The following is a 56,146-nucleotide window of genomic DNA, read 5'->3' on the forward strand; positions in this document are numbered from 1 at the left end:
TAGACCACTATCAAGGATTCGTTATCATCGTTGCACTTGACTTGAAAATTGAGGGTTTCATTTTAGTTACACGTGCATCTATGCTGTTTGCGTTCAGTGTCATGGCTCTCTCCCATCTAATTGTGGCAGGCAATTATGATATTCATCTTTTCCCAGTCCATGATTCAAGAATACTTTGATTATAATCTTATCTATCTGTTCACAATCTTTTCAAGCTTCAAGCTTTGACTAAGAGCTACATCACGAACATCTGTCATAGCAACGTTCAAATTAAATACAACATGAATGAGTTTAAGAATTTGACTCTTTCCTTTGATAATCAACTAACACAACTGAAATTAGAACATTGACGGAAGCCTGATATGCCATTTTTTCGAAAGCATTCCATCAATGTTTTATATCCGGTAGATTTCCACCCCCCAGGTTTTAATTTGATTTGCCTCCAGGCTGGTCAATAAAATGAGATTCTTAGTCCGCTGTGCAAAACGCCTTTAGTAAACCCACAACAAAAGATAGATTCTCATCGCGTTTATCCAGAATCGCTAAAGTATTCTGCCATTATACAAAAACGTATGCTTCGCGAGAAGGACATACGAAATTAAGCTGCGTACCGAGTTTTCGATTATTGATACACGACAAATATCTTATGTTTGCACAATGTCACGAGCAAAACTGTGTCAGGGCAGAGTCCCTGTATTTAACTATTTAGCACTCCTAAAAGGCTTCTCCCATATGATTTTGACGGGGCTCTGCGTAATTGTACAAAATTTGTCGTATGTCATTGCCGGCAAACTGCGTAGGTCACACAATTCGACGTGATTCCTGCGTACTCTGGCCGCCGAATCGGGTAAGCTGGCGTCGTAGTTTAACTACCATAAGAACCAAATCACCAATCTTGAGTACCTTGCCGACATACTTAGGTAATCGTCTGCACCACTCGTGGCCACTTCTCATCAGCATGCCCAGAAAGCATGTATGGCACTCAATAAGAGCATTAGACGCATGGTCAAATATCCACTACACTAACTTCAGTCAAAGTTAAGTGTTACTACTCAAAGCTTTTCGAAAGGACGATTCAACATGACAACCAACGAACAATCTGTAAAGTACGGCATCTTTCACATCGGCGCGACGAACGACGCCTACGCCCAGTATTTTGTCGGCCAAAGCTACCTCAACAACCTGATCAGCGATCCAGCAATCAACGTCGGCGTCGGCAACGTGACCTTCGAGCCCGGCTGCAGGAACAACTGGCACATTCACCACGACGGCTTCCAGCTGCTGCTGGTGACCGGCGGCGAGGGCTGGTACCAAGAAGAGGGCCAGCCGGCGCGCAAACTGCACCCCGGGAATGTCGTGGTCACCCACGATGGCGTCAGGCACTGGCACGGCGCGACGAAGGACAGCTGGTTCTCACACATCGCCATCACGGCCGGCACGCCGGAATGGCTCGAGCCGGTTTCAGACAAGGCCTACAACGCATTGGAGGACTAGAAAATGGCGAAAAAACAAACCGCTGGCCGCGACCGCTTGGGCGACTTCGCCCCGCAGTTCGCCGCGCTGAATGATGACGTCCTGTTCGGTCAGGTCTGGGCTAAGGAAGACGAGCTGTCTGCCCGCGACCGCAGTCTGATCACTTGCGCCGCGCTGATGGCGCAGGGCCTTTTCCCGCAGCTGAAGTCGCACATGGCCATCGCAAAGGAAAACGGCGTGACCAAGACTGAAATGGTCGCGCTGATCACACACCTTTCCTTTTACGCTGGGTGGCCTAAGGCGTGGTCCGCGTTTCCGCTAGCCGAGGAAATCTACGGCAAAAGTGACACGGAGGACTAACCGTTGCCCAATGTGCTGATTTTAGGCGCTAACGGCCGAATTGCCAGACTGGTCCGCCAGCGCCTGTTGCAAGAAACCGACGCTCACCTCACCTTGTACCTGCGCCGGGCCAAGCGGCTTGGTCAGATCAACCCCACTCGCGAAACCGTGGTCGAGGCCGACGTGAACGACTACCAGGCCCTGTACCAAGCCATGGTCAGCCAGGACATCGTCTACTCGAACCTCGGCGGCGAGTTTGAACCGATGGCGGAAAATATCGTCAAGGCGATGACCAGCGCCAGCGTTGACCGGCTGATCTACGTCACGGGGCTCGGCTTGTACCACGAGGTGCCTGGCGAGTTTGGCCGCTGGGTCGAAGAAGACGTCGGCAGTGACGTCATGGATGACACCCGGCGTGCCGCCCAGCTAATTGAGACAAGTAATCTGGACTACACCCTGATTCGCGCCGCCTACCTGACGGACGATGACGAGGTCGACTACGAGCTCACGGCAAAAGGCACGCCTTTTAAAGGCACCATCGTCTCGCGCAAAAGTGTCGCCGACCTGATCGTCAACACGATTGTGAATCCCCGCCTGCATCGGTATAGTAGTCTAGGAATCGATAAGCCCGGCACGGTTGGCGACCGGCCTTATTAACTGACTGGAGGCGTGCGTGATGGAATTAAGACTGCTGGAATACTTTTTGGCGATTGACGGCGCGGGCTCGATCTCGCGGGCGGCAGAGCGTCTGCACATCACGCAGCCTACACTCTCCCGCCAACTCAAGCAGCTGGAAAACGAGTTAGGCGCGCCACTGTTCACGCGGACCAATCACGGCCTCACGCTGACGCAGGCCGGACTTTACCTCAAAACGCGTGCGCAGGAAATCCTGACGTTGACGCAGCAAACCGAGCAGACTTTTATCGACCAGCGGCGTCAGTTATTCAGCGGGAACCTCAACATCGGTGCAGTCGAGGCTGACAGCAGCCACACCCTGGCCAACGAACTTGCCGGGTTCACGGCCGAATACCCGGCGGTCACCTTCGACCTGTTCACCGGGACCTCCGACGACCTGTTTGACCGGCTCGACAAGGGCCTGATCGACCTGGCCTTGCTGCTCGAGCCGGTGAATGCGGACAAGTACGACCACCTCACACTGGCGCATACAGAGCGCTGGGGCCTGGTCGTCAGTGTCGACGCCCCCATCGCCACGAAACCGGTGATCGAGCCTGCCGATTTGCCAGAGGTGCCGCTCATTATTTCCAGCCGCGGCGCCGTGCAGCAACTCTTGGCTTCGTGGTCGGAGATTAAACTGACCGATCTGAAAATTGTCGGCCACTTCAATCTGATCTTTAACGTCATGCCGTTGGTGCAAGCACAAGTTGGTGCCGCCCTGACGATCGAAGGCGTCATCGACCCGCAAAATCACGCCGGGGTGCGGTTCATCCCGTTCTAGCCGCGCGTGCAGACCCACACGGTCCTGGCCTGGCGTAAGCACCGGCTCCAGACGCCGATCACTACAGCGTTCATCGACCGGTTCAAGCCCCTCACCAAATAGTTAATGGCGTCCTGATCATCGAGTTGATTGGGGCGTCTTTTGATGTGTGGCGACTCGTTTCGTCAGGCAAACCAACCCAGAATATAAATAGAATACTATATGTCATGACATGGTTAAAAAGGTTCATCTCAATTAAATTGACAACGATTTCATGCCGTGCTATTCTGCCCTTGGATGACGAGTGGGTGAGGAAGGAACAACCTCATCAGCACTACTCGCCAACTACCGGGCAATCCGACCCAAGCCATGGGTTGACCCGGCATGCTGAGCCGCCAGCTGGTTGGCTACGAAGACCATACCTCAACGTATGGGGTCCTTTCAGGACGCATGGCAGGATGCTGCTATCACTTTCCTAACTTAATAAAGCGACCGGCCCTGGTGACAGCGGTTGGGATAGCAGGCAGGGGCAACCCTGCAATAAAAAGCCACCGGGGTCAAATCCGGTGGCGCGGGACACCATTTCGCAAGAGATGGTGCCCTTTGCGTGGTTTCGGATGCAGACGAAGCGCCCGGCCCCTTTTCTTGGTAATTTCAAGAAAAGCGGTCGGGCGTTTTTGACATCCGACGGGCATGGGTCGTGGTCACACCACTCGGCTCGTCAGTTATTGGTCGAGGTTTTGGTCTCTGAGACGTTCTGCTAGATGAAGCGCGTGTTGCTGATGATACTGATCGAGCAGCTCGGTTGGCTCAGCTTCGTATGCCGGCCAGGACCCTATCAGCTCCATCGAGTCGATTTCCAACTCGCCTGGAATCATCACCGTGTTTAAAACGGCCATGAGCTTATTGATCATGTCCGGGACCTGTTTAAGAATAGCATCAGCTGGCTGCTGAGTATCCAAATCGAGCCATTGTTGATTCTGCTTGATCACCGGTGCAATGGCCTTTTTGATTTCACGCACCTTCTGGCGACGCAGCTGAAGATCCCCATCGACCGTCTCTGACCAGTGTGGCGCCTGGGCAATGACGTGCACCAGCACATACGGATCCAAAGTGATTGAATTATCGTAGACTTCGACGTCGCCTTCATACATGTCGATCGTGATTGGCACCAGTTCGATTTTCATGACATTCTCCTCCTGCTTGCCTTTGGGGCCATCATATCGGATTACCAACACCTATGGCAAGGTAATCAGCAGCCGCGTTTTCACCTGTGGATCCATGACCATTGCATGGGCCTTTGCGGCATCATTTAAAGACAACTGCTCGACTGTCAGTGGCGCAAAAGTGGCCGCGTGCTGAAGCAGCCATTGATTTGCCTGCGTCAGACTCGCCAAACTCGCCCGGCTGATGACAAACCCGCGCAATCGCTGCTCGTTCATGTAGAATCTGGGCAGGTCAAAGCTAACTTTGGGTTCTTTGGTGGCGGCAATCAAAATGATCTGGCCGCCTACTGCAAGTTGATCAAGGTTGAGTTGCAACGGGACACGACCTGAACTATCAATGATGGCATCCACTGGTCGATCCAACTTTTTCTCCCAGCCTGGCGCGTAATCGATGGCCTCAGCTCCCAAGGCAGTCACAGCAACAAAATCTCGCGGATTCGCCGTGGCGATCACGTGCAGTCCGCAAATTTTCGCACACTGGATCAGCATCCGGCCAACGTGCCCCGCGCCACCTTCGGCAAGCAATGTTTGGCCAGGCTGAAGCTTCAAGAGCTGCGTGACGATGATGGCCGCCGTTGCGCCGGGATGAACCAGCGCGAGCCAGTTGCTCGGGTCGCCATCAGGCATCGCAAACAACCGGGCCTCAGGAATGGTGGCAAACTGTGCGGTGATACCTTGCCGGCCGCCGTATCCCATGCTGTTGGTCCAGACGCGGTCGCCAACATGGAAAGCCGTGACTTCTGCACCCACGGCCGCCACCGTACCCCACGCATCGCGGCCGATGATTTGTTGCGGTTGAAGCGGTGTTTTAAACGCCCCGGAACGCACATACGCGTCGACCCGGTTGACCGCCGCCTCGCGGATCCGAACTAGGACATCAGCCGGCCCGATCGACGGCACCGGTAGCTGACCCACTTCAATCTCATCAGTATTGCCCACTTGCGTAAAATAGGCAGCCTGCATCTTTTCGGTTTCTGCTCTCACTGATTGTCATCCTTTCGAAATACGCTACCGAGTCGCCCGCTTAGCCAACAGACTAGGCTACCGGTCTTGAGTTAAGCAGCCAGCAAATACTTCTTCAGCTTAGCCAATGTTCTTGCCTTAATTGTACTGATAGGAAGAATGAAACGTAAGTGACAGTTTGCGTTGGGCCATCGAATAAACGCTCAATTTGGACTGTTCAGACTCCCACAGGCAGCAACCAGTTCATCTGCGGTTAAGCACTGTGCTAAACTGAATTCAACAATAGTGTTTAACGTCAATCATGGAGGCAGCCATGGCCAGTCAAAACCAAATCACAAACTTGTTCGAAGTCAGCATGATTGCCGATGCGCTCGGCGTACCGGTCGAGTTCCGGCCGCGCGACAGCTACCACGTCTCTGACATGACCGGCCACGGCACGTATGATCAGCCGGTCGGCTCATGGTCAGATGACAGCTCACTGACCTTGTGCCTGGCGGAGACGCTGACTGAAGGCGGCGGCCCGACCCAGCTGATGCAAAAGTTCACTGCTTACCTGGACGGCGACTACACGCCGCACGGCATTCGCTTCGATATTGGCATCGGCACCAGTGAGGCCATCAGCCGCTTTAACACGGGGCACGTGCCCGCAACTGAGGCGGGCAGCCGGTTGGCTAACGCGAACGGCAATGGCGCGTTGATGCGCATTGCGCCCCTCGCCTTCGCCCTGGATGGGCAAAACTGGCGGGATCGCCGGCAACGCATCACGGACTTTACCACAGTGACGCACGGCCACGAGCGGTCGATCATCGCCAGCTGCCTGTACGTTGAGACGCTGCGGCAGCTGCTGGCTGGCCAGGCGCTCGCCGAAGCACTCAAGCAGGCCAGCCAGTTGGTGCATCAAGGTGACTTCCGTGCCGAGGAGTTCGCGTATTTTGACCGGGTCTTGAACCCAGACTTTTTCGCCACGCCGCGCGACCAAATTCGCTCAAGCGGCTACGTGATTGACTCGCTGGAAGCAGCCGTTTGGTGTGCGGCGAATGCGGCGTCTGTGCAGGACCTGATTCTGACCGCAGCCAACCTCGGCGAGGACACCGATACGATTGCCCAAATCGCCGCCTGTCTGTATGCGGCCGGCCACTTGGACGAGCAAGCCCCGGCGCAGTGGCGCAAGGCGTTGATTCAGACCAAGCAGAGCCGCCGTATCATCACCGACTTCGCCCAAAAGTTTGGTGAACAATAGTCTCGGTACGCGACAATTTGCTTGTGGGTGCCCTTAAGCACTGTCTTTTTAAGGCAGTGCTTTTTTCAATGGCAGCAAAAAGTCGTATCTTTTCAGACGCGACTTCCAAAACACGTTTTATTACTTCTTTGTCTCCCACCCTGGCGCGTAGTCGATGGCCTCAGCGCCCAAGGCCGTCGTAGTAGCAAAATCCCGAGGATTCGGCCGCAGACTGATGCGAATCTCGCTGGCGCTGCCGCTATGCGTAAAATAGGCAGACATCATCACCCGATCAGGGAACAAAAAAAGCCGTGTCTTCTCAGACACGACTTCTTCAAACTTAGTATTTAGCTTGAATCTGATTGATCAGCTTGGCCATCGCCTGCTGCTGGTACTTAGCAGTGATCTGTTTTACCAGCTGCTGCTGATCCGCCTTACTCATCGATGGATTCTTTTGCATCGCTGCGGCGACTTGCGCCTGAATGGCTTGGCCCATCGCGGCCTTTTGCGCAGCACTCGGGTTCTGCATGGCTTTCGCCTGCTTACCGAGTTCCTTGGCCTGCTTGGTGGTCAGGTTGTACCAACCCTTAGGCAGCGAGAACGTGTTGGTCTGGCTGACCAGCAAGTGGTTGTTCTGGTTGGCGAACAGCGTGGAATAAAAGTCTGACTTGTAGACCCACTCGGTGCGGCGGACTTTCATCTGCGCGACGTTATCGGAGGTGCTGACGACCTTGTTGTGAATGTCGTAGTCAGCCTTTGTGTGCGTTGCCTTGCCCTTTTCGCTGGTCTTGTAAATGACCACGTTGTGCTTGCCGGCGGTGCCGATGTCCTGGTGCAGCAGCAGTTTCAGCTGTGGGCTCGGCGACGCGCTGTAAATCACCTGCGTGGATTCGGTTGTGACCTTTTTCATGCCGACGTGGTTCGCGTCGTTGTTCTGGATCAGCGCGATGGCACTCAGCAAGATGATCAAGAAAATAGCGCTGAGCAGCGTGCGCAACCAAGAGTTTTTCATCAGCATGAAGCTGAGGAACAGCAAGGCGGTGCTAATGATCAGTATCCAAAGAATCATTTTGCCGCCTCCTTTTTAGCGTCTGCCTTGAGGTCGACCTCAACGGAACCCGTCTTCTGGTTCAGGAAGAACGCCAGCAGCCAGCCGAGCGTGGAAAAGCCGATTGCGAACCAGAACGCCGCGTGGTAGCCGTTCAGGGTCGCGTTGAAGAACGCGTGCTTGTACGCCAGCGGATCCGAGGTCAAAAGCGCCTTAGCCGGCTTGGACGCATTGGTGACGTCACTCAGCACAGAGATCATGATCGCCGTTGCAATGGAGCTGGCGATCTGCCGCACGGTGTTGTTGACGGCGGTACCATGGGCGATCATGTTCTGCGGCAACGCGTTCATGCCGTTGGTGGTCAGCGGCATCATCGTCATCGAAATCCCGAACATCCGGACCATGTAGAGCATGGTGATGTAAATCGATGGGGTGTTGGCCGTGACAAACGCGTACGGCACGGTCGCAATGGCCAGCAGGAACAGGCCAAGTTGCGCGAGGCGCTTGGCCCCGATCCGGTCAAAAATGTTCCCAGTGACTGGACTCATCAGCGCCATCATGATGGCCCCAGGCAAAAGCGTGAGTCCAGATTCCAGCGCCGTTTTGCCGTGAATGATCTGCAGGTACATCGGAATGACCATTTCGGCCCCGACCATCGCCATGTTGGCAATGGAACCCAAGATTGAGGATAAGGTGAAAATCTTGGTCTTGAAGACGCGCAGTTCCAAGAACGGCTGGTCCAAGTTGAGCTGACGGTGCGTGAACAGCGCAATCACCAGGACCCCAAGAATAATGGAGCCGTACACGATCGGCGAGCCCCAGCCCTTGTCGCCGACTTCGGAGAAGCCGTACAGCAAGGCGCCGAAGCCGATCGTCGATTCGATCAGAGACAGCACGTCGAGCTTCGGGTTGCGGTCAGGCAGGACGTTCGCCATGAAGAAGAACGAGCTGATCAAAACCAGAGCCGCGACGGGGATGATCATGCCGAACAGCATTCGCCAGCCGAACTGGTCAATGACCCAGCCGGAAAGTGTCGGCCCAATGGCAGGTGCGACCCCGATGGCGATCCCGGCAACCCCCATGGCTGCCCCACGTTTGTCAGGCGGGAAAATCGTCAGCATGATGTTCTGCAGGAGCGGCATCGTGACGCCGACCCCGACGGCCTGAATCAAGCGACCGGTCAGCAACACGCCGAAGTTGCCGGCGACGTACGCGACAATGGTCCCGATCAGGAACGTGCTCATCGCAAACAGGTACAGGATTTTGGTCGGCACCTTGTTCACCAGGAACGCGGTGACCGGGATCATGATCCCGTTGACCAGCATGAAGCCTGTCGTCAGCCACTGGACTGTCGAAGTGGAAATATTGAACGTATTCATTAAGGTCGGATACGCGGTTGAGAGAATGGTCTGATTCAAGACGGTGGTGAAGGTCCCTACTAGCAGGGTGATGATCATCATCATTGCGTGGATCGGCTTACCATTCACATCTTTAGCATTTTTTAGACTATCCATCTGATGTTTTAGGCTCCCTATCTAATTTTTCGTTGCTCGAATATAACATTGTGTTATAATCACAGTTGAAAATATTACGTCAGTTGTGTTTGCATGTCAATGGTATAGGAGGAAAAACCTTGGATGAATTCGAATTCAAACGTCGGGTCCAAGACCTTGACGTGTCAATGGGCATCGGTGAAACCAGTCGGGTCACCGGCGCGACGGCCACGCAGATCCGGTATTGGGAGAAAAAAGGCATCGTGCACCCCATCCGGCACGGCGAAGGCCAAAACAAGCGATACAGTTACCGCGACATTGTCACGATCAGTTTTGTGAAATCGATGATCGACCAAGGCTACACCCTCGCCAAGGCGGAACAGGAAGCAGCCAACCACTTCACCTTCGCCGAGGCCCTGCGCATGCTGGTCAAAGAACGCGTCCACACCGTCGAGCAAACCGGCCACACCCTGAAATTGAACTTTGGTGAGCTAGACAACGACCCAGGCTTTGACGTCATCGCCGAGGTTGGGGATCAAGTCAGGCTGAATCGCGTCCCTCACCAGGCTCAGTAAGTTCCGTCTGGCCACAAAAACACCGTCACCTGCATGTTGCAGATGGCGGTGCTTTCGTATCCGGAAGATTCAGTTAAAGCAGAACAACCACCTTGCCGAAGCTGTCCGGTTCGTCTAAAGCAGCCTGGGCCTCCCCGGTGTGGGCCAAGTCAAACGTCTTGCGCGGTTTCACATCGATGTGATGGTTTTCGATCAGCCGCATCATGTTCGAGAACCGCTCAGGCGTGATTTCGGCGCCGGACCCAAACGACGTCAGTGAGGCGCCGGTCGGAATGACAAACGGGTCAAAATCAGGCACCGTCCACTGATTCGCTAGGCCCCCGACCAGGCAGCAGTACCCGCGTGGATTCAGGTGCGCCAGCGAGTCAGTCAGCGTCGCCGTCCCCACCAGTTCAATGATGGCATCAAACTTGTCATTGGTTTGTACTTTGCCGGCTTGATCCAGCACCGGTTCATCGCAGCCGATCGCTTTTAGCTCAGCAAACTTCTCTTGGTGGCGCGTGGAGCCGGCGATTTTAATGGTTGCGTCCATGGCCTTGGCCAGCTTAATGGCGGCACTGCCGACCCCGCTGGTCGCCCCACGAACCAACAGGCGCTTGGCGCGGTCGCTGTGCGCGTTATGCAGCGCGCCATATGCGGTGAAGTAAGTTTCGGGAATGGCCGCAAACTCTGCCCAGCTCAAACTGGTTGTAACCGGTAAAATGCTCTGGTTTGGCATCAGCACGTACTCGGCATACCCGCCGTCGAACGCCCGGCCCATGCCGCCCATCAGGCACGCGACTTTTTGGCCGCGGGGCAGGTGCGCGTCATCGGTCGTCGCCGCAATTTCACCGACACACTCGATGCCCAGGATGCGCGGAAACTTGACCGTCGGCGACTCACCGTTGCGGGTAAAAATCTCCGACCGGTTGATGCCAAAGCCCTTCACCTTCACCAAACTCCAGCCTGGTTTGACCTGAGGGGTCGGCACCTCCATGAGTTTTAACGCTTCCGGGCCACCTGCTTGTTCGATCACGATTGCTTTCATGTTGACTGCCTCCGTTTTCTGTCTGATTTCCGTTTACCAGGACGAGTGCATCGTCGACTATTTTGGCGCCGGGCTTTGGTCCGCCGCGACGGGCTGTTTGAGTCCCTTGAGGATGCCAGCCTTTGTCATCAGGCGCATACTGGTTTGCAAATCTCGGACCAGGGTGGTTTGCTCGGCTGGCGTCAGCGTTTGCAGCGCCTGGTCGTAGCGTGCCGCGACGGCCTCAACGTTTTGCGCAATCAGTGCCACGCCCTGCTCAGTGCTTTGGACATTGACCACTCGGCGATTCTCCGGATTGTGCTCGCGCTTGACCAGCCCGCGGTCCTCAAGCGTGGTCACGATGCGCGTCAGCTGCGGATTCGTAATGCCGATCTGCTGAGCAAGCTCGGTCATGGTGATGCCTGGCCGCTGATTCACACTGCGCAAGGCCAGCCCCTGCAGCCGGGTCAGTCCCAGGCCGTTTTGGCTGCGATTTTGCACCATCTCCTGCGCCAGTGCGGAAAAAAGTTGCGTGAACGTGCGCGTGTCTGTTTTGTTTTCGGCCATATGGCACCTCCTGCCTTTAATCGTTAATTCAATGATAGTTGACATGTGTTAAATATGCAACTATACTTCATAGTTGTAAACTATTAATGCAGAAAAATGTTGAACCGCACTGAAAGGGAGTTTTGATTCATGACATTTGAAGAACAACGGCCGACCACGAAGACAGTCGACGAAATGTTGGCCAAAGAGCAGATCACAGAGCTGGTCCACTACGAGCGCTATGCCCGGGACTACGGCCTGTGGGATGGGATGGCCACTTGCTACACCGACGACGCGACCATTGAGATCTCCTGGTACAAGGGCGACATCAATGGCTTTTTAGCCGCTTCGAAGCCGGCCCCTGATGCGCAAACCGATTCCCTGCCGGCCCACAAGATGCACGACACCCTCGTGTGGCTGCACGGCGAAAAAGCCGTCGCGGTCGTGGTGACCACCATGACCGGCCGTACCCCAGTGCAAGGTCAGACCATGGACAACCTGATTTACGTTCGGCTGGTTTACTCGCTGAAAAAGGTCAGCGGCGAGTGGAAGATTTACTCAATGACCCCGATTTACGAGCGCGACACTCTGCTGCCCGTCACCCCGAAGGACATCAAGCCTGTTGTTGGTGCACGGGACAGTTACAAGAACCTGGCGATCGTGCTCAAGGACCTCGGCGTCAAGGCCAGCGATGATCTGCCGGGCCTGGATCAGCCGAAGTCGGTGGAGAAGTTTATGGACACGACCAATGATTGGCTGAATAGCGACAAGTAGGAGCGAGTCAACATGACAAAAATCATTACAATTGAAGAACATTATCAGCTGCCGCACAAGGAAACCATGACCGCCGCCCAGCAAAAAGCAACCAAGGGCAATAACCCCACGCAAATTGACGAGTTGTCCATGGACTTTGACAAGAAAATTGCCTATATGGATAAGTACGGCATCAGCATGCAGGTCCTTTCCAACTCCGGCCCCAGCGGCGCCATGATCCCGGACAAGGCGCAAGCCGTCGCCGCCTGCCAGCACACCAACGACACGCTGGCTGCAAAGATCAGCAAGTACCCGGGCCGTTTCGGCGGATTTGCCGTCCTGCCGATGACAGATCCCGAGGCCGCAGCGGAAGAACTTGCGCGCACCGTGAACCAGCTGGGGTTTCAAGGCGCGATGATCGCCGGCCTGCCGTTCGGACACTACCTTGACGAGCCGCAGTACCGCCCCATTTTTGCCGAGGCGGAAAAGCTGAACGTGCCACTTTACCTACACCCAGGGATGCCGACGAAAGCCGACCGCGAACGGTTCCAGAGCCCATCCTACGATGACCGCGTTGCCAATATTCTGAGTATGGCGGGCTGGGGCTGGCACGAAGAGGCCGGCGTGCAAATGGTCCGGCTGATTTGCAGCGGGCTGTTCGACCAGTACCCGAACCTGCACCTGATTTCCGGTCACTGGGGCGAAATGGTCCCGAACTTCTTGGAACGGCTCGACCTCATGACCGGGGTTGCCAAGGTAAATCTCGACCGCAAATTCTCCGACTACTACAAGTCAAACGTCTATGTCACCCCATCGGGGATGTTCACGAAGCCGCAGTTTGCCCTCACGTTGGCCGAAGTCGGCCCAAGTCACATCATCTGGTCGGAGGACTTTCCTTACGTCTTAGCCAAGGACCAAGTCGCTGGCTTTTTGAATGAGTCGATCCTGGATGATGCTGCCAAAGAACAAATCGGCCACCGTAACGCCGAGCAACTTCTCAGGCTCAATTAGCGCCGCCACACTAAAGCGGACACTTTCACCGGTTGTTGCAGGTGAAAGTGTCCGCTTTTTTGGTTAATCACGGATTAGTTTAAATCAAAGTGAAATGTTGCAGTCCTTGAACGATCCCGTCGTGCATGTTATCGCTGGTCACGTAGTCCGCCAGCGCCTTCATTTTCGGATTGCCATTGCCCATCACCACGGGATGGTCGACCAGCTTCAGCATTTGTTCGTCGTTGAGCTCATCGCCAAAGCCGTACGTCGGCGTGCCAGACAGCCCTGCTTCATTCAGCAGCGTCAGAATGCCCGTCCGCTTGGACACTCCGGCCATCATTGTGTCCAGACCGCGCGGGTTATTGCGGACCAGGTCCAGCTGGCCGGCAAACTGCCGATTGTACAAGTCTTCCTTGCCTGTGTTGAACACAAACAGAAAATTGACCTCGTGCGTTTGGTACCAGTCCGGGATCACCTTGGCGTCCAGCTTCAGCAAGGCAAAATTTTCCCGGGTAGCCTCGGTTTCGCGGCTCAACGCGAACGTCTGGTTATTGAACCAGGCCACCGGATCGCCTTGCTTTGCGGCAAAGGCGTTGAACGCTTCGATCAACGGTTGCGGGATCACCGCCGCGTCCAGCTTGCGGCCCTGGTACTGGACATAGCTGCCGTTGGCCGAAACGATTGAATCGATACCGGTTTGATCCAGCACGTACTGAATCTCGAAAATGTTGCGCCCGGTTGCGATCACCGGCAGCACGTCATTTTGCCGCAGCTGATCGATGGCCGTCAGCGTGCTTTTGGCCAGCGACTTGTCATCGCGTAGCAACGTGCCATCCAAATCGAAAAAGACGACTGCTTTAGGCATTCACATCGCCCTTTTCCATCGCGGCCTTGATGTTCGGCAGCGTCAACTCGGCAGTCGATGGGAAAATAATGTCGGCTTCGTGCAGGACTTCAGCATCGCCAATGCCGACCGAGACTTCGCCGGCGGCGTTAATACCTTGCACTCCGGCCGCGGCGTCTTCAATCCCGATGCAGGCCTCAGGGGCCAAGTCGATACTTGCCGCCGCCTTGACGAAAATCTCCGGGTCTGGTTTGCCGTGGGTCAGGGTCGCGGGATCGACAATGTGCGGGAAGTACTCAGTGAGCCCCAGGTTCTTCAGCACCCGCGGCGCGTTTTTGGACGCGGACGCCAGCGCCAGCTTGTAGCCGCCGGCCTGCAGCGCATCCAGAAACGCCTGAATGCCAGGCAGAATATCGGCTGGCGTTAGAGTATCGACCAACTTCAAGTAGCGGGTATTCTTTTCGGTGGCCAGCGCTTCTTTTTCGGCATCGCTGAAGTCGTTCTGCTTACCGCCGTGCTTCAAGATCAGGTCAAGTGAGGCCATCCGGTCAATGCCTTTCAGGCTGTCCGCCAGGTCATCGTCCCAGCCGGCGCCGACCTTATCGGCGATTTGCTTCCAGGCCTGTGAATGGAACCTTGCCGTATCGGTGATCACGCCGTCCAAATCGAACACGGCGCCTTTAATTTGCTCAAATGTTGTCATGAAATGCCTCCTAACGATAATCGACGGTAACCGGTTTGCCAGCAGTCAGTGCCACCGGCTTGCCTGCGACTTTCACCTTAATCGGCTTGTCTGCCTTCAGTGTCAGCGCGTGATGATCGGCGGTGACTGAAACTTCAGCCCCTTGGAAGTGCAGCTGGTAGTGCAGCTGTTGCCACTGGCTTGGCAGCTCCGGGTCGAACCGGAGCTCGTCGCCCAGCAAATCCGCGCCGCCGTACAGAGTTTCCTCCACATGCAGCGTGGCACCCATGACGCCCAGGTGAATGCCTTCCGCGGTAGTGCCACCTTGAATGTCGTAGTAATCCGAGAACAAGGCCTGATGGAACAGCTTCCAGGACTGGTCGCGCCGGTTGTCCATCCGCGTCAAGACCGCGTAGACGATCCGCGACAGCGTGGAGCCGTGCGTCGTCCGCTCGAGGTAGAATTCCAAGTTCTGCGCAAAATGATCCGCCGGCAGCTTGTAGCCCATGTCGGCGATCAGGCCTTCGATGGTGGCCGGATCAAGCAGGAAGTACGCCATCATGGTGTCAGCCTGCTTCGCCACCTGATAGGCGTCCGGCGTTTTGCCCTCCGCCTTCAGGATGCGATCGATCCGCGAAATGTCGCCGTACTTCTTGTGGTAGGCGTCAAAGTCCAGCGTTGGCAGTCTGAAGTAGCCGGCGAACTGGCCGATGATGCCGTTGTCGTTGATATCGAGCGTCAGCTTACGCCGCACGACATCGAGCTGATCAAAATCCTTGGCGGAAAAATCGGCCCGCTTGGCGGCCGCGTCGTACGCGTCCTTGGTAAACTGCGGGCGCAGTTGCCCGATCAGCTGGAACAGCCAGGCCGTCATGATGTTGGTGTAGGCATTATCGGTCAGGCCGTCTTCGTCGCTGTTCGGATAGCTTTCGTGGTACTCATCCGGACCCATGACGCCGCTAATGTGATACCGTCCGGTCTTCGGGTCGAGGGTCGCCATGCTGAGACAGAACTTCGCAATCGACAGCAGCATTTCCAGACCCTGGTCTTTCATGAACTGGTCATCACCGGTGACGTGCCAGTACAGCCAGACATTGTACGCCACCGCCAAGGAAACGTGACGCTGGCGCCGGGAGTTGTCTGGATCCCACTGGTTAGTCAACGGATTCAGGTGGACGAACTGCGATTGCTCGTCGCCTCTCATCCCCGACTGCCACGGGTACATGGCGCCTTTTTTGCCGATGCTCTTCGCGTACTCGCGGGCTGCCGGCAGCCGCTGATAGCGGTAACCCAGCATCGCCTTGGCAATTTTCGGTGAGTGCGACGCGTAAAACGGCATGACAAACATTTCGTCCCAGAACACGTGGCCGCGATACGCCTCGCCATGCAGCCCACGGGCGCCCACGGACGCGTCCAGCTGGTCGCTGGCCAGCGCGGACCCGGACACGAACAGGTGAAAAATATTGACCCGGGTCAGCTTTTGGCTGATTGTGTCGCCTTGAATCGCGATGTCGGTATCGCGCCACACGTCGGCGTAAAAGTCTTTCGTACTCTTGGCCGTGTCCTCAAATGTCTCCTCGTCCAGCTCGTCCCAGACGGCGGTGTCCAGCGGCTCATCACCGTTTTCCCGACTGGTGTAAATGGCCACTGTCTTATCGATTGTGTAAACCTTGCCCGGCTCGACGGTCAGGTCAACGGTTTGCCGGAGCGCTTTTGAGCCCGTCGTCGTGGCCACGCGCCGGGTCAGGTCCACGTTCGGACTGCTCATTTTGCTGCCAATGGCAAAGTCGATGTCGGAGTTCTTGGTGGCCCCTGTCAGCAGCGCCTTGTTGGCAGCACTAGCCATGCCGGTCACGTTGATGTGGTGCTGATCGAACTGGTCATAGCGCGCGACGTTGTCATTCACGACGTCGCCATCGATGGTGCCGTATACCTGCACACTGCCGGCAAAATTCAGCGGTGTGAACTCGTACCGGATCGCCAGCCGGTGCCAGTGCTTCATGTCCGCCACCTTGGTCGCCCGCACCATCATTTGGTGGCCGGTGCCAAACGCGACCATCAGCGTCGTGGTGAGCTGGCCGGTTTTCAAATCCAGGCTGCGGTAAATGTCATTGATATTGCTGTGGCGGATCTTGAACGGGTTGGCGTGGTCGATGCCGATGGTCAGCGCCTGCGCGTTCGGCAGGTTGACCAGGTCCTCGTTGACCACGTTGCGGCCGTTGACGGGCGTCGTGTTTTGGTTGTAGACGCCGGCCACGTACAGGCCGGGATAGTTGTCATCGTCGGGATGGCTTTCGACATAGGCCCCGCGCAGGCCGTAGTAACCATTGCCAATGGTCAGCATGGCCTCCTGGCCGAAGTTGCGCTTGCCCTGGTACTCGCCGTAGTAGTCCAGGTGCCAGCTGTTGTAACGCTGTTTGGTGTTAAACGCCTGGTCCAAGCCGCCCTTGGTCACCGTTGGCCGTGCCAGCACGGGCACGTTAAACATGTTGGTCAGCGCCAGCCCGATATCAATGCGCTGGTGATGCAGCCCCACGACCGTGTCGGAGAACGGATAGGTCAAGGGGTTCTCAATGATGATGGCGTCAAAATCGACGCCGACTAGTTTCACACGAATGTTTTCAAGATTTTCGCCAATCGACTGATCCGGGTCATACCGAATCACCATGTGCCGCGGCTGCAGTTCTGCCTTCGCCTGGGGCACATCCATTTCGATCGCGTCGTCTAAGATCTTTAACGAGACTGTTCTCATTTAATCAATCCTTTCAGAAAAGAAGGGTACATGATTATGTTAACTAATATCAGCCTAAACGTCAAACTTAGTCAAACTATTGTCATGTCTAAAGACTACTTTTATCGTAGCAAAACGCACCGCCAAAAGCCGGTGCGGACCCTTGCCAATCAGCATTTCCCCCTTATCTCGGGGATTAGTTCAGGCAACAAAAAACGTTCCGTTTCAATTTTCGAAACGGAACGCATCAATTTACTTGTCTAACTGTTTGACGGCGGCATCCATCGCCGCGTCATCAGTTTGCAACTTGGCCGAAAGCAGCGTGATCATCTTGGTCAGCGTCGCGTCATTGGTTTCGCCGGTGACAGGCAGATGATTGTCTTGCTGGAATTTCCGGACCGCCGCTTGCACGGTCGGGCCAAAGTAGCCGTTGACCGCGCCCACGTCATAGCCCAGCGCCGCCAGCGACGTCTGCAGCGACTTCACATCGTTGCTTTCATCGCCAAGCTTCATGTTGACGGTCGCAAAGCCGGCAATTTTGGCCCAGGCCGGGTAATCAGCCTTGATGGTCGGTGTCAGGCCCTTATGGTTGATCCAGGTGCCGTTCGGCGTCAGCCACTTGGCGACCGTCAGCTTGACCTCGGCGTTGTCCCCGAGCTGCGCGACATTTTGCACCGTGCCCTTGCCGTAGCTCTGGCTGCCGATCAGCGGCACGCCTGCGCCTTGGTGCCAGGCTGCGGCCAGGATCTCAGAAGCCGACGCCGAATTACCATCGATCAAAATGGCGATTGGGGCGTTGATCTTAAAGCCTTCGTCGTAACCCTTGCCAGCCTTGTAGACCTGCGTCTTGCCGGCGCGGTCCTGGACCTTGACGATAGTTTGACCGTTCTTCAGCCCCATCGACGCCATCCGCAGCGCCGTGTTCAGCTCGCCGCCGCCGTTGCCCCGCAAGTCGACGATGAACTTCTTGGCGCCTTGCTTGCGCAACTTCTTGACGGCGTTCTCGAACTGGGTCGCAGTCGGGTCAGAGAAACTGGCCACGGTGATCACACCGACTGATTTATCGGTCTTGTTCAGCGCGGATGTCACGGTCGCCTGAGTGATCTGCGCCCGCTTCATCGTGACGGTTTGATCAGCGTTGTCGCGGCGAATCGTGACTTTGACCGTGGTGCCGATCTTACCGCGGATCTTGGTGACTGCTTCGCTGACGGACTGCTTTTCAACGGACTTGCCGTTGACCGCCATCAGCTGGTCGCCGGCGCGGATCCCCGCCTTTTTCGCCGGACTGGCGGGTTGAACGCTTTGAACGGTGAGCTTGGTGCCGTTTTGCTCAACCGTCGCGCCGATCCCACCGAAGCTGGCGGACATGGTGTCGTCCAGGTCCTTCTTGTCGTTGTCCTGCAGGTAAGTCGAGAACTTGTCGCCCAGGCTCTCCATCATCCCGTTGATCGCTCCATTGGCCAGTTTGGTCGAAGACACCGGCTTGTAGTAGCTGGATTTGATGGAGTTATAGGTCGAGATGACCTTGTAAAAGGCCGGCGGCACCGCCAGCTTATCGCCAGGGTTCAACTCCGGGTGCAGTGCGTAGCCAAGGCCGCCGCCAACCAGCAGGGCGACGACGGCAATCACCGCGGTCGCCCACTTCGAGAACCGGTAAGGCGCGCGCTTGTTGGCTGATTCCTGAGTCGGCGTCGGCTCCGGCGTTGGGTCTGGCTTTGGGTCTGGCTTTGGCTCCGGGGTCGACTGCTTGTTTTCTGGGTCGTTATCCATGCTTTAATTCCTTCCGATGTGCTCGTGACTCAGGTACATGTTGTACGCCTGGTCGAAAACACTCATGCTCGGCAGATAGCCGGCGTTTAGCTCAAGGTAATTCGAAAGCTTTTCAAAATCAGTTTCCTGCTTCGGAAACGCCTGGTCAAAAAACGCATTCTGGGCGAAATTCGCAATTTCACCGTGATCATTGGGGTTGCGTAGGGTCATCAGGTACTGATAAAAGCTTTGGCGCATTAGGCGTCCCTCCAGTTTTTGTCGATGAATTCCTGACGCTGCTTGTGTTCCTCGGCAAAGCGCCGCGGGTTGTGGGCATAAAACTGCTGATGCTCCGGCTCAGCTTCGTAGAACGGCTTGGCGTCCTCAATCGAGGTGACAATGGGCTTGTCGAACCGGCCGCTGGCTTCAAGCGCCTTCTTCGACGCCTCGGCGGCCGCACGCTGCTTGGCATTCGCCACGTAAATCACCGGCCGGTAGTTGTCGCCGCGGTCTTGGAACTGGCCCATGGCGTCGGTTGGATCGGTCTGCTGCCAGTATGTGTTCAACAGGTCCTCGTAGGAAACGATGCTTGGGTCAAACGTGATCCGCACTGCTTCGGTGTGCCCAGTCTTGTGGGCCTTCACTTCGGCGTAGGTCGGGTTGGCGACGTGGCCGCCGGTGTAACCAGACACGACGTTCAAAATGCCTGGCTGCTCCTCGAACGGCTTGACCATGCACCAAAAACACCCACCTGCAAAAATTGCTGTTTCAGCCATTACAATTTTCCCCCTTATTTCACGCACGGCCCTGCCGGTTACTTTTTCGGCAGGTAAACCGAGAAGTCGATCTGCGAATTCGGCAGGTCGATTTTATCGGCCTTCAGCTGCATGCCGTTGGCCATCTTGAATTTGTTCAAGTCTAGCACAACCGTCTTCTGCTTGCTATTCATCCTGACCCATTTAGGCAGCTTGAAGTTGCCGGCGGCGTAACTCATCACGTACGAGATCGGCACGGGTAAGCTGCCAACATTCAGCTGCCGGGCCTTGAGCTCGACGTTGCCGTTTTTCAGGACCAGCGGGTCAAACAACAGGCTGAACCCTACTTTTTGGCCGAAGAACTTGAACGAGCCGTCAAGCACCGCCTGGTCAGCCAGCGTCAGCGAGTACTTCACGTTGCTGTCTTTTTGAAAATCGTTCAGGTAATACGAAATGATCTCGTTGGCCTGACGCTTGGTCAAGGACACCGTCATGGCTGGATCGCCGGTCGTCGTGTCCTGCGTCGAATAGCTTTGGTCGACCGGCGTCAAGACGGCATGCGCCAGCCAGACGCCGGTGCCGAGCATCAGCCCAATCAGGATCAGGCACACCCACTTCCAGAGATTGAAGCGGCCGCGCGGCTTGTTTAATTCAGATTTAGTTGCCCGCGAGCGGGCCTTGGCTTCTCGCATACTTATTTCTCCCACGTACTTTCAGTTGCCTGCATCTTTTTCCATAACTGCGACGTCATCAGCGCGTACCCGGCGTTGTTCGGGTGGAAGTGATCCGACTCGAAAATCAGCGGGTTCTTGCTGCTGCCGGACATCGCCGACTCCAGCTTTTTCTTGTCCGCCTTGCTGTTGGCCTGCGTGTTCGCGCCCTTGGTCAGCACCGAATCGATATCGACGTAATACATGTGGTCGAAGTCACCCAGCGCCGCCTGTGTTGTATTATTCCAAGTCTTCACGCTGGTGGTCATCGCGGTCAGATTGGGAAAATAAACATAGAACGGATTGTAGACGCCGAACACGTACACCGGCGCCTTCGGGTTGAGCTGGCGCAGCGCCTTAAGCAGGCTGGTCAGGTGGCGCCGATAAGTAGTGGCACCGCTGGTCACGTCCTTGGTCGAAATGGACAGCAGGTTCTTTTGCAGCACGTGCATCAAGTCGTTGCCGCCCACCGTCACCGTCAGGATGTCCGCGTGCTCGACATCGGTGCGCAGCTTTTTTTGCGCATTGACCCGCTTCAGGATCTGCGTGCTGGTGTCGCCGGTCACGCCGTAGTTCGACGTGTCGACCTGGTAGACACCGGAGCTTTCCAAGTCCCCTTTGATTAGGCCGACGTAGCCGCCGTTGTTGGTTTCGTCACCGACGCCGTGGGTCAGCGAATCGCCGACCGCGGCCAGGCGCAGGGTCTTGACCTGCTGCACCTGCCCCCTTAGATGAATCGGCTGAGCCTTGGGCCCCGCCACCTGCCAGATCAAGAACGTGACCACGGCCGTCGCAAGAATCGTCAAGAGGCCCAGCAACCCGTGCTGCAATCTGTGTTTTTTCATGGCGGCCTCCTTCAATTAAAAAAAGGACCGGGAATCCCGGCCCGAATGGCTCTATTTTAGTCGACGTAGTACGTGATTGCAAAGGCGCCATCGCCGGTGTGCGTCGCAATCACAGGGTCCGTTGGCCGCACCAGCAGCTCCGCGTTCGGCAGTGCCGCCTTGACCTTGGCACCGATGTCCTCGGCCAGCTTCTTGCCGCCGGCGTAGGACACGCCAACGCTCTTGACGTTGCCCAGCTTGGCCATTTGCTCAACCGTCTTGTCGGCAAAGTTGACTAAAGTCTTCATGCCGCGGCCCTTTTGCAGCGCCTTGAGCTCGCCGCCGGTGACTTCGAGGATCACCTTGATGTTGAGCAGCGAGGACAGCATCCCCGACACCCGGCTGATGCGCCCGCCCTTGACCAAGTTGTCCAGCGTGGAGACGCCCATGACCAGCTTGGTGTGGTCGCGGATAACGGCCATGCGCTTGACCACCTCGGCCATCGATTTGCCGGCTTGAATCGCCTTGGCGGCCTCAATCACCTGAAAGGACAGCGCGCGGTCGGTGAATTGGGAGTCCACCACGGTCACTTTGCCCTTGCAGAGCTCGGCGGCCTGGCGCGCGGAATTGACCGTGCCAGAAATGGCCTCTAGCATGTGCACGGCAAGCACCTCGCTGCCGTCAGCGGTCAGTTCGTTGAACGTATCCAGAAAAGTGCCAATCGCCGGCTGCGACGTTTTCGGCAGCGCCGAGGCTGCCGCCATTTTATCCATAAACTCGGCGCGCGTGATCGTCTCACCGTCCACGTACACGGTGGAATCAATCATGATCGTCAGCGGGATAACGTGAATGTCGTACTTCGCGATCTCTTCCGGGGTCAGCTGAATTGAGGAATCCGTCACCAGTTTGATGTTTGCCATTTGAGCCACGCTTTCTGTAGGTAGTTTTGCACTGCGTCCAGTATACCAAAGCCCACCCCAATTTGTCAGTAACAGGGAACTTGGTTTTTAATACTAGATGAAATTGATTTGACGCTTTATACATGGTATCATAAACCTAAAGAGTCAGGGAGGTAGCCGATGCAATTGAGCAAACCATTTAAATCCGCATACTATAACTTTAACGACCAGATGCTGAGCGCCGTGACGCACGCCTTCGCGCTGGGGCTATCCGTTGTCGGAACGGTCGCTCTAGCGTTCAAGGCCACGACCACACTCCGCCTGGTCACCTTCCTGGGTTTCGGCATTTCGCTGATCATCCTCTACCTGGGCTCGACGCTGTTTCACGGGTTTTACTTCACTAAGGCGCGCCATGTCCTGCAAGTGATTGACCATTCCAGCGTCTTCATCCTGATTGCCGGCTCTTACCTGCCCTACTGTCTCGTAGCGATCGGTGGGCCACTCGGCTGGGGACTGTTGGCCGCGATCTGGCTGCTGTGCGCCGCCGGAATCGCCTACAAGCTCTTCTTCCTCGGGCGTTTTCGCGGCGCGGAAACCGCCATTTACGTGATCCTCGGCTGGATGTGCCTGATCGGCATGCAGCCGCTGTGGGCCCACTTAGGCCGCATCGGCTTCTGGCTGCTGGTGGCCGGCGGCGTCGCCTACACCTTTGGCGCCTTGCTTTACTCGCAGAAAAAGATCCCGTACATTCACGTCATCTGGCACCTGTTTGTGATGATTGGCTCAGCCTGCATGTACGCCTCGATTTACTTATTTGTCTAACAGGCCAAATTAAAAAGTGCCGGCGCGGAGAAAAATTCCTCTGCGCCGGCACTTTTTGTTTATTTGCGCGCCCAGGTTTCAAACACATGCGTCTTGCGTGGGTCGGAATCGATGACCTCGCGACTCGCGATCTGCTTAAACGCGGCCCAATCCAGGGGCGGCATTTTGACGTCGCCCTGAAAAGTGCCGGCCAGCTTGGTCACGTACAACCGGTCGACGATGTCGGCAAAGGCCATGAACACCTGGGCCCCGCCGACGATCATCAGGCGCTGCTGCGGGTGAGTCGAAGCATAGGCGAGCAACTCTGCGCGGTCGTGCACGACCACCGCCCCTGGCGCCTGGTAGTCTTCCTGGTGGGTCAGCACAATATTCGTGCGCCCCGGCAGCGGCCGCTTCGGCAGGCCTTCATAAGTGGTCCGGCCCATCACAGTCAGCTGGCCCAGGGTCAGCTGCTTGAACTGATGCAGGTCATCGGGCAGGTGCCACGGCAGCTTGCCGTTTTTGCCGATCGTGCCGGCTTGGTCCTGGGCCCAAACAAATGCGATCATCGGATCCTCCTGTGGTGCTCAGACCGCGACCGGCGCCTTAATGGCGGGATACGGGTCGTAATCCTTCACCTTGATGTCTGCCATGGTCAGCGTGTCGATGGTTTTGCCCGGTGTCAGCACCAGCTGCGGGCTATTGCGCGGCGTGCGGCTGAGCTGCTCGGCGACCTGATCGACGTGATTCGTGTAAATGTGCGCATCCCCGAACGTGTGGATAAACTCGCCGACCTGCAGCCCGGTTTCCTGGGCCACCAAATGGGTCAACAGCGCGTAGCTGGCGATGTTAAACGGCACGCCGAGGAACATGTCCGCGCTGCGCTGGTACAGCTGCAGCGAGAGCTTGCCTTCATTGACGTAGAACTGGTACAGCGTGTGGCACGGCGGCAGCGCCATGGTCGGCACGTCCTCCGGGTTCCACGCCGAGACAATCAGGCGCCGGGAGTTCGGCGTTTTTTTGATGGCCGCGATGACGTTGCCCAGTTGGTCGATGGTGTCGCCGCGACTGGTTGCCCAGGCGCGCCACTGCTTGCCGTACACGTTGCCCAAGGTGCCATACTTTTTGGCGAAAGTTTCGTCAGCTAGAATTCTATCATCGAACGCCTGCATTTGCGCCTGATAGACCTTGGCAAAATCAGCGTCCTTGAGCCGGCGCCGGCCGAAGTCGGTCATATCAGGGCCGGTGTACTCTGGCGACTCGACCCAGCGCTCGAACGCCCACTCGTCCCAGATGTGGTTATGGTGCTGCAGCAGGAAGCGAATGTTGGTGTCGCCGTGCAAGAACCACAGCATCTCGCTTTTGATCAGACCAAACGGGACTTTTTTCGTGGTGAGTAAGGGAAACCCTTTGCTCAGGTCGAACCGCAGCTGGGCGCCAAAAATCGAGTAGGTCCCAGTGCCCGTGCGGTCGCCTTTAAAATCGCCGGTTTCCATAATTTGCTTCAGCAGGTCCAAGTACGGCTGTTCTGTGACTGGCATGCGTGTTCCTCCTAATCCGAAACGTACTCGTCAAGGGCGGCAAAGCGGTCAAACATCTTGTCGAGCGCCGCGTTTTTATCATCGATCTGCTTTTGAAGGTCGCCCAGCTTGACGTAATCCTCGCCGCTGATGGTGCTCATTTCCTTTTTCAGTGCGGTGATCTCATCGTCCAAGGCATCCATTTTCTTCTGCAGGTCGTCGTGCTCGATTTGTTCCGCGTAGGTCAGCTTGGTCTTTTCGGCCTTGGCTTCAGGCTGGGCCGGCGCCGCAGTGGCCACCGGTTTAGATTTAGGCGCCGTGTTTTGCTCTTCGTCTGCCCGCATTTTCTTCAGGTAGTCGGTGAACAGCCCGACATGGCGGTCGATGCGGCCATTGCCCTCGAAGAACAGCAAGTTATCGGCGACCTTATCCAGGAAGTACCGGTCATGCGAGACGGTGATTATCGTGCCCGGAAACTGGCGCAGGTAATCCTCCAGCACGGTCAAAGTCGCCACGTCCAGGTCGTTGGTCGGCTCATCGAGCAGCAGCACGTTGGGCTGGCTCATCAGGATCCGCAGCAGGTACAGCCGGCGCTTTTCGCCACCGGACAGGCGCGAGATCAGCTCGCCGTGCATGCTGCGAGGAAACAGGAACTGCTCGAGCAGCTGGGTGACCGAAATGCGCTCACCGGCATTGGTCACCAGCTCCTCGCCTGCCTCTTGCAGGTAGGCGATCACGCGCTTGGTCGGGTCCAGATCAACGGCCAGCTGGGTGTAATAGCCCAGCTTCACGGTTTCGCCCAGCACACAAGTACCACTGTCCAGCTTGACCTTGCCGGCGATCACGTTGAGCAGCGTCGACTTGCCGGCGCCGTTGAGCCCCGAAATGCCGATGCGCTGGCCCGGCTGGACCAGCCACGAGAAATCACTCAGGATGCGGTGGCTGCCAAGCGTCAGGTTGGCGTGGGCAAATTCAATCACCTTTTTGCCCAGACGCGTGGACGCTACCTTCATTTCGACGGTGCCGTTCTGGGCCGGCTGGCTGTTCATATTTTCCTTCAGATCAACAAAGCGGTTGATGCGGGCCTGCTGCTTGGTGGTGCGGGCCTGAGCGCCGGCGTGCATCCAGTCCAGCTCCTGCTTGTAAAGCTGCTGCTGCTTGTGCGAGCTGGCCGCATCGCGCTCATCGGCCGCGGCCTTTTGTTCGACATAGGCCTCGTAGTTGCCGGTGTACCGGTGCAGCTGGCCGCGGTCGAGTTCCCAGATGACGTTGGTGACGTGATCTAGAAAGTAGCGATCATGGGTGACGACCAAAAGCGCCCCTTTGTACTTCGCCAGGTACGATTCAAGCCAGTCGATGGAGTCAAAGTCCAGGTGGTTGGTCGGCTCGTCCAGCATCAGCAGGTCAGGCGCTTCGATCAGCACCTGCGCCAGTCCGACCCGCTTCTGCTGGCCCCCGGACAAACTGCCGATCGTTTGGTTGAGGTCAGAAATGTGCAGCTGGGTCAGGATCGTTTTGATGTTGGTCTCTGCGTCCCAGGCGTCCAGCTGCGTCATTTTGGCGTCGGCTTTGGTGTAGGCCTCCTGCGTGGCGGCATCCATGGGCGCCTTGGTGTATTCGGCCAGCGCCTTTTCGTAAGTGCGGATCGCCGCAAATACCGGTGAGGTGCCGCCGTAGATCGCGTCCATGATCTGCTTGTCCGCATCCAGCGCCGGCTTTTGCGCCAGATAGCTGATCCGATAATTTTTCGGGGTGGTGATGTCACCGGCGTCAAACGGATCGGTGCCGGCGATGCCGTTGAGCAGGGTCGTTTTGCCGGTACCGTTGACGCCGATCAGCCCAACGCGGTCGCCTTCGTTGATCAGAAAATCTAAATCTGTGAACAGTTGCTTATCGCCGTACGCCTTGCGCACGCCTTCCGCAGTCAATGTTTGCATAGTCATCCTCGCTTCTTCTGTTCACCATCATAACATGGAACCTGCACAGAAAAAATTGACTTGATTGCCGCTGGAGTACCAAAAAACGACCGGGCTGCGACCCGATCGCCAAAGAAATGATGTTAGTTTATTTATTTCTGCGCCGCTGCCAGCAAGGCGGCCTGGTCGTTTGGCAGCTGACCAAACACCACGGCACGCTCCAAAAGGTTCAGCGTCTGGCCCAGCTGCGGCCCCGGCTTAAACCCGCTGGCCATCAGCGTTTTACCGTCGATCGCCAGCTCCGCTTTGGCGTGGATCGGCAGCGCCGCGTACGCCGCCTCTGCCTGCGCCAGGTCAAAGTCAGAATTCAGTGCCTGCTCGGCCGTAAAGGCAACGGCTGCAGCGGCTTTGCCGGCCTGATACAACGCCCAGGCATCGGCCCCCGGCAACTGCTTCAGCAGTTGCGCGGCGCTGGTGGTCAGGCGGATCAAATCATTGGCCTGTTTCCAGGCCCGCAGCAGCTTTTCCGCATTCAGGCCAGTCAGGTGCACCAGCAGCGTCCAGCCGATGGCGGCGTCCTTAAACTGTGGGGCGGACAATCCTGCCAGCTGGCGCAGCGCCGCCACCTGCCCCTTCAGCTGCGGCGCGTAAGCGTACAGCCCGGTGTCGATGAAGGTCGTCAGCCCCGCCTGCCGGTCTTGCCCCATCAGCAGCTTGGTAAACTCGGTCGCCGTGCGTTCCACGGAAATTTTGGCCAGCAGCTTTGCATTGGTCGCAATCGCGCTTTCGGTGGCCGGTTCGATGGCAAACCCGAGCTGACTTTGGAAGCGCACCGCGCGCATCATCCGCAGCGCATCCTCGTGAAAGCGGGCGTGCGGATCGCCGACCGCGCGCAGCACCTTGTGGTCGAGGTCGCTCAGGCCGTCAAACATGTCGATCACGGTGCCGTCGTGGCGCACGGCCAGCGCGTTGACCGTAAAATCGCGGCGCTTGAGGTCCTCTTTGAGCGAGCGCACGAAGGTGACATGGTCGGGCCGGCGGAAGTCCTGGTAGCCGGATTCCGTCCGGAACGTGGTCACCTCATAGCCGACGCCGTGATGCAGCACCATCACGGTGCCGTGCTGGATGCCGGTGTCGACCGTTCGCGGAAAAATCTGCTTGATCTCCTCCGGGTACGCCGAGCTGGCGATGTCAACGTCGTGGATCGGCAGGCCCAGCAAGGCGTCGCGCACGCTGCCGCCGACGAAATAGGCCTCGTAGCCGGCCGCCTCAATTTTTTTCATGATCGGGATCGCCGCTTGGAAATCCGGATGGCTCAAATCAATTTTCATTACTTTGCTCCTTTTTCTCCCTTCTATCATAGCAAACTCACCGCACCACAGCGAAGGTCTGGTAAGATTAAGGGGCAAGCAGCTCAGGAGGCGTGATGGCATGACAAAAAAAACGCAGCGAATGGTGATGGATCTGGCCCTGATCACGGTGGGCTGTGCCCTGTACGGGTTCGGCCTAGTCACCGTCAACATCGCCAACCACCTGGCGGAAGGCGGCATCACCGGCATCACGCTCTTGATCCGCTACTGGTGGCACATCGACCCCGCCTACTCGACCCTGGTCCTAAACATCCCGCTGATTATTGTGGGCTACAAGTTCCTGGGCAAGCGGGCCCTCGCCTACACGGTCTACGGCACGGTGATGTTGTCAGTGTTCCTGTGGGTCTGGCAGCGCGTGCCCGTCAGTTTGGACATTCACCACGACCTGTTCATCGCCGGCGTGATGGCCGGGCTCTTCGGCGGGATCGGCAGCGGCCTGATTTACCGGCGCGGCGGCACCACCGGCGGCTCGGACGTCATCGCGCGCATTTTGGAAAAACAGACCGGGATCCCAATGGGCCGCTCGCTGCTGGGGTTTGACGTGGTTGTCTTGCTGGCCAGCCTGTCCTACCTGAACCTCGAACGGATGATGTACACCCTGCTGGCCAGCTACGTCTTTTCGCGCATCGTCGACTTCGTGCTGGAAGGCGCGTACGCGGCCAAGGGCGTGCTCATCGTCTCCGACTCATCTGAGGCAATCGCCAACGCCATCATGAACCAGCTCGAGCGTGGCGCGACCTACCTGAAGGCGGAAGGCGGCTTTGCGCGCGACCAAAAGCGCGTCGTCTACGCTGTGGTCGCCACCACCGAAATTGCCGCGGTCAAGCGCATCATCGACGACATTGACCCGCACGCCTTCATCACCATTTTGGACGTGCACGAGGCGCTGGGCGAAGGCTTCACCTACAAGCGCAAACCCAAGCGGCTGTTTCTGGGGTGATTAGGACAAAAATAGGACCGAAGACCAAGTGGTCTCCGGTCCAATTTTTTGGCCTCAAGCGAACGTCGCCATTAATCAACTGCTAGACAAGCAATCCGCAGGCAACAGGCGGCGCTGATTACTGTTGGTCATCGGCCTCATCGTTTAGCTCGTCCAGCCGGTCCTGCATGTCGACATCATCCGGCACCAGCTTCAAGTACCGCGTGAGTGCCGCCTTCAGCTCGGCAGTCGCCCCAGTCGACTGGAAGAAATCGATGACATCGTGCAAAAAGTCCGCCGAATCCTGCAGCGCATTGAAAGCCAGCAGGTAGTTTTCACGCGCCTTATCAACATCATCCAGCCGGTCGTAGCTTTTTGCGAGGTTCCAGTAAATCTGCGGATCGACCTCATCTGACTTGTCCAGCGCCTCCAAAAAGGCCACGTTGTCCTCGTCCTTATGCTGAGCCAGCAGCAGGTTGCTCCAGGACAGCGCAACGGCCTGGTTCTCCGGATCGATGGCGCGGGCCTTTTTCAGGTAATTCTCGGCCAAGTCCAGGTTCTCTTCCTTGATGGCAAGGCTGGCACCGAGGGCAAAAAGCGTCGGGTTCGTGGCGTCCTGCTCGATCCCTTTTTGCACCGTCGTCAGCGCAGCGCCCTCATCACCATTTTTCTGCTGAGCCATGGCTAGTGGCAGATAGGCGTTGGCAAAGGATGGGTCGCCTTCGATCAGGCCTGTCAGCGTTTCAATCGCGTCCTTGGGCTGATCCAGCTGACTGTACAAACTGCCCAGCTGCAGCAGACTATCCGGATCCAAGGCCGCCACGCCGACGTCTTCGTAAACCGCCACGGCGTCTTCATACTGGCCCATATGCGCCAGGGTGGCCGCGTAACGGGCTTTGATGTTGACATGGGCCAATGAGTCCACCCCGGCGTTGATCAGCTGAGAATACGCAAGGGCGGCCTGGTCATCGCGGCCCCAGGCGAAGTACAACTCCCCGAGCGCAAAGGTGACCACCGGTTCATCCGGCACCAGCTTTTGGGCTTCCAGCAACTTTTGCTCAGCGACTTCGTAAAGACCCTGCGTCTGGTACACATCGGCCTCGGCCATCAGCGCCTGCGGATAGGCGTCGGAGTCCGGCGTGACCTTCGCCAGCAAGTTGAGCGCCTCATCGGTGTCGCCATCGCCCACTGCAATGTCCGCCAGGTCGGTTTTGAGCTCGTCTTCGTCCGGGTACTTGCCCATCAGCTCCTGGTACAGCCTTTTGGCCTGCCCGGTGAAGCCGAGCGCGTACAACTCGCCGGCCAGATTGTATTTGGTTTCATCATCATCGTGCTTCAATACGGATTGGAAAAGGTTGCGGGACTCTTCCATGTGCCCTTTTTCCAGGGCCGCGAGCATCTGCTCAGAATAGCTCATGTTTCCCTCCTGAAAAAACGGGCTCGAACAATAAAGTTCGAACCCGTTTTGCTAAACCTATCATTGCTCCAAGGAGACTACTTAACAGCGTCCTTGAGTGCCTTACCAGGCTTGAATGCAGGTACTTTTGATGCAGGGATCTTGATCTCTGCGCCAGTTTGCGGGTTGCGGCCCTTACGAGCTGCGCGTTCGCGTACTTCGAAGTTACCAAAGCCGATCAGTTGAACCTTCTCGCCTTTAGCCAGGGAAGCCTGGATTGAGCTAAATACTGCATCTACAGCTGCCGTTGCATCCTTCTTTGTCAAGCCGGTTGAAGTTGCAACACTTTCGATCAATTCTGCTTTATTTGCCATGATCTATTCACCTCCGTATAGATTTGGGTTACCCACCCAAACATACCCAATCTTGGTTTCCAAGAATGAGGAAACAATGATAAACCGGTATCACTATTTCAATTTTCAAGATAACACACAAAGCCCGTCGTAGCAAGGTTTTTTGGCATTATCGGCAAAAAATCAGCGCGGCGATGAAAACTTGGCTCTGAAAAGGAACCTTATTGTACCGGGCTTTGTCAAACCCCGTCATTTCCGCTTTCTGGCGATCAAATGAATCGGCGTGCCGTCAAAATCGAACGTCTTGCGCAACTGATTAATGAGAAAGCGCTCATAGGAGAAGTGCAGCAGATCCGGATCATTGACGAAAACCACGAATGTCGGCGGTTTGACGGCCACCTGCGTCATGAAATAGATGCGCAGCCGCTTGCCGTTGATTGTCGGCGTCGGGGTGACCGCCAGCGCATCCAGTAACACGTCGTTGAGTACAGCACTCTGAATGCGGCGATTCTGATTTTCTGAAACCTTCTCGATCATGCCTGGCAGGTTCGTCAGGCGCTGATGGGTCTTTGCAGACACGAAAACAATTGGGGCGTAGTCCAGGTACTGAAATTCGTCCCGGACGTGCTGCTCGAACTCCTGTATCGTGTGGTTATCCTTTTCTTTGAGCGTGTCCCACTTGTTGACCACGATGATGATCCCGCGGCCCGCCTCGTGGGCGTACCCGGCCACTTTTTTATCCTGCTCGCGGATCCCCGTTTCGGCGTCCAGCACGACCAGGACGACATCGGAGCGATCAATGGCTCGCAGCGCCCGCATGACGGCGTACTTTTCGGTGCTTTCGTAAACCTTGCCGCGCTTGCGGATCCCGGCGGTGTCGATCATCGTAAATTCCTGATCGCCGTGCACGAACTTCGTGTCGATGGCGTCACGCGTCGTGCCCTCGATGGGACTGACAATAACGCGCTCTTCGCCGAGGATCGCATTGACCAGCGAGGATTTGCCGACGTTCGGCCGGCCGATGAAGGAAAACTTGATCGAGTCGTCCTCCGCGTCCGTGCCCTCATCGGGAAACGCGGCGAACACCGCGTCCAACACGTCGCCCAGGCCGATGCCGTGACTCCCAGAGAGCGGATAGGGTTCACCGAAGCCCAAGCTGTAAAAATCATAGATGTCGTTGCGCCGCTCCGGGTTATCGACCTTGTTAACGGCAAGTACGACCGGCTTGTCCGCCTTGTACAAAATCTGCGCCACGCGTTCATCGGCATCGGTAACGCCGGCCTCGACGCTGGTCAAAAACAGGATCACGTCGGCCTCATCGATGGCGATTTCGGCCTGGTCTGAGATCTGTTGCAAAAACGGCTCATCGCCAATATCGATCCCGCCGGTGTCGATCAGCGCGAACTGCTTGCCAAGCCACTCGGCCTTGCCGTAAATGCGGTCACGCGTGACACCTGGGGTATCTTCGACGATTGAGACGCGCTCGCCGATCATGCGGTTAAAGATCGTGGATTTGCCGACATTGGGCCGGCCGACGATTGCTAATGTGGGGAGTACCATAGAATTATCTTCCCTTTCTATAAAACCGGACCCCTTCAGGTAATGGGACCCTCGCGTTTTCAGGTGCGACCAAGTGCGCACCTGACATAAATCGGGCTACGAGTTCGCAGCTAACGCATGTCACCCTGTAACTCGCTTTGCTCGTACAGGCTGATCAACGCCCGAGTGATTAGCTACGCCCAAGGCCTCGCCGCCAAAAAGCGGCGGCAATACCTTGAGCTAGGCTAATCATCAGGCTAAGTTCGCGAACTCTTCGCACCATACATATAAAAACCGAGGCATCTCTGCCTCGGCCAGAAAAGCAATTGCTTACTTGTTGTCGTTGTCGCCCTTGTCGTCGTTCGCTGTGCTCAGTTTCTTCAGCGCATCGCCGAGCAAATCGCTCATTGAGAAGCCTGAATCATCCTGCTGGTATTCAGCCGGAATCTGAGTGTGCTCACTACGGCCACCGCGACGACCGCCACGGTCACCACCACGGCTGTTGCCACCGCGGTTGTTGTTGCCGCCGTTACCATTGCTGCGCGGACGGTCTTCGTGGCTGCCTTCAGGCGCTTCGGTCAGCGCCTTGATGGACAGAGCCAGACGGTGCTGATCCGGGTCAACGGACAGAACCTTGACCTTGATTTCTTCGCCTTCGCTCAGAACATCCTGAGGTGTTGCGATGTGTTCGTGAGAGATCTGGGAAATGTGAACCAGACCCTCAACGCCAGGGAAGACTTCAACAAACGCACCGAAGCTGGTCAGGCGCTTAACGATCCCAGTCAGAACAGAGCCAGCTGGTGCCTTTTCTTCGATGTCATCCCAAGGCTGCGGCAACGTTGCCTTGATGGAAAGGCTGATGCGGTTGCGATCAGGATCAACGGCCAAAACCTTGACCTTGATGTCCTGACCAACCTTCAGCACGTCGCTTGGCTTGTCAACGTGATCGAAACTGATTTCGGACACGTGAACCAGACCATCAACGCCGCCAAGGTCAACGAACGCACCAAAGTTGGTGAGCCGAGCAACCTTGCCTTCAACTGTGTCGCCAGGCTGGATCTTCGCAAAGATCTCCTTGCGGGCTTCGGCCTTGCCGGCTTCAACGATCGCACGGTGAGACAGGATCAAGCGGTTTTCGCTTGGCTCGATCTCAATGATCTTGAATTCCAGTTCCTGACCCTTGTACTGGGACAGGTCTTCAACGAAGTGGTCGGAAACCATGCTTGCTGGGACGAACCCACGCACGCCGGCGTTAACAACCAGGCCGCCTTTAACGACGGAAGTAACCGGTGCGGTGATGGTTTCACCGGCATCAGCCTTAGCTTGGATGTCTTTCCAAACCTTTTGTGCTTCGAGGCGACGCTTGGAAAGCAGGTACTGACCGTTTTCCTTGTCCTTGCCGATCGTCGAGATGACAACCAGGTCGAGCTTGTCGCCGACTTTAGCAACCGAGTTGATGTCATCGATTGGCTGAGTGGATAACTCTTTAAGAGGAACGACACCCTCAACGCCGGTGCCCTCGATCCCTACAACCAGTTGCTTGTCTTCGACTGCTAGTACTTCACCTTTTACGGTGTCGCCGATGTGAACAGTTTCAACGCTCTTCAGCGCGTCCGCCATTGTTTCGGTGTTTTCGCTTGACTCATTCTTTTCACTCATGCCAGAAAATTCCTCCTATACGACTGTCATACTTAGTCTATTGTACCCGATGCGGGCCAAAATACCAACTATTTGTTTTGCGTTTTCAACCGTTTTTTGTTGACAAGTTCAATAATGGTCTGCACTTCTTGGTCAATGGTCATGTTGCTGGAGTCGATCTCAACCGCATCGGCCGCTTTACGCAGCGGCGATACGGCCCGCGTGGAGTCCTTGCGATCGCGCTCGGCGATTTCCTCTTCCAGCGTGGCCACCGGCGTCATGATGCCCTTTTCGACGTTTTCCTTGTGGCGGCGCTGCGCTCTTGTGGCAACCGAAGCCACCATGAAAATCTTGACCTCGGCGCCTGGCAGCACGGTCGTCCCAATGTCGCGGCCGTCCATCACAATGTCATTGTTCGCCGCGATTTCGCGCTGGCGGCGCACCATTTCCTGGCGCACCTTAGGCAGCGCAGACACCTGACTCACGTTGTTAGTGGTTTCCTCTTGGCGAATGGCCAGCGTCACGTCCTCGCCGTCCATGAACACCAACTGTCCCTCCGCACTTGGTTTGAACGTGATGTCCAGATCGCGCAGCGCGGCCATGATGCCGGCCTCGTCCCCGTAACCGATACCTTTTTGCTTGGCCATGACGGTGGCCGTCCGGTACATTGCCCCCGTGTCACAGTAGATAAATCCTAACTTGGTGGCGACTAATTTTGCGATGGTACTTTTGCCTGACCCGGCTGGGCCGTCAATGGCGATCTGCATACTGCTGACTCCTCCTCGCTGGCCCCGCGCTTGGCGGTGCCACGTACTGCCAACCATTATAACCAAAAAAGAGCCGAGGATTCGCCTCGACTCACGGAATTCTTATTTGATTCGCACTGATTTGCCAGGCGTCAAAGTACCTTGACCGTTCCACTGGTAGAACTGACTCAGTGAAATGCCGTGGTTAACGGCGATGCGGTAAGCGTTGTCACCTTGCTTGACGGTGTAGTAGCCGGCCGCGCTGCTCGAGGAAGATAAGGCCGCACTGCTGCTGCTAGAGCTGGCCACACTCGACGAACTGCTTGCCGGCGTGCTGGAACTTGCGGCTTGGCTGCTTGAACTAGCGGCCTGTGAGCTGCTTGAAGTGCTGCTGCTCGACTTGCTGCTGGATGAGCTGTGCTTCTTACGCTTCTTGCTGCTTGTGGAAGAGCTCGACTTTTTGCTGCTGGCAACCGTAATTTTATCATTGCCGTTATTATTACTAGAATTGCTGGCAATCGCGTTATACGCCACCGGCACGATAATGAACAAGGCGATCAGGACCCATAAAACGTACTGAAGCACCCGCGTACCATGAGATTTCTTGCGCGTTGCGACGCGGGACAGGTTGCCCTCGTCGTCGCGATCATCCTCAAATTGCTTGTTCCACGGTTGGCTCTTGTCCGCGTCATCAGGCTGTTTGTGATCGGTTTTCTTATTCATTGAAACGGTCCTCCTTGCATACTAGGCCCATTGTATCATATTTAATCACGTCGATTTTTAATTCCTGTTAAAGATACGCGCGAAAATCTGTTGCCAATCCTGGGATTTGATGGGTTCGGCAGGCGCCCCGGTCGCCAGCTGCGCAATCACTGCTGGCGTCAAGGCCCCACAGCAAAACGCCGTGTGCGCGGCCCCGCTGGAGTCAAAATGACGCAGCAGCGTGGTGCGCTTACAGTCACTGGTGGTGGCCAAGGCGGCGATCGCCTGAAAACTCTTCTGTTTCTCACCGCGGCGCGCGGCCAGCTGCGCTTCGACCTGCGGCTGCGTGAACCCCGCCTGAATGTACGCCTCGATCAGATCGACCTGCGGGTCATCAAAGTCAGTGTAGGCGCTCGGATGCTTAAAAATCGTTTCGATCAGCCGCTGATCCGGCACGCTGGCCGCAAACTGCCCGGCGCGGTTCAGGTCATTGGGCTCGAGCAGCACCAGCGTCGCGGACTTTTGCCCGTCGCGGCCGGCCCGGCCGATGCCCTGCGAATAAGCCTCCAGCGAATCCGGCAGGTGCAGGTACAGCACCAGGCGCACGTCCGGTTTATCGATACCCATGCCAAACGCACTGGTCGCGCAAATCACTGCGACCTGGTTAGCCATGAACTGGCGCTGGATGCGGTCGCGTTCAAGAGTGTCCAGCCCGGCGTGGTAAAACGCCGCGGCAATGCCCTGGCCCTGCAGCAGCTCGGCGTAGCGCTCCGCCTCTTTCTTGCGGTCAAAGTACAGGATCTTGGGGCCCTGCACCTGCTGCACCACGGCCAGCGCGCGGGCCTGCTTTTGCTTCGCATTTTCAACCGTTTCAAAGCCCATGAACAGGTTGGGCCGATCCACACTGGTGATCAGGCGCTTAGGCCGCGTTAAGTTCAACCCGTGAATGATGTCCTGCTGCACTTTCAGCGGCGCGGTGGCGGTCAGCGCCAACGTCGCTTGCGGCTGCAGCGCCTCGCGGAACTGCCCCAGCTGCAAATAGGCCGGCCGAAAATCCGGTCCCCACTGCGAGATGCAGTGCGCCTCGTCGACGACAAACAAGCTGACCGCCAATCGCCGCAGCTGCGCCAGCACATCCGGCCGACCCAGGGTCTCAGGCGCCAGAAACACAAACTTCTCGCCGGCCAGCTGGCTGAGCACGGTTTTAAAATCCGCCGGGGTCAGCCGGCTGGACAGCGATACCACGCGCTTTTCCCCACTGGCCTGAAGGCGGGCCACCTGGTCTTCCATCAGCGCCAGCAGCGGCTCGACCACCACGACCAGCCCGTCCAGCAGCCGCCCGGGCAGCTGGTAGCACAAGGTTTTCCCGCTCCCAGTCGGCAGCACACCGAGCACGTCCTCGCCGTTCAGGACCGACTGGATGATTTCTTCCTGGCCGGGCCGAAAGCCGGCGAAGCCAAACTCCTTTTTTAGGTAAGACGTTAAGTCAGCCACGCGGCCACCTTCCTTGCAGATTCAAGATTTGAAACAGGCGCACATGAAAAAACTCGGCCGCGGGAATTGCCGCCAGCAGCTTCTGGTAGTCCAGCTCATGCGGATCCACCTGGGTAAACGCTTGGCGCAGCGCCGGCGAGTACAACCTCTCGACCGGCGGCTGCCACCCAAAGATCGTCGCTGCCAGCAAATGTTCGTTAACCGTGCTGGGCTTGAGGTGCAGCTGGGCCCCCACCTGCGCGCGCGTGCGGCCGGCATCGATCAGCTGACAGGCGCGGTAATTGCTGGCGGAAAGCAGCGCCACCCGACCGCCCCACAGGCTCTGCAGCGCCGGCCAGTCCAGATGCTCAGCAATCAGGCTGACGAGCCGCGCCAAATCGTCCAGATGCAAAAACGCCCCTGCTAAATCTTCCGCCTGCGCGCCGCCGACAAACTCATGCCCGATGAGCCGCGCGGCCATCCGGTTGGCCGCCGCACTTGGCAGCAGCGCGAAGGCGGCGGTGAGTTCAGAGGCAAACTTGCCTTGGCGATTTTGGGCATACCATCGCCGCACAAACTGCTGCGCGCCCCAGTCGCGCACCGCCGGCTCGTACTGATTATTGTGATACGCCGCCTCGGACACCGCCTGCACCGCCAATAGGAGCCGCTGCTCAAATTCGCGCACGCCCATCCAGGGCTGGTAATGCGTCGGCAGTGGCACGCGGGCCGCCGCCTGCATTTTGGCCGCCGGATCTGTCAGCACCAGCCCAGTCTCGGTGTGGGTCAAGGCATGGGCGTTCACCAGCTGCTTGACCGCCGCTTGAAAATCGGCGCGGCCCAGCGTAGGGTAAAGCTGAAGCCACTGCAACTGACCGTGCTGAAGTGCAGCAAACAAGACCGACAGCGTCTTCTTGCCGTTCAGCAGCATGTACGCCGCGGTTTCGCGCCGCGGCTGCTCATCAAATAATTGCACCACAAAATCTGTCAGCATCTTTTCCCTCGGAAGTGAAGTCTTATGAAACCAGTATACGCGCATGTCGACCGCGCTGCCTGCATCGCCTGCGGGTTATGCCAAATGCTCGCCCCTAAACTGTTCGATTACGACAGCGAAGGCATCGCCAGCTACCACCCAGACGGCAACACCGGCACCAAGCCGGTTGATCCAGCCGACCTGATCGATTTGAAAATTGCCTTTCGCCGCTGCCCGACCGGCGCGATCCAGCACAGCGAGCAGCCCTTCAACGATCAGCAGAAATAGATTTCGCAGTCAGCGCAGGCTGGCTGTTTTTGTTTGTTCCCAGTGACACCTTTTAGGCTTTTTGTTTCATAACGTGGTTCCGCCGTTCCCTGTCTCCCCCGTATACTAACGGTGAACAAGTAAAGGAGTCGATCATTCATGAAAGTCATCACTGTTGAGGAACATTTTGAATCCGCCAAGGTCACCCAGGCCATGGCCGCCGCTGCCGGTCAGCAAAGCCGGCCAAACGTCAGCCCGGAAATGGCCCACTACATGCAAACCACCCTGCCAACGGCCACCATCATGCAGGACGTGGCCAAGGACCGGCTGGAATTCATGAACCGCTATGGGATCGATATGCAGGTCCTATCCTACGGCAACGCCCAGCCGCAGAACCTGGACCCCAAGGACGCGGTGCCGCTGAGCCAGTTAGCCAACGACGAGCTGGCCAAAGCCATCCAAGTCGCGCCTGACCGCTACGCCGGGCTGGCTGTTTTGCCGGTCGGCGATCCGAACGCTGCGGCCAAAGAGCTGCACCGCGCGGTGGAGCAGCTCGGCCTGAAAGGCGTCCTGCTCAAAGGCAATTACGCCGGCAAGTTCTTTGATGACCCGTTCTTCTTCCCGATTTTCCAAGCGGCGGCCGAGCTGAACGTGCCGGTTTACTTCCACCCGTCGTTTGTCCCGCCGGTCATCACCCAGCACTACTTTGAAAGCGACCACTGGACTGAAGTCGTGTCCGGGATTTTTGGCAGCGCCGGTTACGGCTGGCACATGGACGTCGGCATTCAGGTGATGCGCATGATCCTGTCCGGCATTTTTGACAAACTGCCCAACCTCAAGCTGGTGTCCGGCCACTGGGGCGAACTGGTCCCGATGTTCCTGGAACGCCTGGACGACGAGCTGGACAAGTATGACGGGCTCAAGCGGCACTTCTCCGCTTACTACCGCGACAACGTTTATGTGACCCCCAGCGGCATCCTGAGCCAGCCGCAACTGAATTTCCTGCTGGAAGAAGTGGGCGCCGAGCACATCCTCTACTCGATCGACTACCCGTACAAGCAGCCGGCAAATGCGGCCACCTTCCTGAATGACGCCAAGCTGACCGCAAGCCAGCGCGAGGCCATTGCACACGGCAACGCCGAGCGCGTCTTCAACCTGAAGTAGGTGCAAGTCAGGGAAAAATACCGCTAGTTAAAAAGATGAGCCTCCAGGGTCGCAAATGCCGATCCTGGAGGCTCATTTTGTCTTTATCAAACAACTTCACGTTCACTCACGGTTCAATCGATCAGCTTTGCTGAAACCAACGGGATGGCTGACCAGTCAAGCATGCCTGCATTCACCAAGAAAAGACTGCCAATTCCGCGCGACCAGCCCCGGATCATCGATGCCCAGCGCGTGGCCTGCGTGATCGTCAATGACCACGTGCTGATTAGGGGTATGGCCTAATCTTTGCAGATGGTCTTGGTACCCAACAATGTTATCTTGCCGACCCAGTATGGTGTAAATGGGTATGTTCAACTTGGCCAGGTTGGCGAACAGCTGGGCTTCATCCTCAAGTGAATACTTGCCGGACTGCTTGATTTGATCCCAGAACTGCCGATTGTATTGCCGCTGACCAGGCAGCGATTGGGTCTGATAAGCCTGCCAAGTTTGCGGGCTGATCACCACGTTGATGAAGCGGTAGCCCTGCATGGCCGCCGAACCGTCATCTGGTACCGGCTGAACGACTTGATTGCGATGCGTGGCAACATGGCGGTCAGCACTGTCGGCAATGACCACGGGACAGGTCGTGAAGACCCCGCCAACATGTTGCAGCCGGGTGGCCAGCTCGTCACACAGGTAGCCGCCATAGGAATGGCCGACCAAAATGACTGCGGCGTTGCCGGCAGTCGCCGTGATAAACGCCGCCAGCAGGTCCGCCACCTGATCACTGCTGGTGAGGCCGGTCACATTTTGAGACTGCCCCATGCCGGGCAAATCCACGTAGTAGCGGCGAAACTGCTTGGTCTCCGGAAACTGCTCGTAAAGCGCGCTCATGCTGACTTGCGACAGGGACATGCCATGCAGAAAATAGATTGGCTGACCCTGGCCATAAACTTGGTAAAATAACCGTTCTTTAAAAAACATGCATTCTGCTTCCTCTCTTGCCCGCCAGGTGGTCACGGCTTGACCCACCACCAAGCGGTCGCCGGTCAGATGATCCCTGGCTAGGCCAAAAGTCGTCCCCAGCGGCAAATGGATACTGCATGATAAGAATAACATGAGCACCCGCCGCGTGAATGGCATCGCGCGAATCATGAAGCTTTTGAATCCATTCAAAACAGCATAAAGGGCAAGCCCTTGGAAAAGTCCAACGGCTTGCCCTTCAACTGCCTTTCACCAGTCACTGCGCCTCAACAACGACTTGCGACTTCATGAATTCCTACTGCAAGTGAGTCGCGCCTTGCTGCTGCGCGCGCTGCTTTTCCAGCCACGGCATCATGGCCTTGGCGATGACGAAGAACACCGCAGACACGACGACCCCTTTGATCAGGTTGAACGGCACCACGCCGATCAGCACGTAGCGGGTCACGGACATCCCCAGCGGGAAGCTCATCACGGCCAGGTACATCGGCATGATGATCAGCCAGTTGAGCAGGCTCATGATCACGGTCAGACTCAGCGTGCCCAGTGCCAGGCCGGACACTTCGCGGCCCACGCTGCTTTTTGGCTTCATGGTCATGACGACCGGCAGCATGAAGCCGACCGAGGCGATGAACGCCGCCAGGTCACCGATCAAATTGACAATGCCGCCGCCCGTGAGAACAAAGTGCAGCAGCGAGCGCACAAACGCGACCATGATGCCGCCGGTCGGGCCGTACAGCAGGCCCCCAAGCAGTACCAGCAAGTCGGACAGATCCAACTTGAGAAACGGAAACATCGGGAGAATCGGAAACGCCAGGTACATCATTAAGACAAACCCGACCGCCGAAAGCAACGCGATCCCGACTAAACGGTGAACTCTAGAACCAGACATGAAATATCCCTCCATGTGGTTGCTTCAGAGAGGCCTACGCCAAGGCGCGAAAAAAGACCCATTTACCCAGGGGGTAAACAGGCCTTAGCTTGAATGTCGATTCAAAATAAGCCCCATCTTCGTTTATCTAGACTATACTATCGGTCTCGGATTTCCACCAAGTCGGCCGTGCACATGCACGGTTCACGGACTATCACCGCCGGTCGGGAATTTCACCCTGCCCCTGAAGACGAACCAGTATTTAATTTTTAGTACTTACAAATTATAACCACATATGTAAGCGCTTGTCAACCTTTTTGCGCCAGCGCTTCAAGTGCCCGAATTTCCTCGCGCTTGAGCGGCCGGTACTCACCTGGCTGCAGGCCCTCCAGCGTGAGCGGCCCGTACTGCTCACGCGCCAGCTTCATGACCGGATAACCGATCGCCTTGAACATCTTTTTGACCTGGTGATTGATGCCTTGGTGAATGGTCAGTTGGATGATAGCCGTATTTTTCAGCTTGTCCGAGCTGATCTGCTTGAACTTCGCCGGCGCCAGCTTCTTGCGGTCCACGACCAGCCCGTCCTTCAGCGGCATCAGTTTGTCGCGGGTCGGAATGCCCTGCACCTTGACCACATACTTTTTCTCGACCTTGTAACTCGGGTGCATGAGCATGTTCGCAAAATCCCCGTCGTTGGTCATGATCAGAAGCCCAGAGGCGTCCCAGTCGAGGCGGCCGACCGGGTAAATGCGCTCCTTGACGTCCTCAAAAAAGTCGGTGACGGTGCGGCGGCCCTTGTTGTCGGTCACGGCGGAGATCACATCCCGCGGCTTGTAAAACACAAAGTACTGCTTTTTTTCTTCCTGGTTCAACGGCACGCCGTCGACTTCGATGGCATCCTCACTGGTGACCTTGACGCCCATTTCGGTGATCACGTTACCGTTGACGGTGACGTGGCCCGCGGCAATCAGCTCCTCGGCGTGGCGGCGTGACGCGACCCCGGCGTTGGCGATGGCCTTTTGCAGGCGCTCTTCGGTTAATTTACTTGGCATGGTTGGATCCTTCCTCTGACTTCGCGTCAGTGGCCTCAGTTGGTGCATCTTCTGACTCTGATGCCGCCGGTTCGGCGTCATCTGCCGCACTGTCCGGCAGGGTGTTACGAAAATCGGTGAACAGGTCGACCTCAGTCGGGTCGGCCTTGGTCTCATCCAGCGGCGGCAGGTCGTCAAGGGTATGCAGACCGAAGTAGTCCAGGAAAAACGGCGTGGTGGCGTACAAAATCGGCCGCCCTGGCGCATCCTTGCGCCCGGCTTCCTTGATCAGCTGCCGCGATGCCAACGTCGTCAAGGCGCCGGAACTTTGCACGCCGCGCACATCGTCAATTTCCAGGCGCGTGATGGGCTGCTGGTAGGCGATAATCGCCAGCACCTCCAGCGCGGCGTTGGACAGCCCAGTGTGCGGCGGACCCGCAAAGTACTGCTTCAGCGCGCTTGCGTACTCGGGTTTGGTCAGCAGGTAGTACCGGTCGTCGGCGCTTTGCAGCATCAGGCCGCGGCTGGCATCGTCTGCCAGCCCCTGCCCAAACGTGGCCAGCTGCTGACGCATGGCGGCGGGCGAAATGTTGAGAAGCTGGGCAAAATCGCTCAGCGCAACCCCCGCTTCCCCGGCGGTGTATAGGATTGCTTCGATCACGGGTTGCATCAGGCGGCCTCCTTTTTCATGACGGTGATCGGCGCAAACGGCCCGGCCTGCTCGCAGATGATCTGGTCGGCCTTCATCAGCGTCAAAATTGCCAAAAACGTGGTCACCACGCCATCCACCGTGTTCACGGCGACCAGCGCGTCGAACCGGCAGGTGCCCACTTCGTCGATCTGGCGCAGCACCTCACTGATGCGTTTTTCCACCGAAATCGGTTCGGCCTCGATGTGCGCAATGGTGGTCTTAGTCGCGAGCTGGCGCGCCACCACGGCCGCCATCGCCCGGCTGATGTCGTTCAGCTTGACGGAGCCCGGCCGCATCGGCACCCGGACGTCTGCACCAGGCAGCGATTCCGGCTTGGCGTAGGACTGCGAGCGCGCCTTTTCGCGGTCCCGCAGCTGCTCGGCCGCCTCTTGGTAAACCTGGTAAGTCAGCAGCTGGGCAACCAGCCCTGCCCGCGGGTCTTCGTAGTCGTCTTCATCCGCTTCCTGGTCCGGCTCAGGCTGCGGCAACAGCATTTTACTTTTCATCGCCATCAGACTGGCGGCCATAACAAAATAATCACCAGCCACATCCAGCCGGGCCGTCTGCATGTCGTGCAGGTAAGCCAGGTATTGGCTAGTGATCTCTGCGATCGGAATGTCGTAAATATCGACTTCATTGGTCCGAATCAGGTGCCAAAGCAGGTCCAGCGGCCCGGAAAAGTCATTCAGCACTAACGTCAGCGCCATCGTGATCCTCTTTTCTATACTTCTGGTACGCGGCGATCAGACTGGCGTTGTCCATGGTGCCCATCAGTTTCTTATCCGGATATTCGGCACACAAATCCCGCAAAACGGCAAACTGCGTCGTTTCGCTTCGCACCGCCGGCGACAGCGACAGGTGCCGCACCATGACATAGTCCTTGCCGAGTTCCGCGCCGACGACCCCCTCAAAGTCTGCCCCCGGGGCCTCGCGGTACAGGTACAGCACATGCGAATTGTCAGCCGTATACAGCGTCAGTTCAGTTTTGAGATGATCAATGTCCTTCAAGTCGGGAATGAACGATAAGAAGCCCATCGCGATCTTGGCATAATCATTCTTATACTTGGTTAGCATGATAGCCTCCACAGATTAACTACACTCCAAGATACTTTACCATATCTTAAGAGAGCGAACAAACCCCAAGCCACTGGAGGTTTGTACTCAGCCCCGCGGATGGGTCTGGTGGTACACAGTCATGATCTTCTTGTTGGACAGGTGCGTGTAGATCTGGGTCGTGGAGATATCGGCGTGGCCGAGCAGCTCCTGGACCACGCGCAGGTCGGCGCCGTTTTCAAGCAGGTTCGTGGCGAAGCTGTGGCGCAGCGTGTGCGGCGTGACGTCCTTTTGGATGCCGATGTCGGCAATGTACGCCTTGAGGTTCTTCCAGATGCCCTGCCGCGTGAGTTGGTGGCCGTGAAAATTGACGAACACAACGCTCGGCTTGCCGCTTTTGATCAGGCGCGGCCGGCTGTCGTGCAGGTACTGGTTGACCCAGTCCACGGCCTGCGGCGACACCGGCACGATGCGCTGCTTGTCGCCCTTGCCGGTCACTTCCAGCAGGTTCAAGCTCAGGTGCAGCTGATCGAGACGCAGGTTGACCACTTCGGACACCCGCAGGCCGGTCGCGTACATCAGCTCAAAAATCGCCCGGTCGCGCATGCCCAGCGGCTTGTTCACATCTGGCGCCGCCATCAGCGCGTCGATCTCCGGGCCGTTCAAGGTCGCCGGCAGGTGCTTGGCGGGCTTGGGCGAGTCAACCAGCGCCATCGGGTCGGCCTTGACGCGCTCTTCGCGCAGCAGGTACCGGTAGAACTTGCGCATCGCCGAAATCATCCGGCTCTGCGAAGTCGCCGCCTTCACCTGGGCCTGAGTCGCCAAAAAGGCCTGAATCGAGGCCAGATCCTCCGGAAAACTGTCCAAATGCTGCTGATTGACCCACGCGGTGAACTCCACCAGGTCCTGGCGGTAACTGGCCTGCGTCGTTTTGGCTAAACCGCGCTCGATGTCCAAATAATGCACAAAATCCCCGATGAGATCAGCGCGGGCTTGTTCACTTTTGGTCGGCACGACGGGTCACTCCATTTTCTTCGACAATCAGGTGCGCCTTCAGCAGGTGCCCCAAGGCGCGCTTGAACGCCCCTTTGCTGATGCCGAACGTCATTTTGATGGCGTCCGGATCACTTTTATCCGTGTACGGGATCGACTTGCTCGGGTCGTGGTCGATAAAGGCCAGGATCATCGCGGCATCGTCGCCGATTTCCTCGTACGCGCGCGGGCGCAGCGAAAGGTTCAGCGTGCCGTCATCGCGCACGCCGATCACGCGGCCGTGCACCACTTCGCCCAGCCGCGGCTCCTGGTCGCGCTCGCTGGGGTGAATGAAGCCCAGGTAATAATCGTCGGTGATGACATGGGTGCCGGACAGGCGCAGCGCGTACACCGTGGCCGTGACGTTTTCGTTCATCATGGTCGGCTTGGCCTGGTTGGCCACGGCCTGGAACATGTTCATGTCGGCGAGCTTGGCCCACAGGCGGTGCTGCTTGTCGATGTGCATGGACACCATGAGCCGGTCGCCCTTGGCCGGCCACAGCTTGGTCAGCTCCGGCAGGTCATCCAGCGACAGGACCAGGTCCTTGTCGGGCAGCCCGATGTCGATAAAGACCCCGAGGTCCTTGCGCACGTCGACCACTGTGCCAAAGGCGTACCGGTCGTAGCCAACTGCCGGCAGCTTGGTCGTGAAGCGGTCCGCACCGCTTTTATTCTCGTAAGCAAAACCATGCAAGACGTCGCCCACTGCCGGCTGCGTTTCAAACTCGGTCGCGTCGACACTCATGGTCACGCCTTGGTACTGGACGAACACCTGGGTCTCATTTTGGTCCGAAACCGTGGCGTCGATAATTTGTCCGTTAAAATTCATTTCTATTCTCCTTTAATGCGTTGGCATCAGGTTAAACACGCTGAGGATTACGTAAGTCATGCCGCTGGCGATCACCGGCCCGGCCGCGATGCCCTTCAGGAAGACCACGCCGAGGATCGTGCCGAACACGAGGGCCACGGTCATTTCGGGATTGCCGGCAAGCAGGCCGACCCCTTTGGATGACAGCACCGCGACCAGCACCCCCATTGCAATGGCGATCCAGCCGGCCGGCGTTTTCATCACGTTCAGCAGGTCCGACACCGTGATCTCGCCAGTGGCGATCGGCACCATGATGGCCGCTGAAATAATGGTGACGCCCCAGTTGATCCCCTGCGCCTGCATCAGCTTCAGCAGTGGGTGAAACAGCGGCACCAGCTTAAGCACCATCACGAAACCGACACCGATCATCAGGGCCTTGTTCTTCGACAGCGCAGCGATTCCGAACACTGCGCCTAGGAATAACCAGCTTTCCATGTCTACCTCCGTCAGTACAGTCTAGATAACACTTTACACGCTTCGGGCAATATTGTCATTAGTTTACATAACGATAACTGGAAAATAATTGTTGCACGCCGCAGTCAAAACAATCATTGGGACAAAAAAAGCCGCTGAATCGCTTCAGCAGCCTTTCACGCGTTTAGTTGACCCGCTCGCGACGACCACGCCACCACGCGATCAACGATGCCATTCCCAGCAAAATCATGCACCAAGGGACAAGCTCGACCGCGGCGTCGCGGGTCACCTGCCAATGAACGATCAACGGCGCACCGTAATGCATTGTCATCTTCCACCAGTAGTCTTGACCTTTGATCAAAAGGTCCATGATCCCGATAATGCCCAGCACCAACAAAATGCGATTGTGATCACTAGGCTTCAAATACGCGCCAGTGAAGATGTCGTAGATGATCACCGCCACCATGGTCGGAAAAAAGACCAGCATGGTCAAAGTGCCCTGATCAGCCACGACGGGATGGCCGACCACCGCGGAAACCGCAAAGTTCAGGCCAAGCAGTCCGAGCAGCAGCCAAAAGCCCCCTGCGAAACCGCGCAACCGGAGCAGTCGTTGCCTTTCATCAAACATCCAATTGTCCTCCCCACTCATTTGTCAGTCTTCCCAAAACAAGTCGTCCAGCGTTTTGCCCAGTTCCTTACAGATTCGCAAACAAAGCTGAATGGTGGGATTGTAATCCCCTTTTTCAATAGCGCCAATGGTTTGCCGCGTCACCCCGATCCGCTCGGCCAGCTCGGCCTGCGTCAGGTTGCGAGCAGTGCGTGCGGCTCGCATGCGTTCATTTCTCATCAATTTTTCCTCGATCACAGTATACGACCTGACCAGCAAATGCCAAATATATCTTACTTTCATGTGCGCCGGAAAATTTAAAACCAAGACCATTCGCATGTGGTCTTAATCGGGCTACGACTTGGTAACGGGGGAGCATCCAGCTACGCCAGTGGCCTCGCCGCCAAAAAACGGCGGCAATGCCTCTGGCTATGATCAGACCGTAGCCATTTATGGCGTACAGTCTGACATGCGTAGCGGCTGGCTGTCCCCCTAAGAACGCCAAGTCTTCGCACCTTACCTAATCGGGCTACGGACTGGCAACGGCCGAGTGTCTAGCTACGCCCAGCGGCTCGCTCGCGCTGCGAGCAATCCACTGGGCTAGGCTAGTCATCGGCCTAAGTACGCCAGTCCTTCGCACCTTACTAAATCGGGCTACGGACTGGCAACGCGGGAGTGGTTAGCTACGCCCAAGGCCTCGCCGCTAAAATCGGCGGCAATGCCTTGGGCTAGGCTACCCATCCCGCTAAAACCGCCAGTCCTTCGCACCATGCAAAAAAGCCGCCTCATCTCTGAGACGACCTTCTTGAACTCGATTAGCGGAAAGCTTACAGCGTGTTGGTAGCACCCTTGTAAACAATGCCGCGACGGGAATCAACGGTGATGATCTGACCATCGGTGATTGCCTTGAGGGCACCCTCGGCGCCAACAACCACTGGGATCCCCATAGCGATGCCGACAACGGCAGCATGGGAAGTCAAGCCGCCGCCTTCAACGACCAGAGCGGCTGCCTTTTCGATGGCTGGCAGGTAATCCTTGTCAGTGGTCTTGGTAACCAGAATGTCACCCTTTTGCATCTTAGCTGCAGCTTCGTCAGCAGAGGTTGCCAGAACAGCCTTACCAACAGTAGCTGCGTCACCAACACCGGAACCTTGGACCAGCTTGGAGCCGATCATTTGGACCTTCATGACGTTGGTCGTGCCGGATTCGCCAACTGGAACACCGGCAGTGATCAGGATCAAGTCGCCTTCTTCAGCGAAGCCGAGCTCTTGCGCCTTCTTCGTCGCGAGGTCGAACATCTCATCCGTGTTGGCAGGCTTGTCAACGATATACGGGAAGACCCCGCGGTTAACAGTCAAGCCGCGCTGAGTGTGCTCGTTAAAGGTCAGCGCCAGGATGTTGGCATCTGGGCGGTACTTGGAAATCATACGGGCAGTGTAGCCAGATTCGGTCGTTGCAACAATGGTCTTAACGCCAAGTTTTTTGGCCGTGCGGGCAACCGCAACGCCGACAGACTCAGTAACGGACTCATTGTCGTAATTGCGCTCTGGGTAGCCGCCTTCCTTGATGAGCTGATCTTCAATGTAGGAATCGATCCGAGACATCGCAGCAACAGACTCAACAGGGTACTTACCGTTAGCGGATTCACCGGAAAGCATGGTTGCATCAGTGCCATCAAAGACGGCGTTGGCAACATCACTCACTTCGGCACGAGTCGGACGTGGGTGCTCCTGCATGGAATCCAGCATATCGGTGGCAGTGATCACTGGCTTGCCGACATCGTTGCACTTGCGGATCAAAGCCTTCTGAACGATCGGGACGTGTTCGAATGGGATTTCGACACCCATATCGCCACGGGCAACCATCAAGCCGTCGGAAACCTTGAGAATGTCATCGAAGTTGTCGATACCTTCCTGGGATTCGATCTTCGGGAAGATCTGAACGTACAGCGCGTTCTTTTCTTCGAGCAGTTCACGAATGTCCATGACATCCTGAGGCTTGCGAACAAACGATGCGGAGATGAAGTTGATGCCCTGATCCAAGCCGAAGCGAATGTCATCGGCATCCTTTTCGGTGATCCCAGGCAGGTTGATGGCAACGCCAGGGGCGTTAACACCCTTACGGCCGCCGAGGACGCCATCGTTTTGAACGGTGGTGACCAGTTCACGGTTCTTTTCGTCCTTTTCAGTGATCAGCATGTCGATCAGCCCATCATCAAACAGAACATGGCCGCCAACGTGCGTATCGTCATAAAGGCCAGGATACGTTACAGCAACTTTTTCCTTGGTCCCTTTGAGTGAAGCGTCCATGGAAATACGAACAACGTCGCCAGTATGGAACGAGATTTTGCCGTCCGGAGTGTCCTCAACGGTAGTCCGAATCTCGGCACCCTTGGTGTCAAGCATGATTCCGACCGTCTTGCCGGTAATCTTTTCAGCGTCATGAACCATCTGCATGCGAGCCGCGTGTTCTGCGTGGTCCCCATGTGAGAAATTAAACCGGAATACATTAGCGCCTGACTGAATCAACTTAACGATAATGTCTGTCGTATTGCTGGCAGGGCCAAGCGTGCTAACGACCTTGGTTTTTTTCATAAATAAAATCGCTCCTTTTGAATTTTTTAACCCGCCTTGATGGCGAAATTAACTAATTGATGTTCGAATACCGACTAGATGAGCAGCCGTTTAGTAAGCAAGGTCCTCGACCAACTGGTGCAGCTCCAAGTGACTTTCGTGCTTGGAGTTGAACAGATCGGTCATGGCGTGGCTGACCAGCTTGTTGTTCTGAATTCCAACAGCCAGACCGCCTTTACCCTGCATCAACAGCTCAACGGCGTATGCGCCCATTTGCGAGGCCAAAACGCGGTCCTTCGCTGTCGGGTTGCCGCCGCGCTGAACGTGACCCAGCGTGGTTGCGCGCAGCTGGAAGTCGCCGTACTTGCTGAGCTTGTCAGCAAATTCGTCGGCGTGCATCACGCCTTCGGCCAGCACAATGATTGCGTGCTTCTGGCCGCGCTGACGGGCAGACTTAAGCTTGGCAGCGACCTTTTCGATGTCGTAGTCGTGCTCCGGAATGATCACGTCTGCGGCGCCGCCGGCAACGGCGGACCACATCGCAATGTCACCACAGTTGCGGCCCATGACCTCAACCACGAACGTACGCTCATGGCTAGCCGCCGTGTCAGTCAGCTTGTCGATGGCATCCAGCGCGGTGTTGACCGCGGTGTCAAAGCCGATCGTGAAGTCGGTGTACGGAATGTCGTTATCGATCGTGCCTGGCAGGCCGATCGCGTTGTAACCGTGCTGCGTCAGCTTCAAGGCGCCGTGGTAAGACCCGTCGCCGCCGATGACGACCAGCGCGTCGATCCCAAACTTATTCAGTTGCGCGATGCCCTTGAGTTGAACTTCTTCCTTTTCAAACTCAGGGTAGCGAGCGGAGTAAAGCATGGTCCCGCCGCGCTTGATCACATCGTTGACAGCAGCCGCGTCAATTTGGAAAATATCGCCGGCAACCAAGCCCGCGAAGCCATAATTAATGCCGAAGACTTCAAGGCCTTCGGTCAAGGCTTTGCGGGAAACCGCACGAACAGCAGCATTCATGCCAGGGGCGTCGCCACCGCTGGTCATAATCCCAATGCGTTTCATCATTTCACCTCATGATTTTTCTTTCGGGGCACGCCCCTAACACTCGTTAAGCATATCACTTTTCAGAAAAGTTGTCGCCTGAAGCCGCAGAATTTTCTCATTTTTCATCAGCGCCGTTCAGCCGTTGGCGCACAACGTTTTTTCCGCCCACTAAGCCGGCAATAATGGTGACGGTTTCATCGCTGTCATCGACCCAGTAGCGCCGATTCAAAATGATGCTTTCACGGGTCTTGCCGTTCACCAAGATGACCGGGGTGCCACCGTGATGCTGGGCCAGCGCTTGCATCAACTGTCTCTGCCCAGCCTTGTTGTCCGGGTCCGCCAGGCGGATGAACAGCTTGGCCTGCGGCAGGTTCGCCAGCGCCTCATCCCCGAGCTCAATGCGGTTGGCGATCAGCTGCAGCCCATCGCGCTCCTCGACCTTGCCCTGCACCACAATCACCTGATTCTCCTGGTACTCGGCAATCGCCGGATACAGGCTTGGAAACACCGTCACACTCAGCTGACCGGCGCCGTCCTGACCGTCCAAAAACGCCATTTCCTGCCCCTTTTTGGTCCGGATGCGCTTGATGCGACGGATCACCAGCACCACCGTGACCTGCGTGTGCCCTTCCAGCTCAACCGTGGACACCAGCGGCATAAACGGACTGAGCGCCTCAACATAACGGTCCACTGGGTGCCCGGATAAGTAGACACCGAGCACCGCGGCCTCCTGGTCGAGCTGCTCGGTGGCGCTCAAGCGCGGCACCGTGATGGTTTTCGGCTGAAACGCCTCAAACAAGGTTACGTCATTGCCGGCCAGCTTGACCGTTTCGATCAGCTCGGCCAGGTTGGCCTGGACCTGCGCCCGGTTATCGTCGAACTGGTCGAACGCGCCGGCTTGGATCATCGCGGTGAAGTTCTCAGGTTTCAGCCACTTGACGTCGATGCGCTGCAAGACGTCCTGCACCGACTTGAAGGGGCCGCTTTGCCGCGCCGTCAGCAGCGCATCGGCAAAGTCGCGGCGCATCCCTTTGATCGACAGCAGGCCGAACCTCAGCGCGGCCCCTTCGATCCGGAACACCAGCTTTGACCGGTTAATGTCCGGCCCAAGCACCTTGATTTTACGACTTTTCAGCTCCTGGACATACTGCCGCAACTTGGTGGCGTTGTTCAGGCTGCCGTTCATCAGCGCCGCAAAAAACGCGGTCGGGTAATGCACCTTGATGTAAGCCAGCCAAAACGCGATCATCGAGTACGCGACCGCATGGCTGCGGTTGAACCCGTAGTTGGCAAAATGATCGATGTAGTCGTACACGGTTTCGGCGGTTTGCTGATCGAAGCCCTTGGCCTTGGCGCCTTCAATGAACTTGGTTTGCTCGGCCGCCAGCACCGCGGCCTTTTTCTTACTCATCGCGCGCCGCAACAGATCCGCTTCGCCCAGGCTGAAGCCGCCCATTGTGCTGGCGACCTGCATGACCTGCTCCTGGTAGACTAACACGCCGTACGTCGGCTCCAGGATTGGCTTGAGCGCCGCCGCCGGATACGTGATTGGCTCCTCGCCGTGCTTGCGCTTGATGAAGGTGTCGATCTGCTCCATTGGCCCCGGCCGGTACAAGGCGTTGGTCGCCACGACGTCCTCGAACGCCGTGGGCTGCAGCCGCCGCAGCACCGAGCGAATGCCGGCTGATTCAAACTGAAACACGCCATTGGTGTCACCGCGCGCAAACAGCTTGAGGGTCTCGGCATCATCCAGCGGAATCTGCTTGGGATCAAACGGCTTTTTCGTCTGGTACGTGATGGACTGGGTCGCGCGCGCCAGGATGCTGAGGTTGCGCAGACCCAGAAAGTCGATTTTAAGTAAGCCGAGCCGTTCGACGTTGGTCATGGTGACCTGGGTTTGCGCGATGCCGTCGCCGCCGTCCTGCACCGCGACCGTGTCAGTCAGCGGCTCCTGCGCCAGCACGATCCCGGCGGCATGAGTCGAGTAATGCCGCGGCAGCCCTTCCAGCGCGAGCGCCGTTTGGTACAGCGCGCGGTTTTGGTCCGAGTCGGAAATCAGGTTGCGCAGCGGCAGCGAATCCTTGTAGGCCGTCGTCAGGTCAATTTTAAACATGGCCGGAATGGCCTTGCTCCACTTGTCACTGTCGAACTGGCTCAGCCCAAACACCCGCGCCACGTCGCGCAGGGCCTGCTTGGCGCCAAAAGTGCCAAACGTGATAATCTGGGCCATGTGGGCCTGGCCGTAAAACTCGTGGACGTAGGCGATCAGCTCCTGGCGCCGGTCGTCGGGAATGTCGATGTCAATATCCGGCATCTGCTGGCGCGCCGGATTCAGGAACCGTTCAAAGAGCAGGTTGTACTTCAGGGGGTCGACTTCGGTGATCGCCAAGGCGTAGGCCACCAGCGACCCGGCGGCAGAACCACGCCCGGGGCCCATCATGATGCCCACCTCATGGGCGTGGTTCATGACGTCCCAGACCACAAGGAAGTAGTCGGCAAAGCCCATTTCATTGATGACCTTCAGCTCGTAGGTCAGACGGTCCTGGTAAGCCTCCGGCACCGGCTGACCGTTGAACCGCTTGGCCAGGCCCTTGGTCGCCAGCTCGTGGAGGTAGTCCTTGGCTGGGACGTCGTTGGGCGTTGGAAAATGCGGCAGCTGCGGCTGTTTGAACTCAATGGTGACATCGCAGCGGTCGACCAGGGCCTGAAGGTTGTCCAGCGCTTGCTGCTGGCTCGCCTGCTGGAACGGCGCGGCCGCGTCATCGGCCTTGGTCAGCCAGTCCGGCCCTGCGTCCATCAGCGTCGGGTCGCGGAAATTCAGCTGGGCGCCGTCCTTGATCGCCCCCATCACCTTTTGGGTGAACGCATCGGTGGGGTTCAGGTAGCTGACGCGGCTGAGCGCTAGCAGCGGCAGCGCGTTTTGGCCCGCGAACTGCGGCAACGTGGTCGTCAGCTCTTGCACGGTCACGCCCAGATAAAGGCTGGCCGGCTGCTTGGCCTTCAGCGTCTGAAAGTAGTCTTCCGCCTTTTGCTTGCGGTCTTTAAACGCCGGGCTCAGCAAATAGGCCCCTGGCACGATCACCGCGAGACCCGCCAGGTTGGGCAAATCGGCAAGCGTCGGCGGCGTTTGCGGCATCATGATCGCGCTGGACAGCCGCAGCAGCTGGTGGTAGCCGGCCGTGGTTTCGGCGACGACTAAAAACTCGCAGTCTGGCAGCTGCACGGTCATCCCCAAAAGCGGCTTGATCCCCGCCTTGAGCGCTTGCGAATAAAAGTCCACGATGCCGTAGACCACGTTGACATCGCTAAGCCCGATGGCAGAAAAGCCGCGTTCCTTAGCGGCACCGATGATCTGGTCCAAGGTCAGCGGGCTTTGGAGCAGTGAATACGCGCTTTTGACTTGAATATGGGTAAACATTGTTTCACCTCGCTTCTCATTATACCCGAACCGCTAGCCAGTTCCCGGTTGCATTTTGCCTCCGGCGTGATAAGATGAGTTTCAGAAAAGAGGGATACCATGCGCTATATCGCAACTCTAGTCTGGGGCGTCATCCTCGGTCAAGTCGTTGGCTTTCTGGCCAGCGCGCTGACCGGCGGCACTTATGATCCCAAGCTTTCAGCTATCGTCTCTGTGATCTTTACGATCATCCTCTTCGTCCTTCCGCCGATCATGAAAGCATTCGATCCGACGACTGATGAAAAGAAAACCAACTAATTTTTGAAACTGCCCTGCCGCTTGCGGTGGGGTTTTTTCGTGCCCATAGCAAAGGGGTGCAGCATGTCGCTGCACCCCTGGTTGGTCACCTTGTGATCACTTGGTGACGTAGATAAAGATATCAGACGCCGAGGCGCCGACGTTGAATTTCACGCCGTTACTCTTGATGGTCTTGATGGTCGTGTTGGAACCATCCTGATCCTTCAACGCTTTTTGGAAATCGGCCCCGACTTTTTTGGCATCGGCACCGACCGAGTTGGCGAGCAGTCCGAACATCTGGCCAAACGCCGCTTGCTTCTTCTTATCCTTCATGGCCTTGATCGGGGCGATCTGCGTCGCTGAGATCAGCTGACCGTCCTGCACATTCACGCGCAGCTTCCCACCGGCGACATCCAAGACTTCTTTCAGCCCGGAGACACTGGTTGGCAGCTGCTGGTCCTTCGTCTTATCAGTCGCCGTCTTCATGGCTGACTGCAGGGCCTTTTGCTCCGCAACCAGTTGCTGCTGCTGCGCGATCGGCATCTTGGCGACTTCTTCCTTTGTCGGCTGCTTCTTGGTGGCAGCCGCCTGGAGCTGCTTTTGAATGTTTGCCGGCAGCGCCGTGGCAATGATGGCCTGATTGTACTTAGTCGCAACCGTCTTATACGCGCCCAGCGACTGGGCGGCCTTCACGGTGACTTTGGTGCTGGCATCGCCGTCCTTGATTGTCACATTCTGCTTGCTGGTGCTCATCGGTACGGTGAAGGTGAACTTGCCGTCATTGACAGAGGTCTTGCCGGACTCAGTGTCGGCCTTGTAGCTGACCGACTTGCCAGAGGCATCGCCCTTGATGATGGCCACCATCCCCGAATTACTGTATGTGGTCTTGCTGGTGCTCAGCTTCGTGCCACAACCGGCGAGTGTGAGCACCGCGGCGAGGCCAACGAAGAGCAATCCTGTTTTTTTCATGTATAAACCTTCCCTTGTTTCAGTCTGTGCCCCACATTACCGCGTTCCCACCAAAAACGCAATGAAAATGTGACTAGGTGTCACATTTTAGGCAGGACCGTGAAGTTGTGGTCGGCAGTCGCCTGGACGACCGGGTGGGCCTGGAGGTAGTCGGCAATCAGCTCGGTCATATCCTTCTGGTTCTCGCGCACGATCTTACTCGGGTCAAACATGGCAAAGTTGCCCCCACCGGCCGCGCGGTAGGAATTGGTCGTTACCTCGTAAAATTGGTCGGCGGCCACTGGGCGCCCGTGGTATGCCAGCTGTATGACGCGCTGGCCCACCGGTTTGGTGATATCGAACGTGTAGTCCAAGCCTTGGTACATGTCGTAATTGTAGTACTGCGGCTTCGGCTTGGCAAAGCGTGCGGTCACCACCAGCTGGCCGTTTTGCAGCGTGAAGAACTCGGCACACTGCTCCAGCGCCGCCTTGATGTCAGCCCCGGACAGGCGCAGCACCGCCAGCGTGTTGGGGTAAATGTAGTTGGTCACCACATCGCGCATGGTGATGGTCGCGCCAAAACCGGTGCCTTCATTGTTGAACAAGGCCGTGCCGGCAATGTCAGTGTCAGTCGCCGCCATTTGCACCTTGTTAATGAACTCGATGTACGGCGTCTCAACCAGGCGTGCCGCCTGTGGGTCATGGATGGTCATGTCGCCTTGCACGCGGCCGAGCGGCGAGTCCAGCCAGTCCTCAGTCGCATTTTGCGTCGCGGCAACGGCGGTCAGCACGTGACCATCTGCTTTGGCCTCCCCGGTCGGCACCAACCTGGCGCTGGCGTCTGCCACTTGCCAGCCCGTCGCAGTGGGCGTCAAGTTCAGGGTGATGACCCCGACGTTCGCACCGCGGTAACCTGGCTGGGTCGTTGGCACGCCGTTGACAAGGCCCGCAAGCTCGCGGTGCTGGTGGCCGGTGACCAAGGCGTCGACCCCTGGCAACTGGCTCAGCTGGTAGCCAACATTTTCGCCGGTCAGCGCCTCGGTCGGTTCACCGGTTTCAAGGTCCCGCTCGAAGCCGCCGTGGTAAGCAATGACGACCACGTCCGCCAGCTCGTGCAACCGCGGCAGCCAGTGAGTCGCCACCGCAACAGGACTTTCAAACGTCAAGTCGTGAATGTGGTGCTGCCCTTCCCAGTGCGGAATGTAGCTGGTGGTCAAGCCGAGCACGGCGACCTTCACCCCACTTTTTTCAAAAATCTGGTAAGGCTGACCGAACGCGGGCTGGCCGTGGTCCAAAATATTGGCGCACAGCACC

Annotated in this window: 56 protein-coding genes, 1 pseudogene and 1 riboswitch (1 of these 58 cut by a window edge); of the genes and pseudogenes, 14 read left to right on the plus strand and 43 right to left on the minus strand. The window is 57.0% G+C overall.

The annotated features are described in order from the left end of the window. The first annotated feature begins 1,080 nt into the window (after positions 1-1,080). From FC75_RS10625 to FC75_RS10640, 4 genes are read left to right on the plus strand one after another with little or no spacing between them, the layout of a single operon-like run. On the plus strand, positions 1,081-1,494 hold the full coding sequence (locus FC75_RS10625; protein ID WP_054661871.1) for a cupin domain-containing protein: 414 nt from the start codon (positions 1,081-1,083) through the stop codon (positions 1,492-1,494). A 3-nt stretch (positions 1,495-1,497) separates the two neighbouring features. Further along, on the plus strand, positions 1,498-1,833 hold the full coding sequence (locus FC75_RS10630; RefSeq protein WP_054661869.1) for a carboxymuconolactone decarboxylase family protein: 336 nt from the start codon (positions 1,498-1,500) through the stop codon (positions 1,831-1,833). A 3-nt stretch (positions 1,834-1,836) separates the two neighbouring features. Then, positions 1,837-2,469 (plus strand): NAD(P)H-binding protein, encoded by a 633-nt coding sequence (locus tag FC75_RS10635; RefSeq protein ID WP_054661866.1) that lies wholly within the window; start codon positions 1,837-1,839, stop codon positions 2,467-2,469. A gap of 19 nt (positions 2,470-2,488) precedes the next feature. Continuing rightward, positions 2,489-3,268, plus strand: a complete 780-nt coding sequence (locus FC75_RS10640; RefSeq protein ID WP_338033679.1) for a LysR family transcriptional regulator — start codon at positions 2,489-2,491, stop codon at positions 3,266-3,268. 704 nt (positions 3,269-3,972) lie between these two features. Here the strand turns inward: FC75_RS10640 and FC75_RS10645 are convergent. After that, positions 3,973-4,434: a hypothetical protein gene (locus FC75_RS10645; protein WP_054661863.1), complete on the minus strand. Its 462-nt coding sequence runs from the start codon at positions 4,432-4,434 to the stop codon at positions 3,973-3,975. Positions 4,435-4,485: 51 nt separating this feature from the next. Then, on the minus strand, positions 4,486-5,457 hold the full coding sequence (locus tag FC75_RS10650) for an alcohol dehydrogenase catalytic domain-containing protein (RefSeq protein ID WP_054661860.1): 972 nt from the start codon (positions 5,455-5,457) through the stop codon (positions 4,486-4,488). Positions 5,458-5,749: 292 nt separating this feature from the next. Between FC75_RS10650 and FC75_RS10655 the strand changes: the two genes are divergently transcribed. Next, positions 5,750-6,676 (plus strand): ADP-ribosylglycohydrolase family protein, encoded by a 927-nt coding sequence (locus tag FC75_RS10655; RefSeq protein ID WP_054661857.1) that lies wholly within the window; start codon positions 5,750-5,752, stop codon positions 6,674-6,676. A 319-nt stretch (positions 6,677-6,995) separates the two neighbouring features. Here the strand turns inward: FC75_RS10655 and FC75_RS10660 are convergent, their stop codons facing one another. Together FC75_RS10660 and FC75_RS10665 are read right to left on the minus strand one after the other, a co-directional pair. Then, positions 6,996-7,724, minus strand: coding sequence for a DUF4811 domain-containing protein (locus FC75_RS10660; protein WP_054661854.1), 729 nt, complete (start codon positions 7,722-7,724; stop codon positions 6,996-6,998). Beyond that, positions 7,721-9,217 (minus strand): MDR family MFS transporter, encoded by a 1,497-nt coding sequence (locus tag FC75_RS10665; RefSeq protein WP_056989869.1) that lies wholly within the window; start codon positions 9,215-9,217, stop codon positions 7,721-7,723. Before FC75_RS10665 ends, FC75_RS10660 begins: the two co-directional genes overlap by 4 nt. A gap of 119 nt (positions 9,218-9,336) precedes the next feature. On the opposite strand from FC75_RS10665, the gene FC75_RS10670 reads away from it, so the two are divergent. Beyond that, the gene (locus FC75_RS10670; RefSeq protein WP_082623150.1) at positions 9,337-9,771 is read left to right on the plus strand and encodes a MerR family transcriptional regulator; all 435 of its coding nucleotides are present in this window, start codon (positions 9,337-9,339) and stop codon (positions 9,769-9,771) included. 73 nt (positions 9,772-9,844) lie between these two features. On the opposite strand, the gene FC75_RS10675 is transcribed toward FC75_RS10670, so the two are convergent. Beyond that, positions 9,845-10,798 (minus strand): alcohol dehydrogenase catalytic domain-containing protein, encoded by a 954-nt coding sequence (locus FC75_RS10675; protein ID WP_054661848.1) that lies wholly within the window; start codon positions 10,796-10,798, stop codon positions 9,845-9,847. A 57-nt stretch (positions 10,799-10,855) separates the two neighbouring features. Beyond that, positions 10,856-11,344: a MarR family transcriptional regulator gene (locus tag FC75_RS10680; RefSeq protein WP_056989870.1), complete on the minus strand. Its 489-nt coding sequence runs from the start codon at positions 11,342-11,344 to the stop codon at positions 10,856-10,858. 129 nt (positions 11,345-11,473) lie between these two features. Between FC75_RS10680 and FC75_RS10685 the strand changes: the two genes are divergently transcribed. Together FC75_RS10685 and FC75_RS10690 are read left to right on the plus strand one after the other, a co-directional pair. Then, the gene (locus tag FC75_RS10685; RefSeq protein WP_054661839.1) at positions 11,474-12,097 is read left to right on the plus strand and encodes a nuclear transport factor 2 family protein; all 624 of its coding nucleotides are present in this window, start codon (positions 11,474-11,476) and stop codon (positions 12,095-12,097) included. A 12-nt stretch (positions 12,098-12,109) separates the two neighbouring features. Beyond that, positions 12,110-13,087, plus strand: a complete 978-nt coding sequence (locus FC75_RS10690; RefSeq protein WP_054661836.1) for an amidohydrolase family protein — start codon at positions 12,110-12,112, stop codon at positions 13,085-13,087. Positions 13,088-13,166: 79 nt separating this feature from the next. Here FC75_RS10690 and FC75_RS10695 read toward each other — a convergent pair whose 3' ends face one another. From FC75_RS10695 to FC75_RS10705, 3 genes are read right to left on the minus strand one after another with little or no spacing between them, the layout of a single operon-like run. Next, positions 13,167-13,934, minus strand: coding sequence for a Cof-type HAD-IIB family hydrolase (locus FC75_RS10695; protein WP_054661833.1), 768 nt, complete (start codon positions 13,932-13,934; stop codon positions 13,167-13,169). Beyond that, on the minus strand, positions 13,927-14,616 hold the full coding sequence (pgmB, locus tag FC75_RS10700) for a beta-phosphoglucomutase (RefSeq protein WP_054661831.1): 690 nt from the start codon (positions 14,614-14,616) through the stop codon (positions 13,927-13,929). The genes FC75_RS10695 and pgmB overlap by 8 nt, the downstream gene beginning before the upstream one ends. Positions 14,617-14,626: 10 nt before the next feature. Continuing rightward, entirely contained in the window at positions 14,627-17,347 is a 2,721-nt protein-coding gene (locus FC75_RS10705) for a glycoside hydrolase family 65 protein (RefSeq protein ID WP_056989871.1), read from the minus strand. An 84-nt stretch (positions 17,348-17,431) separates the two neighbouring features. Here FC75_RS10705 and FC75_RS13055 point away from each other — a divergent pair, with 84 nt between their 5' ends. Next, positions 17,432-17,590 (plus strand): hypothetical protein, encoded by a 159-nt coding sequence (locus FC75_RS13055; protein ID WP_235808744.1) that lies wholly within the window; start codon positions 17,432-17,434, stop codon positions 17,588-17,590. Here FC75_RS13055 and FC75_RS10715 read toward each other — a convergent pair. From FC75_RS10715 to FC75_RS10740, 6 genes are read right to left on the minus strand one after another with little or no spacing between them, the layout of a single operon-like run. Next, a complete protein-coding gene (locus FC75_RS10715; protein ID WP_082623152.1) occupies positions 17,579-19,096 on the minus strand; it encodes a S41 family peptidase in 1,518 nt (505 codons plus the stop codon). The two genes, FC75_RS13055 and FC75_RS10715, sit on opposite strands and share 12 nt — an antisense overlap. Before the next feature lie 3 nt (positions 19,097-19,099). Beyond that, positions 19,100-19,333, minus strand: a complete 234-nt coding sequence (locus FC75_RS10720) for a YozE family protein (protein WP_056989873.1) — start codon at positions 19,331-19,333, stop codon at positions 19,100-19,102. After that, entirely contained in the window at positions 19,333-19,851 is a 519-nt protein-coding gene (msrA, locus tag FC75_RS10725; protein ID WP_054661828.1) for a peptide-methionine (S)-S-oxide reductase MsrA, read from the minus strand. The genes FC75_RS10720 and msrA overlap by 1 nt, the downstream gene beginning before the upstream one ends. Before the next feature lie 38 nt (positions 19,852-19,889). Then, the gene (locus FC75_RS10730; RefSeq protein ID WP_056989874.1) at positions 19,890-20,522 is read right to left on the minus strand and encodes a YpmS family protein; all 633 of its coding nucleotides are present in this window, start codon (positions 20,520-20,522) and stop codon (positions 19,890-19,892) included. A 2-nt stretch (positions 20,523-20,524) separates the two neighbouring features. Then, on the minus strand, positions 20,525-21,385 hold the full coding sequence (locus FC75_RS10735; RefSeq protein WP_056989875.1) for an SGNH/GDSL hydrolase family protein: 861 nt from the start codon (positions 21,383-21,385) through the stop codon (positions 20,525-20,527). 56 nt (positions 21,386-21,441) lie between these two features. Then, a complete protein-coding gene (locus FC75_RS10740) occupies positions 21,442-22,284 on the minus strand; it encodes a DegV family protein (protein ID WP_056989876.1) in 843 nt (280 codons plus the stop codon). Positions 22,285-22,443: 159 nt separating this feature from the next. Between FC75_RS10740 and trhA the strand changes: the two genes are divergently transcribed. Then, positions 22,444-23,085, plus strand: a complete 642-nt coding sequence (trhA, locus tag FC75_RS10745; RefSeq protein ID WP_056989877.1) for a PAQR family membrane homeostasis protein TrhA — start codon at positions 22,444-22,446, stop codon at positions 23,083-23,085. A gap of 59 nt (positions 23,086-23,144) precedes the next feature. On the opposite strand, the gene FC75_RS10750 is transcribed toward trhA, so the two are convergent. The 4 genes from FC75_RS10750 to FC75_RS10765 form a co-directional block, all read right to left on the minus strand. Then, on the minus strand, positions 23,145-23,633 hold the full coding sequence (locus FC75_RS10750; protein WP_056989878.1) for a dihydrofolate reductase: 489 nt from the start codon (positions 23,631-23,633) through the stop codon (positions 23,145-23,147). A gap of 18 nt (positions 23,634-23,651) precedes the next feature. Beyond that, positions 23,652-24,605: a thymidylate synthase gene (locus tag FC75_RS10755; protein ID WP_056989879.1), complete on the minus strand. Its 954-nt coding sequence runs from the start codon at positions 24,603-24,605 to the stop codon at positions 23,652-23,654. Between the two features lie 11 nt (positions 24,606-24,616). Then, positions 24,617-26,521: an ABC-F family ATP-binding cassette domain-containing protein gene (locus FC75_RS10760; RefSeq protein ID WP_054661877.1), complete on the minus strand. Its 1,905-nt coding sequence runs from the start codon at positions 26,519-26,521 to the stop codon at positions 24,617-24,619. Positions 26,522-26,652: 131 nt separating this feature from the next. Next, on the minus strand, positions 26,653-27,831 hold the full coding sequence (locus FC75_RS10765; protein ID WP_056989880.1) for a CCA tRNA nucleotidyltransferase: 1,179 nt from the start codon (positions 27,829-27,831) through the stop codon (positions 26,653-26,655). Positions 27,832-27,931: 100 nt separating this feature from the next. Here FC75_RS10765 and FC75_RS10770 point away from each other — a divergent pair, with 100 nt between their 5' ends. Then, entirely contained in the window at positions 27,932-28,810 is an 879-nt protein-coding gene (locus FC75_RS10770) for a YitT family protein (RefSeq protein ID WP_054661822.1), read from the plus strand. Positions 28,811-28,928: 118 nt separating this feature from the next. Here FC75_RS10770 and FC75_RS10775 read toward each other — a convergent pair whose 3' ends face one another. The 8 genes and pseudogenes from FC75_RS10775 to FC75_RS10810 all read right to left on the minus strand — a co-directional run bounded on the left by FC75_RS10775 (position 28,929) and on the right by FC75_RS10810 (position 37,627). Further along, entirely contained in the window at positions 28,929-30,206 is a 1,278-nt protein-coding gene (locus tag FC75_RS10775) for a tetratricopeptide repeat protein (protein WP_056989881.1), read from the minus strand. 77 nt (positions 30,207-30,283) lie between these two features. Beyond that, on the minus strand, positions 30,284-30,559 hold the full coding sequence (locus FC75_RS10780; RefSeq protein ID WP_054661819.1) for an HU family DNA-binding protein: 276 nt from the start codon (positions 30,557-30,559) through the stop codon (positions 30,284-30,286). A gap of 228 nt (positions 30,560-30,787) precedes the next feature. Then, positions 30,788-32,098: a ribosome biogenesis GTPase Der gene (gene der, locus FC75_RS10785; RefSeq protein WP_056989882.1), complete on the minus strand. Its 1,311-nt coding sequence runs from the start codon at positions 32,096-32,098 to the stop codon at positions 30,788-30,790. Between the two features lie 411 nt (positions 32,099-32,509). Then, a pseudogene (gene rpsA, locus FC75_RS10790) lies at positions 32,510-33,736 on the minus strand (30S ribosomal protein S1); the annotation flags it as partial. A gap of 68 nt (positions 33,737-33,804) precedes the next feature. Further along, positions 33,805-34,482, minus strand: coding sequence for a (d)CMP kinase (gene cmk / locus FC75_RS10795; RefSeq protein ID WP_056989884.1), 678 nt, complete (start codon positions 34,480-34,482; stop codon positions 33,805-33,807). A 102-nt stretch (positions 34,483-34,584) separates the two neighbouring features. After that, positions 34,585-35,184: a LysM peptidoglycan-binding domain-containing protein gene (locus tag FC75_RS10800; RefSeq protein ID WP_056989885.1), complete on the minus strand. Its 600-nt coding sequence runs from the start codon at positions 35,182-35,184 to the stop codon at positions 34,585-34,587. A gap of 57 nt (positions 35,185-35,241) precedes the next feature. Beyond that, positions 35,242-36,657, minus strand: coding sequence for a RecQ family ATP-dependent DNA helicase (locus FC75_RS10805; RefSeq protein ID WP_056989886.1), 1,416 nt, complete (start codon positions 36,655-36,657; stop codon positions 35,242-35,244). Then, complete coding sequence (locus FC75_RS10810; RefSeq protein ID WP_056989887.1) at positions 36,650-37,627, minus strand: YpbB family protein; 978 nt, start codon at positions 37,625-37,627, stop codon at positions 36,650-36,652. The genes FC75_RS10805 and FC75_RS10810 overlap by 8 nt, the downstream gene beginning before the upstream one ends. A 24-nt stretch (positions 37,628-37,651) precedes the next feature. On the opposite strand from FC75_RS10810, the gene FC75_RS10815 reads away from it, so the two are divergent. Together FC75_RS10815 and FC75_RS10820 are read left to right on the plus strand one after the other, a co-directional pair. Further along, positions 37,652-37,894: a ferredoxin gene (locus FC75_RS10815; protein WP_056989888.1), complete on the plus strand. Its 243-nt coding sequence runs from the start codon at positions 37,652-37,654 to the stop codon at positions 37,892-37,894. A 138-nt stretch (positions 37,895-38,032) separates the two neighbouring features. Next, on the plus strand, positions 38,033-39,037 hold the full coding sequence (locus FC75_RS10820; protein ID WP_056989889.1) for an amidohydrolase family protein: 1,005 nt from the start codon (positions 38,033-38,035) through the stop codon (positions 39,035-39,037). Positions 39,038-39,193: 156 nt separating this feature from the next. Here the strand turns inward: FC75_RS10820 and FC75_RS10825 are convergent, their stop codons facing one another. From FC75_RS10825 to dnaE, 14 genes are all read right to left on the minus strand, one after another. Next, positions 39,194-40,000, minus strand: coding sequence for an alpha/beta fold hydrolase (locus FC75_RS10825; RefSeq protein WP_056989890.1), 807 nt, complete (start codon positions 39,998-40,000; stop codon positions 39,194-39,196). Positions 40,001-40,295: 295 nt separating this feature from the next. Next, positions 40,296-40,889: an ECF transporter S component gene (locus tag FC75_RS10830; RefSeq protein ID WP_054661799.1), complete on the minus strand. Its 594-nt coding sequence runs from the start codon at positions 40,887-40,889 to the stop codon at positions 40,296-40,298. Between the two features lie 111 nt (positions 40,890-41,000). After that, a riboswitch (FMN riboswitch) is annotated at positions 41,001-41,124 on the minus strand. Between the two features lie 52 nt (positions 41,125-41,176). Beyond that, on the minus strand, positions 41,177-41,920 hold the full coding sequence (locus FC75_RS10835) for a pseudouridine synthase (protein WP_056989891.1): 744 nt from the start codon (positions 41,918-41,920) through the stop codon (positions 41,177-41,179). After that, entirely contained in the window at positions 41,910-42,569 is a 660-nt protein-coding gene (scpB, locus tag FC75_RS10840) for an SMC-Scp complex subunit ScpB (RefSeq protein WP_082397663.1), read from the minus strand. The genes FC75_RS10835 and scpB overlap by 11 nt, the downstream gene beginning before the upstream one ends. After that, positions 42,569-43,297 (minus strand): segregation and condensation protein A, encoded by a 729-nt coding sequence (locus FC75_RS10845; RefSeq protein ID WP_054661796.1) that lies wholly within the window; start codon positions 43,295-43,297, stop codon positions 42,569-42,571. Before FC75_RS10845 ends, scpB begins: the two co-directional genes overlap by 1 nt. Then, on the minus strand, positions 43,272-43,664 hold the full coding sequence (locus tag FC75_RS10850; protein ID WP_054661793.1) for a hypothetical protein: 393 nt from the start codon (positions 43,662-43,664) through the stop codon (positions 43,272-43,274). Before FC75_RS10850 ends, FC75_RS10845 begins: the two co-directional genes overlap by 26 nt. Before the next feature lie 87 nt (positions 43,665-43,751). After that, positions 43,752-44,657 carry a site-specific tyrosine recombinase XerD gene (xerD, locus tag FC75_RS10855; protein WP_054661790.1) on the minus strand — a complete coding sequence of 302 codons (906 nt, stop codon included), beginning with the start codon at positions 44,655-44,657 and terminating at the stop codon, positions 43,752-43,754. Beyond that, entirely contained in the window at positions 44,641-45,504 is an 864-nt protein-coding gene (locus tag FC75_RS10860) for a CvfB family protein (RefSeq protein ID WP_056989892.1), read from the minus strand. Before FC75_RS10860 ends, xerD begins: the two co-directional genes overlap by 17 nt. Positions 45,505-45,516: 12 nt before the next feature. Further along, complete coding sequence (locus FC75_RS10865; protein WP_054661787.1) at positions 45,517-45,978, minus strand: DUF441 domain-containing protein; 462 nt, start codon at positions 45,976-45,978, stop codon at positions 45,517-45,519. A gap of 163 nt (positions 45,979-46,141) precedes the next feature. Continuing rightward, positions 46,142-46,585, minus strand: a complete 444-nt coding sequence (locus FC75_RS10870; RefSeq protein ID WP_056989893.1) for a hypothetical protein — start codon at positions 46,583-46,585, stop codon at positions 46,142-46,144. A 24-nt stretch (positions 46,586-46,609) separates the two neighbouring features. After that, positions 46,610-46,804: a helix-turn-helix transcriptional regulator gene (locus tag FC75_RS10875; protein ID WP_054661874.1), complete on the minus strand. Its 195-nt coding sequence runs from the start codon at positions 46,802-46,804 to the stop codon at positions 46,610-46,612. Between the two features lie 587 nt (positions 46,805-47,391). Further along, complete coding sequence (gene pyk / locus FC75_RS10880) at positions 47,392-49,158, minus strand: pyruvate kinase (protein WP_056989894.1); 1,767 nt, start codon at positions 49,156-49,158, stop codon at positions 47,392-47,394. Between the two features lie 90 nt (positions 49,159-49,248). Further along, the gene (pfkA, locus tag FC75_RS10885; protein ID WP_054661781.1) at positions 49,249-50,208 is read right to left on the minus strand and encodes a 6-phosphofructokinase; all 960 of its coding nucleotides are present in this window, start codon (positions 50,206-50,208) and stop codon (positions 49,249-49,251) included. 97 nt (positions 50,209-50,305) lie between these two features. Continuing rightward, positions 50,306-53,608 (minus strand): DNA polymerase III subunit alpha, encoded by a 3,303-nt coding sequence (dnaE, locus tag FC75_RS10890; RefSeq protein WP_056989895.1) that lies wholly within the window; start codon positions 53,606-53,608, stop codon positions 50,306-50,308. Positions 53,609-53,707: 99 nt separating this feature from the next. On the opposite strand from dnaE, the gene FC75_RS10895 reads away from it, so the two are divergent. Further along, a complete protein-coding gene (locus FC75_RS10895; protein ID WP_054661778.1) occupies positions 53,708-53,905 on the plus strand; it encodes a YjzD family protein in 198 nt (65 codons plus the stop codon). A gap of 96 nt (positions 53,906-54,001) precedes the next feature. Here the strand turns inward: FC75_RS10895 and FC75_RS10900 are convergent, their stop codons facing one another. Together FC75_RS10900 and FC75_RS10905 are read right to left on the minus strand one after the other, a co-directional pair. Then, a complete protein-coding gene (locus FC75_RS10900; protein ID WP_056989896.1) occupies positions 54,002-54,853 on the minus strand; it encodes a hypothetical protein in 852 nt (283 codons plus the stop codon). Between the two features lie 80 nt (positions 54,854-54,933). Further along, positions 54,934-56,146, minus strand: partial view of a bifunctional metallophosphatase/5'-nucleotidase gene (locus FC75_RS10905; protein ID WP_054661769.1) — the 3' portion only. 338 nt of this gene lie beyond the right edge of the window; only the last 1,213 of its 1,551 coding nucleotides appear in the window; the start codon falls outside the window, past its right edge; it ends in the stop codon at positions 54,934-54,936.

It is taken from the genome of Lacticaseibacillus camelliae DSM 22697 = JCM 13995, from assembly GCF_001436615.1.
Taxonomy (GTDB): domain Bacteria; phylum Bacillota; class Bacilli; order Lactobacillales; family Lactobacillaceae; genus Lacticaseibacillus; species Lacticaseibacillus camelliae.

Coding starts and splice junctions, on each gene's coding strand:
- FC75_RS10800 (WP_056989885.1), bottom strand. CDS start 35,184: ATGAATAAGAAAACCGATCACAAACAGCCTGATGACGCGGACAAGAGC.
- FC75_RS10850 (WP_054661793.1), bottom strand. CDS start 43,664: ATGCTAACCAAGTATAAGAATGATTATGCCAAGATCGCGATGGGCTTC.
- FC75_RS10815 (WP_056989888.1), top strand. CDS start 37,652: ATGAAACCAGTATACGCGCATGTCGACCGCGCTGCCTGCATCGCCTGC.
- FC75_RS10760 (WP_054661877.1), bottom strand. CDS start 26,521: ATGCAAACATTGACTGCGGAAGGCGTGCGCAAGGCGTACGGCGATAAG.
- pgmB (WP_054661831.1), bottom strand. CDS start 14,616: ATGACAACATTTGAGCAAATTAAAGGCGCCGTGTTCGATTTGGACGGC.
- cmk (WP_056989884.1), bottom strand. CDS start 34,482: ATGCAGATCGCCATTGACGGCCCAGCCGGGTCAGGCAAAAGTACCATC.
- pyk (WP_056989894.1), bottom strand. CDS start 49,158: ATGAAAAAAACCAAGGTCGTTAGCACGCTTGGCCCTGCCAGCAATACG.
- FC75_RS10685 (WP_054661839.1), top strand. CDS start 11,474: ATGACATTTGAAGAACAACGGCCGACCACGAAGACAGTCGACGAAATG.
- FC75_RS10755 (WP_056989879.1), bottom strand. CDS start 24,605: ATGCCAGTCACAGAACAGCCGTACTTGGACCTGCTGAAGCAAATTATG.
- dnaE (WP_056989895.1), bottom strand. CDS start 53,608: ATGTTTACCCATATTCAAGTCAAAAGCGCGTATTCACTGCTCCAAAGC.
- FC75_RS10740 (WP_056989876.1), bottom strand. CDS start 22,284: ATGGCAAACATCAAACTGGTGACGGATTCCTCAATTCAGCTGACCCCG.
- FC75_RS10820 (WP_056989889.1), top strand. CDS start 38,033: ATGAAAGTCATCACTGTTGAGGAACATTTTGAATCCGCCAAGGTCACC.
- trhA (WP_056989877.1), top strand. CDS start 22,444: ATGCAATTGAGCAAACCATTTAAATCCGCATACTATAACTTTAACGAC.
- FC75_RS10835 (WP_056989891.1), bottom strand. CDS start 41,920: ATGCCAAGTAAATTAACCGAAGAGCGCCTGCAAAAGGCCATCGCCAAC.
- FC75_RS10870 (WP_056989893.1), bottom strand. CDS start 46,585: ATGTTTGATGAAAGGCAACGACTGCTCCGGTTGCGCGGTTTCGCAGGG.
- FC75_RS10655 (WP_054661857.1), top strand. CDS start 5,750: ATGGCCAGTCAAAACCAAATCACAAACTTGTTCGAAGTCAGCATGATT.
- FC75_RS10770 (WP_054661822.1), top strand. CDS start 27,932: ATGACAAAAAAAACGCAGCGAATGGTGATGGATCTGGCCCTGATCACG.
- FC75_RS10860 (WP_056989892.1), bottom strand. CDS start 45,504: ATGAATTTTAACGGACAAATTATCGACGCCACGGTTTCGGACCAAAAT.
- FC75_RS10715 (WP_082623152.1), bottom strand. CDS start 19,096: ATGGATAACGACCCAGAAAACAAGCAGTCGACCCCGGAGCCAAAGCCA.
- FC75_RS10830 (WP_054661799.1), bottom strand. CDS start 40,889: ATGTCTGGTTCTAGAGTTCACCGTTTAGTCGGGATCGCGTTGCTTTCG.
- FC75_RS10720 (WP_056989873.1), bottom strand. CDS start 19,333: ATGCGCCAAAGCTTTTATCAGTACCTGATGACCCTACGCAACCCCAAT.
- FC75_RS10775 (WP_056989881.1), bottom strand. CDS start 30,206: ATGAGCTATTCTGAGCAGATGCTCGCGGCCCTGGAAAAAGGGCACATG.
- FC75_RS10690 (WP_054661836.1), top strand. CDS start 12,110: ATGACAAAAATCATTACAATTGAAGAACATTATCAGCTGCCGCACAAG.
- FC75_RS10625 (WP_054661871.1), top strand. CDS start 1,081: ATGACAACCAACGAACAATCTGTAAAGTACGGCATCTTTCACATCGGC.
- FC75_RS10845 (WP_054661796.1), bottom strand. CDS start 43,297: ATGGCGCTGACGTTAGTGCTGAATGACTTTTCCGGGCCGCTGGACCTG.
- FC75_RS10750 (WP_056989878.1), bottom strand. CDS start 23,633: ATGATCGCATTTGTTTGGGCCCAGGACCAAGCCGGCACGATCGGCAAA.
- FC75_RS10665 (WP_056989869.1), bottom strand. CDS start 9,217: ATGGATAGTCTAAAAAATGCTAAAGATGTGAATGGTAAGCCGATCCAC.
- FC75_RS13055 (WP_235808744.1), top strand. CDS start 17,432: ATGTCTAAAGACTACTTTTATCGTAGCAAAACGCACCGCCAAAAGCCG.
- FC75_RS10640 (WP_338033679.1), top strand. CDS start 2,489: ATGGAATTAAGACTGCTGGAATACTTTTTGGCGATTGACGGCGCGGGC.
- FC75_RS10865 (WP_054661787.1), bottom strand. CDS start 45,978: ATGGAAAGCTGGTTATTCCTAGGCGCAGTGTTCGGAATCGCTGCGCTG.
- FC75_RS10900 (WP_056989896.1), bottom strand. CDS start 54,853: ATGAAAAAAACAGGATTGCTCTTCGTTGGCCTCGCCGCGGTGCTCACA.
- FC75_RS10780 (WP_054661819.1), bottom strand. CDS start 30,559: ATGGCAAATAAAGCAGAATTGATCGAAAGTGTTGCAACTTCAACCGGC.
- FC75_RS10735 (WP_056989875.1), bottom strand. CDS start 21,385: ATGAAAAAACACAGATTGCAGCACGGGTTGCTGGGCCTCTTGACGATT.
- FC75_RS10875 (WP_054661874.1), bottom strand. CDS start 46,804: ATGAGAAATGAACGCATGCGAGCCGCACGCACTGCTCGCAACCTGACG.
- FC75_RS10810 (WP_056989887.1), bottom strand. CDS start 37,627: ATGCTGACAGATTTTGTGGTGCAATTATTTGATGAGCAGCCGCGGCGC.
- FC75_RS10660 (WP_054661854.1), bottom strand. CDS start 7,724: ATGATTCTTTGGATACTGATCATTAGCACCGCCTTGCTGTTCCTCAGC.
- der (WP_056989882.1), bottom strand. CDS start 32,098: ATGGTACTCCCCACATTAGCAATCGTCGGCCGGCCCAATGTCGGCAAA.
- FC75_RS10645 (WP_054661863.1), bottom strand. CDS start 4,434: ATGAAAATCGAACTGGTGCCAATCACGATCGACATGTATGAAGGCGAC.
- msrA (WP_054661828.1), bottom strand. CDS start 19,851: ATGGCTGAAACAGCAATTTTTGCAGGTGGGTGTTTTTGGTGCATGGTC.
- FC75_RS10695 (WP_054661833.1), bottom strand. CDS start 13,934: ATGCCTAAAGCAGTCGTCTTTTTCGATTTGGATGGCACGTTGCTACGC.
- FC75_RS10630 (WP_054661869.1), top strand. CDS start 1,498: ATGGCGAAAAAACAAACCGCTGGCCGCGACCGCTTGGGCGACTTCGCC.
- FC75_RS10680 (WP_056989870.1), bottom strand. CDS start 11,344: ATGGCCGAAAACAAAACAGACACGCGCACGTTCACGCAACTTTTTTCC.
- FC75_RS10765 (WP_056989880.1), bottom strand. CDS start 27,831: ATGAAAATTGATTTGAGCCATCCGGATTTCCAAGCGGCGATCCCGATC.
- FC75_RS10895 (WP_054661778.1), top strand. CDS start 53,708: ATGCGCTATATCGCAACTCTAGTCTGGGGCGTCATCCTCGGTCAAGTC.
- scpB (WP_082397663.1), bottom strand. CDS start 42,569: ATGCAACCCGTGATCGAAGCAATCCTATACACCGCCGGGGAAGCGGGG.
- pfkA (WP_054661781.1), bottom strand. CDS start 50,208: ATGAAACGCATTGGGATTATGACCAGCGGTGGCGACGCCCCTGGCATG.
- FC75_RS10705 (WP_056989871.1), bottom strand. CDS start 17,347: ATGAGAACAGTCTCGTTAAAGATCTTAGACGACGCGATCGAAATGGAT.
- FC75_RS10675 (WP_054661848.1), bottom strand. CDS start 10,798: ATGAAAGCAATCGTGATCGAACAAGCAGGTGGCCCGGAAGCGTTAAAA.
- FC75_RS10825 (WP_056989890.1), bottom strand. CDS start 40,000: ATGTTTTTTAAAGAACGGTTATTTTACCAAGTTTATGGCCAGGGTCAG.
- FC75_RS10730 (WP_056989874.1), bottom strand. CDS start 20,522: ATGCGAGAAGCCAAGGCCCGCTCGCGGGCAACTAAATCTGAATTAAAC.